This window comes from Vibrio qingdaonensis (genome assembly GCF_026191675.1).
GTDB classification, from domain to species: Bacteria; Pseudomonadota; Gammaproteobacteria; order Enterobacterales; family Vibrionaceae; genus Vibrio; species Vibrio qingdaonensis.
On record NZ_JAKRRY010000004.1, the window covers coordinates 115,343 to 173,013 of the forward strand.

General features: G+C 40.3%; 49 protein-coding genes and 17 pseudogenes (2 of these 66 running past the window's edge). 37 read left to right on the forward strand and 29 right to left on the reverse strand.

The window, feature by feature from the left end; genetic code table 11:
* The 3 genes in view from MD535_RS05385 to MD535_RS05395 are tightly spaced (at most 2 nt apart) and all read left to right on the forward strand, a layout consistent with a single transcriptional unit that may run on beyond the window.
* Positions 1-899: the 3' portion of a hypothetical protein gene (locus MD535_RS05385; RefSeq protein ID WP_265673901.1), read on the forward strand. The gene continues 433 nt to the left of window position 1, outside the view; only the last 899 of its 1,332 coding nucleotides appear in the window; its start codon lies off the left edge, out of view; the stop codon is at positions 897-899.
* Positions 900-901: 2 nt separating this feature from the next.
* Positions 902-1,951 carry a sensor histidine kinase gene (locus tag MD535_RS05390; RefSeq protein WP_265673902.1) on the forward strand — a complete coding sequence of 350 codons (1,050 nt, stop codon included), beginning with the start codon at positions 902-904 and terminating at the stop codon, positions 1,949-1,951.
* A 1-nt stretch (position 1,952) separates the two neighbouring features.
* Complete coding sequence (locus tag MD535_RS05395; protein ID WP_265673903.1) at positions 1,953-2,738, forward strand: LytR/AlgR family response regulator transcription factor; 786 nt, start codon at positions 1,953-1,955, stop codon at positions 2,736-2,738.
* Between the two features lie 67 nt (positions 2,739-2,805).
* Here MD535_RS05395 and MD535_RS05400 read toward each other — a convergent pair whose 3' ends face one another.
* Positions 2,806-3,576, reverse strand: coding sequence for a helix-turn-helix domain-containing protein (locus MD535_RS05400; RefSeq protein WP_265673904.1), 771 nt, complete (start codon positions 3,574-3,576; stop codon positions 2,806-2,808).
* A gap of 314 nt (positions 3,577-3,890) precedes the next feature.
* On the opposite strand from MD535_RS05400, the gene MD535_RS05405 reads away from it, so the two are divergent.
* Positions 3,891-4,622, forward strand: coding sequence for an SDR family NAD(P)-dependent oxidoreductase (locus MD535_RS05405; RefSeq protein ID WP_265673905.1), 732 nt, complete (start codon positions 3,891-3,893; stop codon positions 4,620-4,622).
* Positions 4,623-4,639: 17 nt separating this feature from the next.
* Here the strand turns inward: MD535_RS05405 and gloA2 are convergent, their stop codons facing one another.
* Entirely contained in the window at positions 4,640-5,032 is a 393-nt protein-coding gene (gloA2, locus tag MD535_RS05410; protein ID WP_265673906.1) for an SMU1112c/YaeR family gloxylase I-like metalloprotein, read from the reverse strand.
* A 66-nt stretch (positions 5,033-5,098) separates the two neighbouring features.
* Positions 5,099-6,022, reverse strand: a complete 924-nt coding sequence (locus MD535_RS05415; RefSeq protein ID WP_265673907.1) for a LysR family transcriptional regulator — start codon at positions 6,020-6,022, stop codon at positions 5,099-5,101.
* Positions 6,023-6,191: 169 nt separating this feature from the next.
* On the opposite strand from MD535_RS05415, the gene MD535_RS05420 reads away from it, so the two are divergent.
* The 3 genes and pseudogenes from MD535_RS05420 to MD535_RS05430 all read left to right on the forward strand — a co-directional run.
* Entirely contained in the window at positions 6,192-7,385 is a 1,194-nt protein-coding gene (locus MD535_RS05420) for a glycine C-acetyltransferase (RefSeq protein WP_265673908.1), read from the forward strand.
* A gap of 128 nt (positions 7,386-7,513) precedes the next feature.
* The gene (gene tdh, locus MD535_RS05425) at positions 7,514-8,545 is read left to right on the forward strand and encodes an L-threonine 3-dehydrogenase (protein WP_265673909.1); all 1,032 of its coding nucleotides are present in this window, start codon (positions 7,514-7,516) and stop codon (positions 8,543-8,545) included.
* Positions 8,546-8,673: 128 nt separating this feature from the next.
* A pseudogene (locus MD535_RS05430) lies at positions 8,674-8,814 on the forward strand (L-threonine 3-dehydrogenase); the annotation flags it as partial.
* A 111-nt stretch (positions 8,815-8,925) separates the two neighbouring features.
* On the opposite strand, the gene MD535_RS05435 reads toward MD535_RS05430, so the two are convergent.
* Complete coding sequence (locus tag MD535_RS05435; RefSeq protein WP_265673910.1) at positions 8,926-9,963, reverse strand: phage integrase; 1,038 nt, start codon at positions 9,961-9,963, stop codon at positions 8,926-8,928.
* 133 nt (positions 9,964-10,096) lie between these two features.
* Here MD535_RS05435 and MD535_RS05440 point away from each other — a divergent pair, with 133 nt between their 5' ends.
* The 3 genes from MD535_RS05440 to MD535_RS05450 all read left to right on the forward strand — a co-directional run bounded on the left by MD535_RS05440 (position 10,097) and on the right by MD535_RS05450 (position 15,471).
* Entirely contained in the window at positions 10,097-10,477 is a 381-nt protein-coding gene (locus tag MD535_RS05440; RefSeq protein ID WP_102332045.1) for a hypothetical protein, read from the forward strand.
* 315 nt (positions 10,478-10,792) lie between these two features.
* Entirely contained in the window at positions 10,793-12,919 is a 2,127-nt protein-coding gene (locus MD535_RS05445) for a KAP family P-loop NTPase fold protein (RefSeq protein ID WP_102332046.1), read from the forward strand.
* Positions 12,920-13,659: 740 nt separating this feature from the next.
* Complete coding sequence (locus tag MD535_RS05450; RefSeq protein ID WP_265673911.1) at positions 13,660-15,471, forward strand: AAA family ATPase; 1,812 nt, start codon at positions 13,660-13,662, stop codon at positions 15,469-15,471.
* 281 nt (positions 15,472-15,752) lie between these two features.
* Here MD535_RS05450 and MD535_RS05455 read toward each other — a convergent pair whose 3' ends face one another.
* Entirely contained in the window at positions 15,753-16,379 is a 627-nt protein-coding gene (locus tag MD535_RS05455) for a phage repressor protein CI (protein WP_102332048.1), read from the reverse strand.
* A 91-nt stretch (positions 16,380-16,470) separates the two neighbouring features.
* Between MD535_RS05455 and MD535_RS05460 the strand changes: the two genes are divergently transcribed.
* The 5 genes from MD535_RS05460 (at position 16,471) to MD535_RS05480 (ending at position 19,573) form a co-directional block, all read left to right on the forward strand.
* Positions 16,471-16,683, forward strand: a complete 213-nt coding sequence (locus tag MD535_RS05460) for a hypothetical protein (protein ID WP_029203682.1) — start codon at positions 16,471-16,473, stop codon at positions 16,681-16,683.
* 114 nt (positions 16,684-16,797) lie between these two features.
* A complete protein-coding gene (locus tag MD535_RS05465; protein ID WP_102332049.1) occupies positions 16,798-17,346 on the forward strand; it encodes a phage regulatory CII family protein in 549 nt (182 codons plus the stop codon).
* 335 nt (positions 17,347-17,681) lie between these two features.
* A complete protein-coding gene (locus tag MD535_RS05470) occupies positions 17,682-17,999 on the forward strand; it encodes a hypothetical protein (protein WP_102332050.1) in 318 nt (105 codons plus the stop codon).
* Positions 17,996-19,162: a replication initiation protein gene (locus tag MD535_RS05475; RefSeq protein ID WP_102332051.1), complete on the forward strand. Its 1,167-nt coding sequence runs from the start codon at positions 17,996-17,998 to the stop codon at positions 19,160-19,162. The genes MD535_RS05470 and MD535_RS05475 overlap by 4 nt, the downstream gene beginning before the upstream one ends.
* Before the next feature lie 174 nt (positions 19,163-19,336).
* Positions 19,337-19,573 (forward strand): hypothetical protein, encoded by a 237-nt coding sequence (locus MD535_RS05480; protein ID WP_102332052.1) that lies wholly within the window; start codon positions 19,337-19,339, stop codon positions 19,571-19,573.
* A gap of 11 nt (positions 19,574-19,584) precedes the next feature.
* Here MD535_RS05480 and MD535_RS05485 read toward each other — a convergent pair whose 3' ends face one another.
* Positions 19,585-20,157, reverse strand: a complete 573-nt coding sequence (locus MD535_RS05485; RefSeq protein ID WP_102332053.1) for a DUF2913 family protein — start codon at positions 20,155-20,157, stop codon at positions 19,585-19,587.
* Between the two features lie 140 nt (positions 20,158-20,297).
* On the opposite strand from MD535_RS05485, the gene MD535_RS05490 reads away from it, so the two are divergent.
* The 3 genes and pseudogenes from MD535_RS05490 to MD535_RS05500 all read left to right on the forward strand — a co-directional run bounded on the left by MD535_RS05490 (position 20,298) and on the right by MD535_RS05500 (position 21,148).
* Positions 20,298-20,555 carry a type II toxin-antitoxin system Phd/YefM family antitoxin gene (locus MD535_RS05490; RefSeq protein ID WP_102332054.1) on the forward strand — a complete coding sequence of 86 codons (258 nt, stop codon included), beginning with the start codon at positions 20,298-20,300 and terminating at the stop codon, positions 20,553-20,555.
* Positions 20,543-20,836, forward strand: a pseudogene (locus MD535_RS05495) (type II toxin-antitoxin system RelE/ParE family toxin). Before MD535_RS05490 ends, MD535_RS05495 begins: the two are co-directional and overlap by 13 nt.
* Positions 20,837-20,884: 48 nt before the next feature.
* Entirely contained in the window at positions 20,885-21,148 is a 264-nt protein-coding gene (locus tag MD535_RS05500) for a hypothetical protein (RefSeq protein WP_235612479.1), read from the forward strand.
* A 576-nt stretch (positions 21,149-21,724) separates the two neighbouring features.
* Here MD535_RS05500 and MD535_RS26255 read toward each other — a convergent pair.
* Complete coding sequence (locus tag MD535_RS26255; RefSeq protein ID WP_102332057.1) at positions 21,725-21,940, reverse strand: Fic/DOC family N-terminal domain-containing protein; 216 nt, start codon at positions 21,938-21,940, stop codon at positions 21,725-21,727.
* A 190-nt stretch (positions 21,941-22,130) separates the two neighbouring features.
* On the opposite strand from MD535_RS26255, the gene MD535_RS05505 reads away from it, so the two are divergent.
* The 4 genes from MD535_RS05505 (at position 22,131) to MD535_RS05520 (ending at position 24,419) form a co-directional block, all read left to right on the forward strand.
* A complete protein-coding gene (locus tag MD535_RS05505; RefSeq protein WP_102332058.1) occupies positions 22,131-22,904 on the forward strand; it encodes a ParA family protein in 774 nt (257 codons plus the stop codon).
* A 16-nt stretch (positions 22,905-22,920) separates the two neighbouring features.
* Positions 22,921-23,220, forward strand: a complete 300-nt coding sequence (locus MD535_RS05510) for a hypothetical protein (protein ID WP_102332059.1) — start codon at positions 22,921-22,923, stop codon at positions 23,218-23,220.
* A 495-nt stretch (positions 23,221-23,715) separates the two neighbouring features.
* Entirely contained in the window at positions 23,716-24,225 is a 510-nt protein-coding gene (locus MD535_RS05515) for a hypothetical protein (RefSeq protein WP_102332060.1), read from the forward strand.
* A gap of 8 nt (positions 24,226-24,233) precedes the next feature.
* Positions 24,234-24,419 carry a hypothetical protein gene (locus MD535_RS05520; RefSeq protein WP_235612480.1) on the forward strand — a complete coding sequence of 62 codons (186 nt, stop codon included), beginning with the start codon at positions 24,234-24,236 and terminating at the stop codon, positions 24,417-24,419.
* Between the two features lie 15 nt (positions 24,420-24,434).
* Here the strand turns inward: MD535_RS05520 and MD535_RS05525 are convergent.
* Positions 24,435-24,635 (reverse strand): annotated as a pseudogene (locus MD535_RS05525) (IS3 family transposase); the annotation flags it as partial.
* Positions 24,586-24,876 (reverse strand): transposase, encoded by a 291-nt coding sequence (locus MD535_RS05530; RefSeq protein WP_102332062.1) that lies wholly within the window; start codon positions 24,874-24,876, stop codon positions 24,586-24,588. The gene MD535_RS05530 and the pseudogene MD535_RS05525, both read right to left, overlap by 50 nt.
* Before the next feature lie 96 nt (positions 24,877-24,972).
* Here MD535_RS05530 and MD535_RS05535 point away from each other — a divergent pair.
* Positions 24,973-26,128: pseudogene (locus MD535_RS05535) on the forward strand (IS110 family RNA-guided transposase).
* Positions 26,129-26,353: 225 nt separating this feature from the next.
* Here MD535_RS05535 and MD535_RS26260 read toward each other — a convergent pair.
* From MD535_RS26260 to tnpA, 9 genes and pseudogenes are all read right to left on the reverse strand, one after another.
* On the reverse strand, positions 26,354-26,542 hold the full coding sequence (locus MD535_RS26260; RefSeq protein ID WP_372042840.1) for a transposase: 189 nt from the start codon (positions 26,540-26,542) through the stop codon (positions 26,354-26,356).
* Positions 26,543-26,565: 23 nt separating this feature from the next.
* Entirely contained in the window at positions 26,566-26,955 is a 390-nt protein-coding gene (locus MD535_RS05540) for a hypothetical protein (protein WP_265673912.1), read from the reverse strand.
* A gap of 5 nt (positions 26,956-26,960) precedes the next feature.
* Positions 26,961-27,221, reverse strand: a complete 261-nt coding sequence (locus tag MD535_RS05545; RefSeq protein ID WP_237300445.1) for a hypothetical protein — start codon at positions 27,219-27,221, stop codon at positions 26,961-26,963.
* 190 nt (positions 27,222-27,411) lie between these two features.
* A pseudogene (locus MD535_RS05550) lies at positions 27,412-28,120 on the reverse strand (IS3 family transposase); the annotation flags it as partial.
* Positions 28,092-28,572 (reverse strand): annotated as a pseudogene (locus tag MD535_RS05555) (ATP-binding protein); the annotation flags it as partial. The pseudogenes MD535_RS05550 and MD535_RS05555, both read right to left, overlap by 29 nt.
* A 10-nt stretch (positions 28,573-28,582) precedes the next feature.
* Positions 28,583-29,683: pseudogene (istA, locus tag MD535_RS05560) on the reverse strand (IS21 family transposase); the annotation flags it as partial.
* Positions 29,684-29,716: 33 nt separating this feature from the next.
* Positions 29,717-31,240, reverse strand: a pseudogene (gene tnpC, locus MD535_RS05565) (IS66 family transposase).
* Between the two features lie 59 nt (positions 31,241-31,299).
* Positions 31,300-31,653: an IS66 family insertion sequence element accessory protein TnpB gene (gene tnpB / locus MD535_RS05570; protein WP_265673913.1), complete on the reverse strand. Its 354-nt coding sequence runs from the start codon at positions 31,651-31,653 to the stop codon at positions 31,300-31,302.
* A pseudogene (gene tnpA, locus MD535_RS05575) lies at positions 31,650-31,961 on the reverse strand (IS66 family insertion sequence element accessory protein TnpA). The gene tnpB and the pseudogene tnpA overlap by 4 nt, the downstream one beginning before the upstream one ends.
* A 321-nt stretch (positions 31,962-32,282) precedes the next feature.
* Here tnpA and MD535_RS05580 point away from each other — a divergent pair.
* A pseudogene (locus tag MD535_RS05580) lies at positions 32,283-32,396 on the forward strand (IS110 family transposase); the annotation flags it as partial.
* A 369-nt stretch (positions 32,397-32,765) separates the two neighbouring features.
* On the opposite strand, the gene MD535_RS05585 reads toward MD535_RS05580, so the two are convergent.
* On the reverse strand, positions 32,766-33,101 hold the full coding sequence (locus MD535_RS05585) for a hypothetical protein (protein WP_265673914.1): 336 nt from the start codon (positions 33,099-33,101) through the stop codon (positions 32,766-32,768).
* A 371-nt stretch (positions 33,102-33,472) separates the two neighbouring features.
* Here MD535_RS05585 and MD535_RS26265 point away from each other — a divergent pair.
* Positions 33,473-33,553, forward strand: a pseudogene (locus MD535_RS26265) (L-threonine 3-dehydrogenase); the annotation flags it as partial.
* Positions 33,554-34,348: 795 nt separating this feature from the next.
* On the opposite strand, the pseudogene MD535_RS26275 reads toward MD535_RS26265, so the two are convergent.
* A pseudogene (locus MD535_RS26275) lies at positions 34,349-34,648 on the reverse strand (IS3 family transposase); the annotation flags it as partial.
* A 643-nt stretch (positions 34,649-35,291) separates the two neighbouring features.
* Here MD535_RS26275 and MD535_RS05590 point away from each other — a divergent pair.
* From MD535_RS05590 to MD535_RS05620, 7 genes are all read left to right on the forward strand, one after another.
* Positions 35,292-35,561, forward strand: coding sequence for a transposase (locus MD535_RS05590; RefSeq protein ID WP_265673915.1), 270 nt, complete (start codon positions 35,292-35,294; stop codon positions 35,559-35,561).
* Between the two features lie 633 nt (positions 35,562-36,194).
* Positions 36,195-36,404, forward strand: a complete 210-nt coding sequence (locus MD535_RS05595; protein WP_265673916.1) for a hypothetical protein — start codon at positions 36,195-36,197, stop codon at positions 36,402-36,404.
* Between the two features lie 58 nt (positions 36,405-36,462).
* Entirely contained in the window at positions 36,463-37,422 is a 960-nt protein-coding gene (locus tag MD535_RS05600; protein ID WP_237300451.1) for a hypothetical protein, read from the forward strand.
* A gap of 3 nt (positions 37,423-37,425) precedes the next feature.
* Complete coding sequence (locus MD535_RS05605; protein ID WP_237300452.1) at positions 37,426-39,453, forward strand: cysteine peptidase family C39 domain-containing protein; 2,028 nt, start codon at positions 37,426-37,428, stop codon at positions 39,451-39,453.
* Entirely contained in the window at positions 39,440-40,561 is a 1,122-nt protein-coding gene (locus MD535_RS05610; protein WP_237300453.1) for an efflux RND transporter periplasmic adaptor subunit, read from the forward strand. Before MD535_RS05605 ends, MD535_RS05610 begins: the two co-directional genes overlap by 14 nt.
* Positions 40,561-42,459, forward strand: a complete 1,899-nt coding sequence (locus tag MD535_RS05615; RefSeq protein ID WP_237300454.1) for an ATP-binding cassette domain-containing protein — start codon at positions 40,561-40,563, stop codon at positions 42,457-42,459. Before MD535_RS05610 ends, MD535_RS05615 begins: the two co-directional genes overlap by 1 nt.
* Positions 42,460-42,551: 92 nt before the next feature.
* The gene (locus tag MD535_RS05620; protein ID WP_265673917.1) at positions 42,552-43,808 is read left to right on the forward strand and encodes a TolC family protein; all 1,257 of its coding nucleotides are present in this window, start codon (positions 42,552-42,554) and stop codon (positions 43,806-43,808) included.
* Between the two features lie 106 nt (positions 43,809-43,914).
* Here MD535_RS05620 and MD535_RS05625 read toward each other — a convergent pair.
* Positions 43,915-44,525 (reverse strand): annotated as a pseudogene (locus tag MD535_RS05625) (hypothetical protein).
* Between the two features lie 167 nt (positions 44,526-44,692).
* Positions 44,693-45,553, reverse strand: coding sequence for a LysR family transcriptional regulator (locus MD535_RS05630; RefSeq protein WP_265673918.1), 861 nt, complete (start codon positions 45,551-45,553; stop codon positions 44,693-44,695).
* Between the two features lie 135 nt (positions 45,554-45,688).
* Here MD535_RS05630 and MD535_RS05635 point away from each other — a divergent pair, with 135 nt between their 5' ends.
* Together MD535_RS05635 and MD535_RS05640 are read left to right on the forward strand one after the other, a co-directional pair.
* Positions 45,689-47,206 carry an arylsulfatase gene (locus MD535_RS05635; protein WP_237300457.1) on the forward strand — a complete coding sequence of 506 codons (1,518 nt, stop codon included), beginning with the start codon at positions 45,689-45,691 and terminating at the stop codon, positions 47,204-47,206.
* Between the two features lie 54 nt (positions 47,207-47,260).
* Positions 47,261-48,562, forward strand: a complete 1,302-nt coding sequence (locus MD535_RS05640) for an anaerobic sulfatase maturase (protein WP_237300458.1) — start codon at positions 47,261-47,263, stop codon at positions 48,560-48,562.
* A gap of 259 nt (positions 48,563-48,821) precedes the next feature.
* Here MD535_RS05640 and MD535_RS05645 read toward each other — a convergent pair.
* Positions 48,822-49,968, reverse strand: a pseudogene (locus MD535_RS05645) (IS3 family transposase).
* Between the two features lie 61 nt (positions 49,969-50,029).
* Positions 50,030-50,227 (reverse strand): annotated as a pseudogene (locus MD535_RS26400) (IS5/IS1182 family transposase); the annotation flags it as partial.
* Positions 50,228-50,771: 544 nt separating this feature from the next.
* On the opposite strand from MD535_RS26400, the gene MD535_RS05650 reads away from it, so the two are divergent.
* Positions 50,772-51,473: an EAL domain-containing protein gene (locus MD535_RS05650; protein WP_102333155.1), complete on the forward strand. Its 702-nt coding sequence runs from the start codon at positions 50,772-50,774 to the stop codon at positions 51,471-51,473.
* 12 nt (positions 51,474-51,485) lie between these two features.
* Here MD535_RS05650 and MD535_RS05655 read toward each other — a convergent pair whose 3' ends face one another.
* The 5 genes and pseudogenes from MD535_RS05655 to MD535_RS05675 form a co-directional block, all read right to left on the reverse strand.
* Positions 51,486-52,430 (reverse strand): helix-turn-helix domain-containing protein, encoded by a 945-nt coding sequence (locus MD535_RS05655; RefSeq protein ID WP_265673919.1) that lies wholly within the window; start codon positions 52,428-52,430, stop codon positions 51,486-51,488.
* Between the two features lie 114 nt (positions 52,431-52,544).
* A pseudogene (locus MD535_RS26285) lies at positions 52,545-53,192 on the reverse strand (transposase).
* Between the two features lie 262 nt (positions 53,193-53,454).
* Complete coding sequence (locus MD535_RS05665) at positions 53,455-53,724, reverse strand: Lpp/OprI family alanine-zipper lipoprotein (protein WP_102333153.1); 270 nt, start codon at positions 53,722-53,724, stop codon at positions 53,455-53,457.
* 979 nt (positions 53,725-54,703) lie between these two features.
* Entirely contained in the window at positions 54,704-55,321 is a 618-nt protein-coding gene (locus tag MD535_RS05670) for a response regulator transcription factor (RefSeq protein ID WP_237300461.1), read from the reverse strand.
* A 409-nt stretch (positions 55,322-55,730) separates the two neighbouring features.
* Positions 55,731-55,916 (reverse strand): hypothetical protein, encoded by a 186-nt coding sequence (locus MD535_RS05675; protein WP_102333150.1) that lies wholly within the window; start codon positions 55,914-55,916, stop codon positions 55,731-55,733.
* A 301-nt stretch (positions 55,917-56,217) separates the two neighbouring features.
* Between MD535_RS05675 and MD535_RS05680 the strand changes: the two are divergent.
* A pseudogene (locus tag MD535_RS05680) lies at positions 56,218-56,779 on the forward strand (transposase); the annotation flags it as partial.
* 522 nt (positions 56,780-57,301) lie between these two features.
* Positions 57,302-57,671: the beginning of an Ig-like domain-containing protein gene (locus tag MD535_RS05685; protein ID WP_265673920.1), read on the forward strand. Its footprint extends 3,005 nt past the window's final position; only the first 370 of its 3,375 coding nucleotides appear in the window; it begins with the start codon at positions 57,302-57,304; its stop codon lies off the right edge, out of view.

Sequence of the window (57,671 nt, forward strand, 5' to 3'; positions counted from 1 at the left end):
TAGACTGGGGTGTAGGTTATGGATATCGAGTGCTGGATCTGTTTAATCCATACCGCCGTAATCCGGTTGGCATTCAAATTGAAGAGGGCGCAGGGACGTTGGCGTTGTCTCATTATGGTGCGAGCTCTGAGTGGACGTTGATCGCAACAGACTCTAGTTGGACGCAATTAACCAGCTCTGATTTTGATGAAGCGAACCAGCAGCAAGGGGTAGGTGCACGTTATTACACCTTGCGTGGAGATTCAGAAATACAGGCTGTTGGTTATTATGACAATGTCCGGCAGGGTCTTATTGGTGGCAGCTTTGTCACCGTATTTGGCGAGTCATGGGAGTTTCACTCCTCGGCCATGATGCAGCGCCGCTATTTGAATTATCAGTTTGAGGACGCCGCTCCTACAGAACTAAAAGAGAGCCACAATGCTGTGCAGTATCTTATGGGGGTAACATGGGCTAATGAGGCCGGGCATAGTGTGATTGCGGAATATTGGTTTGATGAAAGGGCGTGGAGCGAGCAAACATGGAAGACGGCTTATGACAATACGTCCCAAGTACACCCTTTAGTTGCTCAGTCCTACGGGCTAGGTTATACACAACAAAATCTTGTACAACATAGCGTAATGTTACACTGGTCGCTTGACCCTGCGGCATGGAGCCATTGGGATTGGAGCCGTGGATTGGGCTTAACGGATCGACTGACTCCAAAGATAGATCTGATGCTGTCTCCTGAAGATGGTGGAGTGATTGCAACGCAATGGTTGGATTTCGTAATTATGGATACGGGGGATTCGAATTTGCACTTGGAGCTGGCTGCACGTTATGTGACGGGTAAGAGTAAATCCGTATATGCAAACTTACCCGATCGCTATAACATGTTGATAAACATAAAAGGAAGGTTCTAGTTATGCAATGCGGACGCAAAGGTTCTAACCTGTTGCAATCGATGATCTTTACAACGTTGTTTTGTCTTGCGATTGCTGTGCTTACTTCATCAATTTGGGCGGCATCTTATTTAGAAAATGCGATCATTAGTTTAGGTTATGGCTATAGTGCGGTGGCATGCTCATGGTTCATTCAACGTTTTCTACCGAAAATCGCCGAGCTCAACTTGGTGGCGGTTGGCTTGTCCCTTGTTGGGGCAGTGTGCTTAGGTACGCTGAATGCTTATCTGTGGCTAAAGCAATATCCGGGGTTTGATGAGTGGCAGGGGCTAAAACCTATTTTACTGCTCGGTGTAATATTTACCGCGATTTCATTTTACTTTTTCTATGCTCAAGAAAAACAGTTTTTGCTCCAGCAACAAATCGAGCAGGCAAAACTAGACAGAGCAACACAAGATAGAGCGTTGATTGAATCAGAACTTAAACAGTTACAAAGCCAAATCGAGCCGCATTTTTTATTCAATACTTTGGCAAACATTAATGTCTTGATTGATTACGATACTAGTCAAGCGAAAGAAGTGTTGGACAAGCTGACAGTGTTACTGCGAGGCTCAATGTCCCGGCACAGAGAAAGCTATGTTGACATGGCGTCTGAAATCGCATTAATTGAAGCTTACCTTGGTATTCAGCAGGTTCGGTTGGGGCCTCGGTTAACCTATAACATCGAGATAACAGATGAACTCGCAAGCTTCCATCTTCCACCGTATCTATTGCAGCCCTTGGTAGAAAATGCGGTGATCCATGGAATTGAGCCAAATGTGGCTGGTGGGCATATTCAAATAAAAGGCAGCATAGTTCAGGGCGTCTGTACTTTGCAGGTGATTGATTCTGGTTGTGGCTTCGGCGGGGCAGAAAATGATATTGGGACGGGCAACGGCATTGGTTTAGCGAATGTGAAAGAGCGCTTATCAACACTATACGGCAAAGCATCTTCTCTTTCTGTTAGTGCCGGACAGAAGAAGGGCGTAGTATCAACCATCACCTTGCCGTTACCGATAAATAAGGAAGTATAAAATGAATTCAGTGACCGCGATTATTGCCGATGATGAACCATTGCTCAGATTTCATTTAGATAAGATGTTAGCAGAAACATGGCCTGAATTGACGATTGTCGAAGCTTGTGAAAATGGAGAATCAGCATTAGAGGCCATTAAAGTACTCCAACCTAATGTGGTGTTTCTTGATATTCAAATGCCGGGAATGTCGGGGGTTGACGTCGCCAACCAGCTGGTCGCGCTGGAAAAGAAAAACCAACTGACCGCACCACTCATTGTGTTTGTTACGGCGTTTGATCAATATGCAATCTCTGCCTTCGAGGCGAACGCTATTGATTACGTTCTTAAGCCAGTACAAGAAGAGCGACTTCTTGAAACCTGTCAGCGGGTTAAACAGCGCTTAGCATCCTCAGATACTGACGGCACAATGCAAACATTAATGGCGAAGATTGAGCACCTTTCCGTTGGCGGCACTACCAACTACACCAAGTGGATAAAAGCGACGAAGCATGATGAGATTCATATACTTGCCGTAGATGATATTGTCTATGCGAAAGCGGAAGATAAGTACATCACCTTGATTGCGTCAGTCGAAGGAGGCTATCAAGAGTATATTCTACGTAGCTCGATAAAAGAGCTAATTCGTCAATTGGATCCAGACCGATTTTGGCAGATACATCGCTCAACATTAATCAATGTAGAGCGACTCGATAAAGTAAAAAAAGACATAACAGGTAAGATGTACGTTTATATCGCTGATAATAAGCTCCCCGTTAGTCGAGCGATGCAGTCACTTTTTCGTTGAAAAAACGCTGACCAGTATTCGTCACGCTTCACAATCAGATCGGTCTTATATACGGATAGTGCGCTACTTATGTTAGATCGCTAGCAATATTTTTGGGCAATGCCAATTTGGGATGGTGAACACCTTTCGCAGCCATATCAATAATGGTGTATTCCTGGGTGTTTGGCGTCGCCGAATTTCTCGTTTGACTGAGCCGTAGTGCCTCGAACATTAACTGTTCCAGTTTCAGGTTGTAGTCGCTAAATTCTTGCTGAGTGAGACGAAGCTTACAAGTGATAAAGTAAGCGTTTTTGTCATTGGGTGAAATTACTTGCACGTGTTTTTGCACACTCTCAATGACACAGTTTTTGAATAGTAGAGGGAACTTAGCTTGTTCGGAAAAAGCGGTACTTTTAGGTACCTGAAGTACAAAGTCTGAGCCTTTTAACATTTTAATTAGATTGAGTTTTTCTAGCGATCGTAGGTAAAGGTAGGTTGAAGGTTCGTTTAAATTAAATACAGTCATCAGCTGTGATGAGTTCGCATTTTCATTCACAATTTCATGGAAAATAGTATACAGCTCAGGCTTGTCATAAAATGCAGAATCTTGTTCCGAAGTGAAGAGCGAAACGGTTTTAATGGCGTCCTCTGCCGTTGTTATCACTTTGGATAGAGGTACTTTTATTAACTCGCAGATCTCATTAAGCTTTGAAACGGAAAGATGGCTTTGCCCATTAAGTAACCTTTTAATACTCACCTCTGAGGTTCCAAGCTGCTCCGCAATATTCTTATAAGACCAACCTGACTGTTTTAATCGCTGTTTTATCTCTTTGCAAATTGCGAGGTTCAGTTCGCTCATTCTTGTCTCCTTCCGTATATGCCCTTAAAGGTATCATATTTCGTACCTTTGTGATGATTTCTTGTCAGTGTGGTGATGTATATTGATACTAGATTCTAAGGTCAACGATCAAAGAATGCTGAGGAGTCACATGAACATTTTAACATCTTATAGCTATCGTTATTTGGCAACGGATTACCTTAAATCTAACGACATCCCGGTTACAGCGATTAGCTTTCGCTCGATCCTTTTTTCGTTTTGGCGATAAGGGAGGAAATTTTAAGTGAATAGGTTGGAGATAGAGCTCATTAAAATAGCTGCTTGGGAGTAGTTGTATGGATTTAGGATTAGAAAATAGAAATGTTGTTGTGACAGGAGGCTCAAGTGGCATTGGGGCTGAAATTGTGAAAGCGTTTGCCAAAGAGGGCGCTAACGTTTGGTTTTGTGGCCGTTGCCAGCAACGAATAGATACCGCGCTAGAGTGTTTCGATGATGTGAACATCAAACCAACGGGTCAAGCTCTTGATGTTTATGACTTAGACGCGTTTACATCTTGGGTTCATTCCATCGCCAATATCGATATTTTTGTGCCAAACGTAAGCGCGTTGTCTGATGAATGGGATGATGTTGTCTATAAAGATCTTCTGGCGACTCAACAAGCGATTGATGTTGTTGTACCTATATTACTAAAATCCCCCATTGCAGCTTTAACCTATATAGGTTCGAAGGCGAGCGGAACCACGGTATCTAATGCCAATGCTTATGGTGCAGGCAAGGCTGCGCTTGCACATTATATGAAATCACTTTCTCTCACTCACGCCCCAGAGTTAAGAGTAAACACAGTGTCGCCGGGTGATACGTTTACTGAAGATGGATTGTGGGGACGCTGTAAAAACACCGCGCCGCAACAATATCAACGTGTACTGGATCGCAACCCGATGGGTCGGCTTGCTATGCCTGAAGAAATTGCTAATGTTGTCGCTTTTATCTCAAGCCCTACAGCTAGTTTTGTTTCAGGTGCAAATTGGTATGTCGATGGGGCATCGACACATCATGTCCAATATTAGATAACACGTGATATTGTTCAAAATGACAACTCTTCGCACAGTTCTAGTGGTAAGCCGTCAGGGTCTTTAAAAAACGTGTAGCGTTTCCCTGTGTATTCATCCACTCGAATGGGTTCTAGCTGGATCTTTTGTTGACTTAACCACTCGACAGCTTGCTCGATATTTTCGACGGTAAACGCTAAATGTCTAAGCCCTTGTGCTTCGGGCATGTTTGGTCTGGTTGGGGCATCAGGGAATGAAAATAGCTCGATTTGTGTGCCGTCTGGCAAAGCGAGGTCAAGTTTGTAAGAGTCTCTGGCTGTACGATAGTTTTCATCCAAAACCGTAAGACCTAAGATATGGGTATAGAAGTGCTTAGAGATGGCGTAGTTGGAGCAAATGATGGCAACGTGATGTGTGGCTTTTAACATAAATCGTTTTTACCTAACCGGGATGTGTTGTGTTTAATCATGCTTGGCGATGTTTGTATCGACCCGTTATAACGAAAGCCGCTGTGGAAGTACGGACATGACATAATCAATAAATACTCGCATTCTGGCGGGTAAGTACTTAGTTTGGGCGTACTGTAGTGCAATAGCACCATGATAATTACTTTTTATTGTCCAGTCTGCGAGAACTTGAACAGCGCTGCCATCGGCCAACGATTCTTTGATCACAAAATCGTGAAATATTCCAATGCCCAAGCCTTCTTTTACCCCACTTAAACGAAGTTGAGATTGGTTGACAGCGTAGCGACCTGTCACTTTAACCGTCAGAAATTCATCGTCTTTCAAGAAATCCCAAATATTATCTCGTGCCGTTTCGGCAAGGTACAAACAGTCGTGTTGGGTTAAGTCTTGAGGTGTGGCTGGCATGCCATATTGCGCGATGTAATCGGGACTGGCGCATAATACGAGATTCGTTGGGCCGACATTTTTCATGACTAGGTTTTCGTCTGGCTTATCGGTAAGCTTGAACGCGACATCAATCCCCATTTTCATTAAATCAATATTGCCATCTAGGGCGCGAACTTTAAGCTGGATTTCAGGGTATTGCTTGAGAAACGGAGTAATAAAGGGCTGCAGTACTGAATTGAGAAAAGCTTCTGGCGCTGCAACAGTTAATGTTCCGCTTGGGACGGTATGATCGGATTGGGATACTTCAATAGCTTGCTGAGCGGCATTTACCATTAAGACACTTTGGTCGTAGACTTTTTGTCCTGCTTGAGTAATGACGAGTTTGCGCGTGGTTCGTTCAAATAACTTCACGGATAGCGCGCTTTCTAAGCGAGTAATGGTTTTCGACAAAGCTGAAGGTGTGACGCCGAGATTTTTGGAGGCCGCAGTAAAGCTGCCTTCATTTACCACCATAATGTAGGAGGCGAGATCCGGTAATAAGCTGATGAGGCGATGATCAAACATTATTGTTGCCTTGAATTCACTAATGGTTTTCCATCTTAAGGGATAATTGTTTTCTTCACAATGAACTAGAATGGTTTCATTAAAGACTGACCGATACGGTACCCGTCTTTCCCTACAAACCTATGCCCTACAAATCGGTGGTATTAGGATAATAAAAAAGGAATCTAAGATGTCTTCTGCATTCTACCAACAAATCCAAGATCAAATTGAAGAAGTAAAAGTGGAAGGACTGTATAAGTCTGAACGAATCATCACTTCTCAACAAAAAGCAGCAGTAAAAATCGCTTCAGGCGAAGAAGTACTTAACTTCTGTGCTAACAACTATTTAGGTCTTGCTAATCACCCTGAGCTTATTAAAGCTGGTCAAGTTGGTATGGATGAGCACGGCTTTGGTATGGCGTCTGTACGTTTTATTTGTGGTACTCAAGATATCCATAAAGAACTCGAGCAGAAACTGTCTACTTTCCTAGGCAAAGAAGACACGATTCTTTACACGTCATGTTTTGATGCAAACACGGGTTTGTTCGAAACTATTTTAGGTAAAGAAGATGCGATTATTTCAGATGCATTGAACCATGCTTCAATCATCGATGGCGTACGTTTGTGTAAAGCCATGCGCTTCCGTTATGCAAATAACAACATGGATGAGCTTGAGCAGCAATTGATTGCCGCTAAAGAAGCCGGTGCTCGTCATACGCTTATCGTCACTGACGGCGTATTCTCAATGGACGGCGTAGTAGCGAATCTTCCTGCTATTTGTGATTTAGCGGATAAGTATGGCGCACTAGTGATGGTTGATGACTCTCACGCGGTTGGCTTCATGGGCCAATCTGGTGCGGGTACGCATGAGTATCATGATGTGGTTGACCGTATCGACATCATTACCGGTACGCTAGGTAAAGCGATGGGTGGCGCATCAGGCGGTTACACATCTGGTAAGAAAGAAGTCATTGACTGGTTACGCCAGCGTTCTCGCCCGTACTTGTTCTCTAACTCTGTGGCACCAGCAATTGTTAATGCATCGATCCGCGTTCTAGACTTACTAGAAGAAAGTGGTGATTTGCGTGACCATTTATGGGCGAACGCGGCGCACTTCCGCACACGTATGGAAGGCGCAGGCTTCACTATGGGCGGAGCAGATCACGCGATTATCCCAATCATGTTAGGCGACGCTAAAGTGGCGGCAGAATTTGCAGAGCGCGCACTTGAAAAGGGCATTTATGTCGTTGGGTTCTCTTTCCCTGTCGTACCGAAAGGGCAAGCTCGCATCCGTACTCAAATGTCTGCAGCGCACTCGCGTGAGCAACTTGATCGCGCAATTGATGCGTTTATTGAAGTTGGTAAAGACATGGCAATCATTTAATTCTTGCCAACAACTAAGCAAGTATTTAATTGAATGAGTCAACGAACGAGCGTTAATTATAGCGCTCGTTCAACATTAGAATTGTATTTTTACTTGCTGTATCGCAAGTGGGAATTATAGGTAACAACATGAAAATTAAAGCACTCTCAAAACTAAAGCCAGAAGAAGGCATCTGGATGACCGAGGTTGAAAAGCCTGAAATGGGTCATAATGATCTTCTTATCCGCATCAAGAAAACTGCTATTTGTGGTACTGATGTTCACATCTACAATTGGGATGAATGGTCTCAAAACACGATTCCTGTTCCTATGGTAGTCGGGCACGAGTACGTGGGCGAAGTTGTGGGTATTGGTCAGGAAGTTCGTGGCTTTGAGATTGGTGATCGTGTTTCTGGTGAGGGTCATATTACCTGTGGTCACTGTCGTAACTGTCGTGGTGGTCGTACTCACCTATGTCGCAATACAACAGGCGTTGGTGTAAACCGAACGGGTGCATTTTCAGAGTACCTTGTGATCCCAGCGTTTAACGCGTTTAAAATTCCAGCAGGCATCTCTGACGATCTTGCGTCTATTTTTGACCCGTTTGGTAATGCTGTTCACACCGCATTATCTTTTGACCTTGTGGGTGAAGACGTCCTGATTACTGGTGCTGGCCCAATTGGTATCATGGCAGCCGCTGTTGCGAAGCACGTTGGTGCACGCCACGTTGTTATTACTGATGTTAACGAGTACCGCCTAGAGCTTGCTAAAAAAATGGGCGTGACCCGCGCGGTTAACGTAATGGAAGAGAAGCTTGAAGATGTCATGAGCGAACTTGGCATGACGGAAGGCTTTGATGTGGGCCTTGAAATGTCGGGTAACCCATCAGCATTTAACAGCATGTTGGTTAACATGAACCACGGTGGCAAAATTTCTCTGCTAGGTATTCCACCATCGGATATGGCGGTAGACTGGAACCAAGTTATTTTCAAAGGCTTGGTAATTAAGGGCATCTACGGTCGTGAAATGTTTGAAACGTGGTACAAGATGGCTTCTTTGATTCAATCAGGTCTAGATCTAACACCAATCATTACTCACCACTACAAAGTGGACGACTTCCAGAAAGGCTTCGACATGATGCGATCTGGTATGTCTGGTAAGGTGATTTTAGACTGGGAGTAGGTTACTACCGGTTTTGAATATCAGAAGGCAACAGGTAAAACTGTTGCCTTTTTTATCGCCATTCTGTAGCCATTTTTAATTGGTAATAAATTTAATCTATTGATATTTAATGGTTATTTTTGTTTTTGTATATAGTGGCAAGTTTGATTCAGTCAGGGTTAGACCTGTCACCAATCATTACTCATCACTTTAAAATTGATGATTTCCAAGCAGGCTTCGATGCTATGCGTAGTGGGCTTTCTGGCAAGGTTATTCTTGATTGGGAATAGATAAACTCAGGCTCTAAATAGTAAAAGGCGACAGTGAAAACTGTCGCCTTTTTGACTAATAAAACCGCTAAATAACGGTCGATTACAGTGTGTGTCGCCATTTTGTCGCCATTAATTTTCTAATGGGTTGAGGTGTACCGCTTGTATCAAATGTTCTGGTGCAAAATGGGAATACGCCATTGTTTGCTCAATTTTAGTGTGTCCAAGAATACGCTGTAACACCAAAATATCCCCTTTGTTCATCATAAAATGCGAAGCAAAAGTATGCCGTAAAACATGCGTCGCTTGTCCACTCGGAACGTGGCCAGGTAGAGCCCTTTTAATGTAGCGCCAGGCATCCTTGTAAGTAGTGTTGAAAATTTCATGGTTGCTCACCGCGATCTCTAAGATCTCTTGATATAAAGCAGGTGAGATGGGCACACTTCGATTTCTCTTACCTTTTGTCTCGGTGTAAGTCAGTTTAAATTCAGCTACCTGTGAACGGGTAAGAGTTAGAGCTTCACTTATACGGGCACCGGTGGCTAAGCAAATCTTAGAGATTACAATGAGCTGTGGAATTGAGACTGTAATGACTCGATTGCAATTTTTCAGGTTAACTAAGAACTCTTCAATTTGTGGCTTGGTTAGATATGCTAGGTTCTTCTCACTTGTTTTGATTGTTTCGATAGCTTCAAGTGGATTGGGGTATTTCCATTGATTGTACTTAATTAGTTTCTTGAACATTCCCTTTAGATAAATCAATTCCGTGTTATGTGTTGTTGGTGAAATCTTAATAGATTTATTTTTGCCACGGTAGGGTATTCGCGCTGCACGATAGTCTAAGTAGTCTCGTTCTTTAAAGTGGGAGGCAATTGGATTTCCTAATTCTTCAATTGTCTTGGCTATTAGATCCCGAGCTTGTTTACCCGATTTCAACGTATGACCGTGTATGGTCCACCAAGTGTCTAACAGTTCGCTCATTCTACGGTGATCGGGTTTACTTCCCATCCATGGCTTATCGTCAATCTCCTTCATAGTGTGAAGCTCAAAAGCCTTTGCTTCGCCCTTAGTCGTAAACTTTTTACGAACACGCTTCCCCGTTCGCCCATTCGGGTAACATTCGCAGAGCCAAGATTTAGTAGAACCATCTTTTAAATTGCGGATAGACATAATAAAGCCTAAAATTACTGTATATAAAAACAGTATAATTGGGGCTAGAACGTAGAACAATGTTTTATATCGGACAAAAAGCACAGGTTAGGCTCCTATCTCAAAGTGCTAAGAAAGCTAATAGGTTATTGCTATGTATCAATCAATTCATGTGACTGCTGGATACAGTCACTTCAAAATTAACAGTGATGGTCCAATTGGGGTAAGTAAGAAGAACCAAGGGATGATTGATGCAGTTTTGAAGCTAGGTAACCGTTTTACTGCGCCATTTGGTGGGTTTATAGAAGCAGAGAACGTGATCGGTTTGAAATGGGTGAAGCTAGTTGATATTAAATATCTGTGCACCGATGAGGAAGCCGAAACTATCGAGTACGTGATACAAAAAGACCACTATGTAGTGGGGACGTATCAAGACCGGAAGTTGTATATTTTATTGTTTGGTGGAGAGCCAAAACACCATCAGATTAAAGGTCTTGAACAAGATGGGAAAAACAATGTGTTTGGGTTGTTTTAATGTAGAGGTGATAATTTATAAATCAGTTAGACCAGAAACTTACAGTCCGTACTGTCGGCTTGATCTTCTAAATTAGCAAGTTGGCTAGCTCATTTTTGCCCCAAACTTGTTTAGAGTAATTGCTCGTAACATTTATTTTGTAATCTGTTTGCTCTAATTTTTCTCACGCATACTTATGTACTTGGTTGTGCATGTTACTATGTTGAGCTGCTTAGTTCTGGATATGCATATCCAGTCACTGAACTTTTTATCGAAAACTTGATAATTGCTTTAATGAGATATTAAAGCTCTTATACTCCTTATTTTGTGTGATATATGACTAGTTATAACAATGACCAACCTATTGCGTCTGAATGCGAAGATAAACTAAATAGACAACATTTTGCAAAAGAAATAGCTAGCCTTTTAGTTCTTGAAGCCGATGCTCCATGTTTGACGGTTTCTCTGGAAGGGAAGTGGGGACAAGGAAAGACCTCAATATTGAACATGGTGCAGGAAGTCTTTAGTCAAATGGATTTTCCCCCTGTTTTAGTTCAATACAACGCTTGGGCGAACGGTCAATCCGAGTCGTTACTTCAGGATTTTTTAATTCAGTTTACTTCTCAATTGGGCCTTGCAGATCATGCAGAAGAAGGAAAGCGAGTAGCTGAAGAACTTCTTTCTTATTCTAAGTTGTTTAGCGTAGCTAAATTGGTTCCTGGTGTGGAGCCGTGGGGCAGTTTAGTCGAAAACGTATTCAAGGGTGTCGGAGATGCAACACAATCGCTTAGTGACTTAAAGGAATTAGATATTGCAGGTAAAAAGGCACGAGTAGAAGAAAGCTTAAGAAAAATTGATAGGCCAATCGTGGTCATTATCGATGACATAGATCGTTTAACTCCTAAGGAGTGCTTTCAAGTTCTTCGTCTGGTAAAAGCTGTGGCTGACTTTCCTAGAACAGCGTTCATTTTAGCATTTGAACCTAATTACCTAGAGTCGGTATTGGCTTCTAATAATATCGACAATGCAAATGAGTATATAGACAAGATTGTGCAGTTGAGGATTCCACTACCAACAATCACAAGTAAAGATCTAGATGCGCTTGTAGATAGACATTTTGATATGATGGGAGATAACTTCTCTCTTGCCCACTACCAAGACGAACAGAATCGATTAGCATATATTTATCAACGATATCTACGATACATAATCACCAGCCCGCGTGACGTTAAGAGAGTGTTTAACCACTTTAAATTCGTCTACAACCTTGTTCAAAATCAAGTGTGTGTCACTGATCTCTTTGTTTTATCAGTTGTCGCAACAAAAGCCCACAAGATATATAGCCATATAAAGTCAAATCCAGCTCTGTATGCAGGTAAACGCAACTCTGGCTATTTTGATTATGGGTCACTTGACAAGGAAAAAGCGGCAGACCTTTGTAAGCAGCAACGCCTTAGTATCTATAATGCACTTTTGATTAATGAAAACAACGTATATGAAGACTTACTGAAGGAAATTTTCCCTTCGCTAGATTCAAAAAGCTACCAAACTTACGAAGTTTATGACGCTGATGCTTCAGGAAGAGTGGATCATATCAGTAGACTCTCTACAGCGCTCCATATTAGTACACCAAGAGGCTCGGTTTCAGACCAAGATGTGGCAACTTTTATTGAAAGCTCTGGTCAACGTATTGATATTCTTGAAAGCGCAATCTCCAATGGAGCTATCAAAAGGTTTCTTGAGTTATTCGAAATGTTTTTGGACAGAAGAAAGTTTAATGATGATGAACTTCTCCTATTAATTCGAGTTATTGTGGACACATTGTTGTCAGAAGATCTACTTGATGGGTTTGGTATTTTACACTCAGGGCTATTTGCTGAGAGCAATCTTTACGGCAATATCTGTAGGTTACTCAACCGAACTTTACGCGAATCAGAGAACAGAGAAGCTTTTGTTTGCTCAGTCATGCAAGAGTGTGTTCTGTTACCGTTTGTAGCTAGTTCAATCGTTCTGCTTAAAGCTCAATATAATGAAAGAAATTATGAACCTCCTTGGCTAGATGAAGAAACAATTAACAAAATGATTAAAGAATATATTCCTAAAGCTCGCGCAGTTTTACTTGATGATGTATTTCAATCAAAAGCTTTGGAATATCAAGTAATTAAACCATTGTGGCGTTATGATGAGGATGCAGCACTAAGTATTATTAAGGAAATAGGCCAAGACAATGTCTTCAGAGTTGGCTGGTTCCTTTTAGGGCAGATTGGTTCAGATAGTGTGAAAGGCCATTATCTCTCGGTAAATCTAGATAAAGCATGTAGTGTACTCAACTTAGATAGGCTCAAAAAAGAATCTCAGACTGTGAAAGAAAGTGAATTGTCTCGAGAAGATATCGTCATTGCACGTTCAATTGTTGATGGAAAAGCACACTACTTAGCTGACGGTGAGGTAGTTATAGATTAGCTACACAAGAGTTCAAGATCTCACTTCCCTCATCTTAACCAACCGAGCTAGAGCTTCTAATCTAGCTCATTTTTGTCCAAAATGTCTGAATCTGAATCTGAATCTTAATATTTGTCATTCTCTAACTCGAAAATGCCCCAAAGTTACTTAGGGTATGTACTCTTCACTAAACGAGAATGATCATATTGACCAACATTTTCTAATGTAAGATGCTGAAGTTGGTTTTGGGTGCTTGTAATATTGACGTCGGGTAGTGGCATAATGGAAAGTTGGATTAGTGCTGGATTACTGGCAGGGGCAGAATTTGGAATCTTCTTAGCGGTAATATATACCGTGATGAATTGGAGTGATCGCGATAAGTGGAGAACATTTTTTCTTCTTTGGGGCGCGACTACTATTGGAGTCGGAATCGGTGCTACGATAATTTCAGGAATATACATTGCTTTCAAAGCCATGTAGTAGTGCACCAACGCACATTTGCCCCAAAGCTTCTTAAGCTCATAAAACTGAACATCTAGCTACCATTGCGATAGACCAAATTAATCTAATCCATACTTGGGGTCTGTGGACTTGGAGTTTTCTGTACTTTCACACCGAAACTCTCTAACTGTTCACAGTACAGACTAGTATGAATTGAGTTTTACATTGAATACTAGCAACATAAGCAGAGTATAAGTATGAAACATCCGTCTAATACACGTTAAGTACTTGCCATTATGCATTTACATCAAGGGTGAAATATGAAGCTTGAAGTTGTCAAATTAAAGAATTTTCGAGGATATGGGGCAGAAGTAACTATTCCTATAAATGACCTAACAGCGTTCATTGGACGAAATGATGCAGGTAAATCAACAGTTTTCGAAGCATTGGAGATATTCTTTAATAACTCGATTGTCAAGTGCGAAAAAGATGACTTAAATATAAATGCAGAAAATAATTTAATAGAAATAACCTGTATTTTTGGTGAACTGCCTGAACAGTTGGTTATAGATTCTGCTTTTCCTACATCACTTGCTGAAGAACATCTTCTAAACTCTGATCAAAAGCTTGAAATTAAGAAGGTATATTCAGCTACGGCGGCAAACCCAAAAGAAAAAACTTACATTATTTGTATGCATCCCACAGTCACTTCTGCAAGCGATCTTTTAACTTTGAAGCGCACAGATCTTAGATCGAGGGCAAACCAGATAGGCGTTGAGCAGGATGCATACAATGCATCTATTAATGCATCTATAAGGCAGGCGATTAGGGCAAATATTGAAGATTTAGACCTGTCGCATACGGAGTTACTTGTAGATAAAGAAGATAGTAAAAAAGTTTACGACTCTATTAAAAGCTACTTGCCCTTATATGCTTTATTTCAATCTGATCGACCAAGTAAAGATGATGATAAAGAAGTCACCGACCCAATGAAGATTGCTGTCCAGCAAGCATTAGCAGAACTGAGTGATGAAATAGAACACATAAAAAATGAAGTTAGGGAAAAAGCGATTGAAACAGCGAATAGAACTCTAGCCAAGCTTCATGAAATGTCACCCGACTTAGCAGACGAATTAATACCAGAGTTTAAAACGGAGCCTAAGTTTGATTCTCAATTTAAGCTATCCATAAAATCTGAGAATGACATTTCCATTAATAAGAGGGGAAGCGGGGTACGAAGATTAATACTTTTAAATTTCTTCCGTGCAGAAGCTGAACGCAGACGGTCTGTAAACGAAGGCAGTAACATTATATTTGCTTTTGAAGAGCCTGAAACATCACAACACCCTGACCATCAACGAATGCTAATTGAAGCTTTCATGGAACTATCAAACACTCCAAATAGCCAAGTTATGTTGACAACTCACACTCCGTCTTTAGCAGGACTATTGCCTCTAGAAAGTCTTAGATTTATCGAGCGAAATGGTCAAAATAGGACAATCGAAATGGGTTCTGATGAGGTGTTTGCTAAGGTTGCAGACACATTGGGTTTGTTGCCTGATCCTGTTTCTAAATATGCTAAAGCAATGCTTTTGCTCGAAGGGAAAGGTGACGTAACCTTTGTTGAACATGCCGCAGAAAAACTGAAAGAAGCTGGTCATATTCAATATACTTTCGAAGAGAAAAGGTTTGCTCTAGTGCCTATTGGTGGTTGTGGCAACCTGAAGCATTGGAGAACACTACAATTAGCCGAACAATTTGATATACCATATTGTGTGCTGTTGGATTCAGATAAGGGTACAAATGAAGAGCAACAAAATTTAGACAAAGTTAGTGAAATGAGAGCTGACGGTATCAAAGCATATACGACCCGTAAAAGGGAACCTGAAAACTATATTCATTTAGATTGCTTAGCTCTACCTGCGGGAAGTCAGTTTAGCTTTACTGATATGTGTGACGCTAAAGTGATGATTGGTAAGAAAAAAGGTACGCGAAAAACCAACGTGTTAGAAGATTATTGGATTAGAATGTCTGCTGAACAAATTAGGGAAATGGAATCATATCAAGAGGATGGCGAGCAAAAATTCGAGTTCACAGAGATGTTTAATGACTTTTTAGAGTTAGTAGAATAGGCAGATAGCAGCAAAAACTGAAAGTTATAAGATACTTTTTCTAATCAACTAAGGTGTGTTAGTACAATTTCACTAACTCACCTTTGTCCAAAAATGTTTCAGAACTACTTAGAGATTGCACAACGACCAATACTGGGCCAAAGAAGAAGACTGCCATAAGGTAGCCTTTTTCTTTGCAAGTGCCACTCCCCAAGAGGGGAGGCTGATAAGAGGCTCGTTAAGTATCGGTGACGCTATTAATCAAATTAGCTGCAGTGCTCTCAAACAGGTGAGTGCAACAGTTAACGCTTTTCCATTACTAACGCGACTCTACCTACAACCCTTACTTCATCTTCTTCGACGGTTAGAATCGAACCGTTAAAGCTGATTGCTAGTTTTTTGCCTGGTAAGCGCTGGATGTCGTTTAGCGAGAGTAGGCCGTCCATATTAACTAGGTATGTACCGCTTACTGCTTGGTGAGATTCTTTATTTATAAGGAACGTAGTAGTTCCATCTTTGATTGCTATTACATTACTCACATCTAACTCGTCTAGAAGAGTTTTATCGAATGCAAGTATCCCTTTCCCAACCAATTTACCGTCGTCAATAGAGAAACAGTCGATATCGAAAAGAGTTTTCGATTCGTTCTTCTTATTAATATGCTTTTGGGTTGGTGTTTTAGGGTACGGTTCGCCTTTATCGAGAAGTAACCATTCAAGTGAGACTCCAGTGCTCAAATGAGTCCTCACTGCAATTTCAAAGGGAGTAAGGTTTCTCTGTCGCCAAGTCGCGATTGTTGATTTTGGGATGCCAAATACGTCTGCTACATCCTGTTGGCGGTCTGAATTCGTGATATCTATCAACTTCTTGATAATATCCCTACCTCCCAAATACGATATTTGGTCTATTTTAAGTTGCTTGTTATTCATATGTGATCAATAATCGCAATTGAGTTCGGAATGGTGGGGTGCAACTCGTCATTCCGAAATTAAACATTCAATGACTAAACAGGATATCATTATGCTCTCATATCAAGTAGTCCTAAATACGCCTTTCATGACGTACGATCAATACTCTCAGTTCTCTGGAATGCCGAAGCGCACCATTATGGATTGGGTCGCTGATGGTCGCTTACCTATTAAAACTAAAGCAAAAGGTAAAGAAACCCCTCTCATCAATATGGTCATGTTGCTAGAAATGGCAACGCGTGAAACGTTGGAGAGAATGGGGTAAGTAGCCATGTGTTTATCTTTCATAATTTCGTCCAAAGATTTTTGTCCGTTGGGGCTAAACATTCTTGGTTGGAGTTTCGTTGTCGTCTCGTTTGTCTTCAAGTGAGTATTGGTTATGAACGGAACTGACTCAATAGGCGAGTTCTCTCGCACAAAACAAGGGGCCTTTAATGAGGCGTGTTGCGTGTTTGCTAGGTCAGAGAATATGGCTAGGCTGGCAGAGGTTATAGGGATGAGTCCGACCATGCTGCGGAATAAACTTAACCCTGAGCAGCCTCATGTCCTGAGTTGTGTTGAAGCCATCACTCTCGCCAAAGTGAGTGGCAATCATACCATCGTAAACAGCTTGCTTCTTGGGTTGGGGGTGGTCACCGCTCATATAACATCTGATAGCACGGAAGACACCTTTGTTCAAAGCGCATTAGAGAACTCGATCTATTCGGGTGAATTGTCTCGAATGGCGTTGGAGTATGCAGGAAATCATCGCCTAACTCGCACTCAAAAACATAAGATTATTCATACCGCGCACACCAGCATCAGCATTCAGGTAAAACTCATCAGGAGCCTGGAAAAACTGAATCAAGGTGGTTGTCTGCTTAAAGCCATAGAGGAGGCGGCAGACGCTAATGGTTTATTTGTTTCAAACATCAATTCGGAGCAATGATGTCTATTACTCCGTGCGATAAGTCATGTCCTGAAACGTCTGGTCATGGATTGACGGAGGAAGATAAGCGTAGAGGCCTTAGGTATATCAGGCGTATTCGACGCGAGTTATGTGATCGTCAACTTTCTTCATTATGGGTTGAGCAGGCGAGGTTAATGACCCAATTAAGGCGTTCGAACCATGTGTTTGAACAAGTACGACTGCGAATTCGTTTATTCGGCCTTGAGAAGCGAATACAAAGAATCAGACAACGTTGGCTTTGACGCATTTTAATTTTCCAGAGTTGCGTTATTGGTTTCTCAGAAGGTGAGCGTTATTTAGCCGAGGTCAACTTTATGAATCATCATGTGTTTGCGGTCGTACAGGGTAAAGTTATTCAAACCAGTATTGAAGCAGTCTTCAATTTAGTCTTAAAAGGTAAAGAAGAGTGGCGTGATGCAGTCTGTTGTCCTTCGAAAAGGCGTTCGATAAAAATTGACACCCGTGGCGGCTACGAAAGCTCGAAAGGAATGGCTTTGACTGGCTCTCAAATCTTGTCAGAGAGAGTCAAGAGGACTGATTCAGTAACGGCGCTCAACGCTCAAGACAATCTCTCTTGCTTTGTTTTTTCTAAAGGTGAGTATGGGCAAGGTGCACCGAGGGTGATGAGATGACGGCTCACTCTGAATACGCTGCGTCTTCATCCATTTCGTGTTTGAGTCGGCTACTTGAGGAAGCGCCTTATTTTTCGAGGTGCAGTGACAATAAAACCGCGATGCTCATCAGACCTCGAAACTATGCGGTCAGATGGCCGTATATGCAGGTTAATCGTAAAGATATGCAGGCGTGGATGGTGTTTGACATCGATCATGACCATCGAGCTGTCCCCAACCTCTATATTTGGCAAGATGAAGGCTTGCCACCCCCTAATCTAATCGTTCGAAACCGCACCAGTAATAAAGCCCACCTTTTTTACGCTATTGTGCCGGTTTGCACCAGCGATCAAGCACGATCCAAACCCATTCAGTACCTCAAAGCCATTTATCGCGCCTTAGCATTACGACTTGAGGCGGACTTGAGTTATTCAGGCCCTGTTGCCAAAACGCCCTTTCATCCTTGGTGGCAGACGACCGAACTCCATCGGAGTGTCTATGAACTCAATGAGTTAGCGGATTCTCTTGAGCTGGAGACAACGCGGCCATGGCTTCGTCAAGATACTGATGTCTCTTATTCTCGAAACTGTACTTTGTTTGAACACACTCGCCGATACGCGTATGACATTGTCGACGAAGAAAGAGAAAAGGGCAGTTATACGAGCTTTAAACGCCGTGTCGAGAGTTTCGCTCATTATAAAAATACCGGCACCCCGGATAAGCCGCCTCTGAAGTGCTGTGAGGTGTTGGCGGTGGTGAAAAGTGTTTCCCGTTGGACCTGGGATAAATATTGTGCTCGGTCAGACTGCCAACGAGGTGTGATGAGGTTGGATAGTGGATTAAGTCTGCAGGAAAAGCAACGTAGAGCGGCCAGAAGAACCCATAACCTTCGTAGGACGAAGACCACTCGCCGAATTATCCGCACATGTCAGGTTTTGTTACGCAAAAATCAGGAGCTCACCATTGGTTTGGTGGCGCGTAATGCGGACCTGTGTCGCCAGACCGTCAGTCGTTACATCTATTTGTTTGAATGGGTCAAGTCTGCTTTATCCGAAAATAGGCAAAATGGGCCAGAGCATCGTGGTGATTATGCTGTTCATCAGATATCTGCCCCTATAACGTTATACTGGGCGGAGTATGAAGTAGGGAAGAAGAAGGCGGTGCTTGAGTCAGCTTTTCCTTGAGTTGAAGAATAATGAGTAACTATCGAGTCAAAATAAGATCTCTTGGTAAATTTAATAATGAGTTTGAGTCGACATAACCCCATTTTATGCGATTAATGTCTCAATTCGTGCAAATATGGATTTACACACCCCAGCTTGCTGTATATCTATACAGTACATAAAGAGGGGGGATTTATGTCTTTTAAAGATACAGAGACACTGTCAACAGGAATTGAATTCATTGTTGAAGCCGTGGCGGTGAAGACAAATGGCCAAGATCATTCAGCGTTAGGCTTATACCTGATCAGCTTACTGCTCGAAGATCAAAAGATTTCCCTTGATTGTGATGATAAAAGGAAAAGGCCGGTAGTACCACTTGGTAAGTCGCGTCAAACACATCTTGATATGGGTTGGAAGTGCCCTGCTTTTTAGATTTGGTTGTGTTAGCTAATTGGGTGAACTTGATAGTGATAGTTCTTCAACTCTTCACTTGTTTGGCACAACTCAAATGTGAAATAAGGCTGGGTGACTAAGCACTGAGTGAACCTGTCTAATTCATTCGTATGTATAAACAGCGAAATTGGTGCAATCTGACGGTTTTCATTATCGAAGCAGTTATCGATATGTGCTCTGTCGATATAAACAACGTCCATTTCCTGTTTAGGGGTCTCTTCAATAAGTTTTGTTTCTAATCCGCTCTTCTCGAAGTGTTCTAACAAGGCGTAAAGCTTATCAACGTCGTTTTGACTTTCTATCGCTGAATATTGAGATAAAACGCTCTCTAAGTGTTTTTCGATTGAACCAAACTTATTCTTCATCAAACAAACCGTTTTAAGCTTTTTCTTGATAATGCTATATCGAGCTTGTTTGATTTTTGGCTTCAAGAATTCAATGATGATTTTGTTTCGTTGCTCTTCTTTAACAAAGTGACTGGCAACGTTTACTTTGAAGTAAAGGTGGAGAAGAGTGTTTTCGAAGGTCGACTTAAGAAGTTGATGATATGAATGTTCTGACATTGTTCACATTGACTATTTATTGGTGAGGGTATCTTATCATAAGAATAGCAAGGCTCTAAGGTCGAAACCAAAGTGACGCAACTTGCTACAGTGAAAACGATACAATATATCACTTTATTGGTCTGCTTTTTGAGTAACTTATGAAAGTCGAGCTCGTTACTTCCCTTAAGCGTCAAGCCACCAAAACCCTCGCGGAACTACACGATACCAAAGAGCCTGTGTTAATCACCGAATATGGCAAACCTTCCGCGTATTTGGTTGATGTGGACGACTATCAGTTTATGCAAAACCGTTGGGCTATCCTTGAAGGGATCGCTCGCGGTGAGCGCGTCATCTCAGAAGGCACGTCACTGAGACATGATGAAGCTAAGGACAAAATGTCTAAATGGCTGAAGTGATTTGGAGTGAGCCCGCGTTATCTGACCTTAAGATATCGCGGAATACATTGCCCTTGAAAATCGGGTTGCGGCCAGGCAATTGGTTTAAAATATTTTCGACGAAGTTGAAGGCCTCAATGACTTTCCGGAGTCTGGGCGCCAGCCTCCTGAGCACCTTAATTATAGTAAAGTCGTATCAACCCTTGTCGCGTTTTTTACAAGCAGAGGGTGACAAGGTGTACATCTTGTTTGTAAGGCGCGCGGAGCGAGGTTTACGTCGATTTTTGCTGAGCAAACAGTAAAGCGTTTGTGCCACTTCTGATAAGCTGATGGCCTACATCTATTAAGGCATGAGCGTGGCGAAAAAGAAAAAAGCACTCCAATCTAGACGCATCACCCAACCAGGACCTTCGTGGACGGAGGCCAAGCTAGTCACCATTCGACGACATCGTATCGAGGGCACATTAAGCTTCGGGGTGTCGACCATCTCTAGACAGCAAGTCTTACCCGATTACGAACGTGTATGGGAACAAACCATCGTCGAAGAAGCTTACCAACAAGCGATTGTCGAGTTGTTAGATCAGGGCGAGGTCGTGTTAAGAGTAGAAGACTAAATGGGCTGCTCATTGGGATGTTTTCTTTCGGGGATTGCCTTTCAAAAAATTTTTTCCGAAACTTGTAGACTACAGCGTAGTCAACCTTAGTACCAGAGAATCGGGTGTGGGTGGTCTAAATACTCAATGCGTTTATTTACTATATCCGCCGTCTTCCCATTCTTTGCAATACCGTCTTATTAATAACCGAAATGAGAAATCGATGGTGCTCAATGGCGAGCCAGCCAGGTGCTCCTGAGTTTGGTTGTTAAATCTATGGGGTAGAAGGTTCACTCCTTTTTCTTGGCACTCTGTAATAGTCGCAATGAACAATGGGATTTCACTTCCAGGGTTTTGTCAAATTCTGCCCAAGGCGCGATTTGTTGGGGCGTGACTCAATTTTGCTGTGGCGCTCAACCTGTTGGCGATGCTTCTCACGCCAGTAGGTAAAACTGAGCAATTCTTTGGGATTAAGTTCGCGCGCGGTCGACATTGATTTTAAAATCATCCCAATGATGCTCCAGCGGTAAATAACCATGCGCGAGAAGGCTGTTTATTCCCTGGGTTATCCTTATTACTGGTGGCGTGTAAATGCTTTCACTCGTACGTTGATTCTTTAAGCTCGTTCTTATGATCTACGGACGTCGACTTGTTTGTCGATATGCTCGCTCCAAATACGGCACTTGAGGAATCAGATTTATGCTTAAACAGTGTACCAGTCGTAGTTACAATATTTTCAATTTCAGAACTCGACTTTGATTCTAGTCTTGAGGTTAGGTTAAACAACAGGTATTGGTTGGTGAGAAGCCTAATAACTTAATTCAACGTGGATAGAGCTCTCGCGGCTGGTGCCATCTTCTTTAGGGTTTTTATAGCCTTGATATTATTGATTAGTAACGGCTGGATAACTTTTAATGAAAAGTGTATTACATATGTAATACATTGACAGGGCGATGTATGTTTATTATTGTGTATTACACATGTAATACATTAGGTGTCTACTATGAAAACAAAGATCATCAGCGCAGCGAACCAAAAAGGTGGTGTTGGAAAAACCACGACTCTTGTCAATTTAGGAGCTGAGCTTGCACGAAAACGAAAAGTGTTAGTCATTGACCTTGATCCTCAAGGGAACTGCTCCAAAACGTTAACGGGACAACGTGATTTTAAGTTTGAAGATACGGTTGCTGCTTTGTTTGATAAACCTAAAGTTGTGTCCATTGTCGATCTAATTCAACCTGCAAAGCTTAATGGGAACTCCATTGAAAACCTCTATGTTGCTCCCGCTGATGTTCAGTTGTCACGTGTCATCGAAACATCACTGACAAAGATTAATCGTGAACGAATTTTAGAGAAGCAATTGGCGAAGTTAGGTGATACCTATGATTTCATTCTTCTTGATACTCCACCAAACTTATCCCTAACGACTCTTAACGCAATCCAGGCCTCAGACCTTATTTTGATCCCTGTTGATTCTGGTGCATTTTCACTGGACGGCATTAGTCCTTTACTCGAAGCTGTCTCTGAAATTAAGGATGACGAGGGCAACTATCTGATTCTGAGGAACGAGGTCGATTCAAGAAACGCTATTATTAATGAGTTCATTGATGAGGAATTGGAGGTAGTACAAGATAAATTGCTACCAGTATCTGTCCGTCGTTCTGAGCATGTCGGACAAGCTAATGCCGTTTCTTCTCCTGTGCGCTTTTATAAATCGGGCTCTCTTGTTAATAACGATTACCGAAAACTCGCTGCGTTTCTTTTAAATTTAATGTAATACATAGGTAATACACATGAGCAAGTTAAAGAAACGAGGAGCTATAACAGCTATCTCTAGTGACAAGAACGAGGGTTCAAGTAAGTCGACTGGAATTACGACTGTCAAAAAGAAGGTGACGACATCTTATAAGGTGCCTCCTCTGACTCTTAGAATGTCACTGACTGATAAAGAACGGATAACTGATTGGGTAGCAAATCTGCAAGAGCAGACAGAGAGAAATGTGTCTGCAGCGAAACTGTACCGAGCCTTGGCTTTATATCGAGATAAGATCGATGATGAAGATCTCATTGAGTTGATCAACAAAATGAATTAAATATGTATTACATATGTACTACATATCTTATATAAAGGCTCGTTATAGACTTTAAGCGTTGTCATAGGGCCTACCTCGGACTTAACTTCAAACACTGATGAACATGACACTTGAAGAGTCTTGTCACCTGTTCTGAGCCTCATTTCCTTGTAAAGACAAACACTTTAAATGTGTCTTTATCACGACTTTTATCGTTGCCTTAGGCGTCACCCTATGGGCTAGGCCTGACTGCCCTAAGAGTCTTAGCGCCTTGTCGCTCCCTCCTCGTTGATCTCTCTGTCTTTGAATAAGTTCGAATAAGGGCTTGTTTTCTTATGCGCCGATTTCTTTCACTCGCCTCATTTTCGGGCTCGCAGGCTGTTAACCGTCTCTCCCCACAACCTGTTTTTCAAGGGAGGCTTCGCCGCTGCGCGCCCTTGCAAAGCAGAACGATGTTGAGATAGCGGACAGCCAAGCGGCTCCGAAAAGTGATACTCAAACAGAAAGGAAACTCTCATGGCGCAACAAAACTCAACCCCAACTCTCTCTAATTCAAATTCATCGACCAGCGTTTCGCCGCTGGGGCACGAAAGCTCACCAAAAAATGATATCTCTAGTCCTTTGGCGGTATTGAAGTTGCGCTATCAAGTCAAAAAGTGTCGTGATGAGGTAAAAAGAAAGTCTGATTTTGTTTCCAAAATCCAGCGTTTGAAAATGTTCAGTCGTCGTCAGTCGCTAGAGCAACTGGCTGATATCGCAGCGTTAAAAGACCAAGGGTTCGTTGACGCTATCAAGCAGCAGTTTCCGCAATTGGTGTCGCGTCGTTTTGCTTTCCATGAAATACGTGACTTTTTCATCGAATTAAATGGCGCTGGCTTTGGTGAATGGTTTCTGCACGAGCGAGTGGATCGCATCATTATGTACACCACTTACGGGTCTGTGTTTCCAGCGTTGCGCTTTGTGACAACAGGGGAGGGAACGTTTAAGTGCTCAGGATTTTGTTTCGATGTGCGTTTTGGCGCTTAGGGGGTCACATGGCCGTTCGTTCTACAGTATCCGCTGACATATCCATGCACGTGATTTGGGTGAATTCAACCGACTTTTACTCCACCGTAAAGGCCGTCAAGGTTCATGAGATTTTGGTGAATGAGTTTGGGTATACCGACTCTTTAATACTAGAGGAAGGCAACCGAGGGAAGGGGGAGAGTATCAGTGTGTGATAACACTTGAAGTGGTCAAGTAAAACTGGCCACGGTTTTATGGGTAAACCAGAATTGTCGCTCTGATTCATTTGGTGTTAATCCACCATTGTATTGATGTGGCCGATGTTGGTTGTAATAATCAACCAGATAATCTGTTATTGCTTGGCACGCCTCTGTAAAACTTCTATCGCCATTCGTTGGCACCCATTCCGTTTTTAAGCTTCTGAATACTCGCTAGATCTTTCAGTATTAACGGGAATAGCTCTCTCGCTATATAACGTTTTAAGATGCGAGTTATTTCCTTAGTTGATAACTCTTCTGCTGTTCTTCGTGCAACATAGTCTTTTGTTCTGGGATCACTACGCATTCTAACTATTGCCACGGTCCAAAGAGAGTTATTCGCACTACGGCTACCTCCTCGATTCAACCTATGCCGGGTAGTTTTCCCCGATGACACTGGAATTGGATTAGACATAATGACCCACACGAGGTGCTAGCCTCCAATTTCGTGGGTTAGCGTAAAGCCAGAGCCATAATTAGTGTGTTCGAACAACTAAATTTGGAGGCTAGCATGAATAACGATAGCATAATTTTCATAGGCTTAGATACGCATAAGTCATTTATCCAAGTCGCCGTCTTGCAAGAACAACGCGGGACTAAACTTGAACATTTGGGACTGATAAAGTCTAACAAGTACGCACTCATTAAACTCACACAGCAACTGCAATCTAAATACCCAAAAGCCACCCTCCATTTTGTCTACGAGGCCGGGCCTTGTGGATACTGGACATACCGATTGCTCACCAGCCTTGGGCATTGCTGCTGTGTCATCGCCCCTTCCCTTATTCCTAAGAAGTCAGGGAATAGAGTCAAAACAGATAAGAGAAATGCTGTAAAACTTGCCCAGCTTTTTAAGGCTGAAGAGCTAACACCTATTTATGTTCCTGAATCTGAAGACGAGGCGATAAGAGATTTATCAAGGGCTCGAGAAACCGCGATGAAAGACCTTAAAGATGCAAAGTTCCAATTCAAAGGCTTTCTTCTAAGCAATAATGTACAAGCAACTGTGAATGATAACTGGTCTAAAAGCATCTACGGTGGCTAACCGACCTCATTATTCCCCATCACAGCCAACAAATTGTATTGCAAGAGATGATCATCACCATCAGTGAGAGGATGCAAAGATTACAACGGTTGGATAACGAGTTATTACACCAAGTCAAAAACTGGCGTTACTACCCTGTTGTCAAAGCCATCCAGGCCATGCGGGGGGGAGGCGACTACTTGTTGCTCTCGGCATCATTGCCGAGCTAGGCGATCTACGTCGCTTCGACCATCCAAGAAAACTTATGGCTTATGTAGGCCTCGTACCGACGGAAAGCTCAAGTGGCGGAAAAATGAAACGAGGGAGCCTAACCAAATGCGGAAACAGCCGAGCACGACGATTGATTATTGAGGGAGCACATACTTATAAGCACAAAGCTAATATCTCCGTCGAACTGCAACTGCGACAAGAAGGGCTGCCCAAAGAAATTGTCGATATTGCTTGGCATGCTCAGCAACGATTATGTCGCCGCTATCAACGATTACTACAAAAAGGCAAACATCGAAATGTCGTCTCCGCCGCTATCGCAAGAGAAATGATCGCGTATATCTGGGCTATCGCGAGAGAGGTGGTCGTGAGCGCAGTCGATCCAAAAACACGGATTGCAAGGCTGCCTGCATGAGAAAAGAATTAGTGTTAACGCATTTGATGGAGCATCGGGTGTGGCACAAACACCGACGGCGTTAGGATGGCAATAAAGCTCGCGCTTTATTGAACCATGAGCATAGACTGAAGACAGGTGCCACGACGAAATAAGTAAGGTAGGCGCTACTCATCACGCGATGAGTAATCCACGTATATCAGCATGAGAACCGACGAAATTACTTGCTTCATCTATGCGTTAACACTATCTCAAAATAAACAAAAGGCTCTGAAATGTGGGAGCAGAAACTTCTACGCTCTTATTGACAGTAGGGGTCATATCAACGCCACACAAGGCTGCAAACGATGATTCTTTCCTTAATCGGTTGGCGTTGTCTACAGTCGCAACTAAGAGCGTTGCAGCCACATTTGTGCCGACCCCAAACCTTGACACAAGGCTTTGAGCTGTGTTCAAAGTCAGTTTTTCAAAGCATTATCAAGAGATTTTACTTGGTCATTAAGGAAGTTCCAACGTTGTGCCAACAGCACAAGCGAAATCATTAATGGCTCGCTACTATTAGAGCACCGAGCTAAGCGTGCGGTTGCACACGCACTAGGCTTTGGCTGGTAAAGGGACTGTTTTAGCTCATCAGGACCTGATACAAGAAGAGCTCGTATATGATTCATCGCCTGAGTTCTTGCTTTGACAGCGCTATTGCGGGTCATTAGCAGGCTCCGTAATGACTCGACTGGTCCTGCATGGTTTTTAGGAATGACTGCTGCTTCTCCAGATAATACGCTTCTAGCCGCATTCTCTGAATCTATAACGTCTGTTTTGCCTTTCAGACGTATCTCCATTCGATTCATTCGTATCACTTCATATACATCAATACCATTCTTATCAAGAATTTAGTCAGTTCAGCACCAGAGCTTCCCGTACCTTCGATGCCAGCTTTTTGAAGGAACCCGTAAGACTTACACCATGCTAAGTGCTCACGATAACCTGCAAGATCGACACTAAATGACTTACTTTTAACAACCTGACTAAGCTCATTGATAAGTGTTGCAACATGAAGATCCAAATGAGTATCTACACCTAAATACAATTTGTAGCGGGGATCGTTACTGTTCATTTAATCACTCTCCTGTGTGAATCGCCCAGCAGGACGGGACACTGGAGATGCAATACAAAGCTCTTATTAAGTTACAACTGAGTCGATAGAATTGAATAGACTCTTTGAAAGACAGGTCAATACAAAGACATTTCAGCCAATCCCAGCACGGGTCAGTACAAACAGTCTGTACTTATATTCTAATCTCAGTATCCCAATAGTTACCTCGACGGCCCATGCTTTGAGTGATTCTATATCTCCATAGTAGTTGACGATATTTCTTACTCGTATAGTGTGGCAACCTTAGTCCGAGTGGAACATCACGCCAGGTGGTCTCCCTCAGCTCTCATAAGCCATGGTTAACGCCTTCCCAGTCAATGCGCTATCTGGTGAGTGATATATTGCACAACCAAGGATTTTTTGAGCGAATAAGCCAATGACAACAGCTAGATAAGGCCATCGTTGCCCCGTCCAGATGTAGGTCACATCGCCACACCAGACTTGGTTTGGCTCAGTTACCGCGAACTGACGATTAAGATGGTTAGGTATAGGAGCCTGCTCCTGCTGTGTTTTTCTGTACGTATGTTTTGGCAACTGACTAACTCTAGTTCTTTCATGAACTTACTCACACGGTAACGACTAAGCGGAATACCTTTTGTTGTCACTATGTCTGCAATGGTTCTCGCTCCGGGGGAACCATTGCTAATCTCATGAGCTTGTCGAACTTCGGCGCGAATAAGTACACGCTCTGACGCTAGAGCTTTAGTTCTATTTACCCAATAACGATAACTACTGCGATGAACCCCGAACACTTCGCAAAGCTGTTTCACCGCATAACTCTTCTTGAGTTTCTAGATCATCGAGAACCGTTCAGGGAGTCTGACATCAAGAGAGCAGTAGCGCTTTCTTAGCCAACGATTGAAGTTGCTTTTGATAGCTACCATCCAGGCGGCCTGCGGTCAGATCATCAAGCAAGCGAGTTAATCGGTAGTATCTGACCGTTTGTTGTTGGTCGCAGGAGCTGGTTGCAAGTGCGCAGCCAAGATACGTTTTACCTGCTCCTGTTGGGCCTGTGCTCAAGATGTTCTGGTGCTTGTGCGGATAACTCCCCGTCAGAAGTTCGCTCATCTTTTTGCGATTGAGGTTTCGTCCCTCTTTGTAGATGAGTTGGCTCGGTTGCGCATACACTCTCAGTTTAGCTTGTCGTTTTAAGCGTTGGATTTTGCTCTGACTACGGTTCAAGATCTCGCTTTCCAGAAGAAAGCTTAACCTCTCCTTGAAGTCCAGCTCTGCGTAAGTAGTCAGTTGCTCTTGTTGCTGTCGCCGCATGGCTCAAGCGGAGGTTTTTGAGTTGATGATTGAGTGCGTTCATATCCTTTCTCCTAGTGATAACAGTTTGGGCCTCGAACATTACTGTGAACAAGGTTCGGCGTATTCGCTTTGTCTTTACTCAGTTGCCTTTCACGATTGTTCTTGAGTAGATTGTTGACGAAAGTGTAATTGGGTTTTGTCAGTATTAGTGAATCTTTACAGGCTTGCTTTAGGCGCGACTCTCCATGGGCTTTGCTTAGGTTGAGTAAGCGCTCAGGCGACCACTTTTGATTTTGATGATTACTCGGCATGTGCTCTGGTTGAGGGCTGTTTCCGCGCTCCCTTTGGCTACGTGGGTGCTGGGCGACCAAGTTACCTTGATGGTAAATTTGCACCAGACGGTTGGAGGCTTCTAGCTCAACATGGTGACCAACAAGTTGATGAGGAACCGAGTAGTAGTGACGGCGATATTCGATGTGATAGTCAGGCCCGACTTTGGCTTGTTTGGTTTCGGTATATAGGTATCGCTGCTTAGGTAGCGGCTTCAATGCAGGTTTATCGAGTTTGTCGAACAGCGCTTTAAGACTTGCACCATACTGTTTCATCTCACGTTGGTTTAAGTCATTCATAAGCTCACGAATGGCGAGGTTCGGTTCTTTGAAGGTATGGAAGGTTTGGTGTCGTAGCCGCATCATGATCCAGAGTTCAACTAGGGGCACGGCATTCTCTGCTTTGGCTTTGTCTTTCGGTTTGTAGGGGCGAGCAGGCATCACAGCGGTTTGATAGTGATTTGCCAGTTTTTGATAGCTGTCGTTAAGTCTCGGCTCATAGCGATTGGTTTTGGTGACCGCGCTACGCAGATTATCGGGAACCAAGATCTGTGGTATACCGCCGAAGTGTTCGAACGCATTCACATGCGCCTCTAACCAGTAAGCCTTACCTTGACTAGGGAAGGCTTCAACATAGGTGTAATTTGACGCGCCTAAGGTCGCCACGAACACTTCGGCTTCGCGCACTTCACCTGTATCAGGGTTTACCACTTGAAGCCGAGGCCCGCAGTAATCGATAAACAGCTTGTCACCTGCGACATGGAGCGGACGCATGTTGCGCTTTTTGGTTTTGAACCAGCGAGTGAAGTGCTCGCAGAACTGAGTGTAAGCGTAAGCTTGTTCGTATGCGCCCCATGAACCCACGGGGCGATGTTGTTAGTGTTTGAAGTTCCAAGGTAGGAGCGCATCGATATCTGGCTCAGCCTTCGCTAGCTCTTTCATGCACTTGACCATGTAGTCGTAAAGGATAAGGCCATTGGCTTTCGCAGTCTCGACGATACTGTAAAGCATCGCGCTCGCGTCAGCGCCATTTGCAGTGGTCGAGCACAACCAGTTCTTCCTGCCAATGACCAGCGGTTTAATTGCCCGTTCAGCTCGATTATTATCGATAGATAGATGACCGTCATCGATATAGCGGATAAGTTTCGGCCATTGGCCGAGCGTATACTTAATCGCTTTACCCAACGGGCTAGACGCTATCACTTGTTGAGTTGTCATCCATTCGTACAACTCGTCCAGTATTGACTTAGCGTACTGTTGACGTTCTGCTTTTCGTGTCTCGAGAGACGCACCTTTTAAGCGGGATTCTATCCCATAGAGCTTCTGGATTTTAGCCAGCGCTTTATCTGCTTTACCTGACTTACCTTGAAGCTTCTTAGTATCCATGAACTTACGACGTGCATGCGCCAAGCAGCCAACATTGGTCACTTGGTGAAGGCCGTCATAGGCACCATAGCCATCGGTTTGCAGATAACCACGGTAATCCCCCAAGAAGGCAACAGGGCACGCCCTCGCGCGACTGTTTTGAGAGTCGTACAAGGCGATATTTTTCACTTTGGGAAGTGCGGCTTCTGGCGAGTCTGCGCCCGATCAGTAGAGCCACATATAGCACTGCTTATCTTCCTTGAGCACATTGAGCGGTGTTTCATCCGCTTGAACCACTACTTGCTCTAATAGGTGTGTTTTCAAGGCGGCATAAAGCGGTGCGAACTTCTCACTGACTTGGATAACCCACCTCACCATAGTAGTGCGCGATAGTTCGATACCCGATTGGGTAAATAGCGACTCTTGGCGATACAGTGGCATTGCGTATTGGTATTTGCCAAGGATAATATTGGCCAACAAGCTTTCTGTGGCAAAGCTTTTAGGGATAATGCTTTGTGGCGCTGGCTTTTGAACGATACGGCTGTTGTCTTCAGTTTGCTCGCACTGACGACAAGCATATTTAGGACGAACATATTCCAGCACTTTGAGTACCGCTGGCGAGAACTCTAGCTTTTCACTGCGGTCTTCACCTATTTTATGCAGGCTATGTTGGCAGCAAGCGCACTGTTTTTCGTTGTCATCTAAATCGAGTTCGATAACCTCACGAGGCAAGGTCTTTGGAAGTGGCTTACGTTTACCGCGCTTCTTCGTTGTGGTGCTCGTCGTAACCTCAACCTCTTCTTCCTTGGCAGCTTCACATTCCACTTCGTTGAAGAGGTCACCTTGAGATGCATCGTAAGGCTTTAACACCTCCGAGCGTTTAGCGAACTGGCGATCGAAGGCAAGCTTGAGTTGTTCAAGTAGCGACTGACGCTCTTGTTTCAATCGGCTTTCTGACGCCATTAGCGCTTTCACCATCGCTTGTAGCTCGGCAACATTTTGACTTTCTGGGTTGATATTTGGCGTCTTTTTCATGGCATTTATTATACTAAAGTCATGCCGTTAACGCTTGGTGGATAAGGCTTTATTATCGATTAAGTCATTGTGAAATCATTTATTCGAACGGGTTTATGGCCGATAATCGTGAAGCCAGAAAGCAGTCTATCAAGCTCGAATTGAGTTAGGGTAAACACCTCATTTTTCTCTTTTGATGGCCACTTGAACTTGGCTTTTTCGAGGCGTTTATACCAAAGAGCAAAGCCAGTTTTATCCCAGTACAATATCTTGATTTTGTCACGCTGTTTATTGGTGAACAGGAACAGTGCGCCGCTTGCCAAGGGTAAGTCGGTGTCACTTTCGATAATCGCAGCAAGACCATTGATCGACTTTCTAAAATCGACGCTGTCACGATATAGATAAATCTCTGGAGCGCTGAGCATACGTTTCATGATAGCGCACCGATGAGTTCTGCGAGATAGACCGCTGGCGTGCCTTGTGGAATGCTCAGCTCAACATCATTGACTAGCAGCGTCATGTTAGCCGTTGCTACTTGAGCTTGATACTTTGTTGTCTTTTCGACGACTTCAGCTCGGATAAAGCCTAGAGATACGTCCGTTTTATTGAGTTGCTGGCGCTTGGCATAGAACGTTGAGGGATTGAGTTCATTGAGCTTACAAAACGCGAGTGTCGACAGTGAACTCGATTCAGATTACTCGATAAGCGTTTGCCATTCTTGATTGGTGCGTCGTTTTCCCATTTCAAATCTCCTTATGGTTGGAGACTTGATCTTATTCTTCGCGCTAGGCGATTAGAATGCGGGGTTTATGACGCGCTTACGATTTTGTTCATTGGAGTTCTCTTTTTTGCCACGGTCGCTTCCTTACTTTCTTGTTTAAGAAGTAAAGAATAGCGAGCTATTGATTTAAAAGAGAAAAAGGTAGGGTTTCGGACATTTCGATCGCGGTTTTCGCTATTCCGAACACCGATTTCGGAGATAGGTCAAAAGTGACCGGATAATCGCGGAATCAGTGTTCGGTTTAAACCGAAATAGGTGATCGGATAATCCCGAAATATGCAAAATCTAAAACGCGCAAAACCATTTAATGTGGTTGTTGTTGCTTTAGTTAATAAGCTCGCAAAAATAGCGTGGTCTGTTTTGGGCACAAATAAAGAATTCTCACTAAAAATTTAAACCAGATTTGCAATGATGATAAGTGATGACAAAATGGTTAGACCACCAGATTGAAACTTATTGAGTGAACAAGCAAATTAAAATGCTTCGATGGTTATGAAGACAATCTGGCGCGGATCTCATCGCAGAGCGAAGTTGTGTAGTGACTTCATAAAAACTCTGAATACATTGGCGCAAATCAGCACGTTATTATTTACTTGCAAATGCGGGGCGTACCATACCTTCAGTCACTCTTATAGTGGTGAACAACGCTTCATACGACTTCAGGTCGCACGGACATAAACGAGTTAATGATGTTTAATTACTCTTAATTTTCTGCTCATATTTTTAGCTATCCTGCGCTAAATCAGAAAGTGTCAAAGTCCAAGATTACTGCTTTAAAGAGCGTAAAGCCTCACCTAATAGGTCTTCTGGCGAAAGGTTAGAGTGAGTCTTTATTATACTTTCGATTCTCCTTGTAGACAAAATTTCACAAGCCTTTCCTTTACCATCAAAGTCCTCTTGTCTTTTGCCGTATGCAATATACACATTAATGAAAGTGCATTCCCTCTCTCTCTCTGAGCAGTTAATTTTGCGGAGTTTTTTTTGAAGACCTTCAAACATTCTATCGAGGATTTGGTCACTATTTGCCTTAGTAAAGTGGCTATAGACTTCAGAGATAGTGCTATTTATTGATAGCTCAAACCTATGTACTTCTGGTTTCATTTAAAATAACTCAAGTATTATTGGGATTTGTCTTACACATACTATAACCAAAAACACTAAAAGTTATTGGTTAATTAATTTAGTCAACTTTGGCTCTTTTTGTTATTAGCTCTTGTCGACAAAGTTAACTGCTTCTAGTTATAAAATACATCATTCCCAAAGCATTGCATTCTTTTGAGTTGGTATCAATGAGATACCAACTTTCTTTTTTAGATCCTCATGTTGCAACAAAACTGACTTCCACACTCATTGTTTACGGTGTATCAACATGAACAGTTAAGTGTAACTATTGCCATGTCCTCAGTTTCTGTGCATCAGTTTTTTTACTTTATCCCCTTTGATTCAGTCAGTTCTAGACATAACGTGAATTCTTCAAGATTGATGATTTCCAAGAAGGCTTTGATGCTATGCGTAGCTGGCTTTCTGGCAAGGTTATCCTTGATTGGGAATAGATAAAATGATGCTCTGAATAGCAAAAGTCGACAGTGAAAACTGTCGATTACTACGTTTGCCGCCATTAATTATCTAAAGGATTGATGTGTACAGCTAGTATCAAATATTCTGGAGCAAAATAAGAATACGCTGTAACACCAAAATATCCATTTGTTCATCATAAAATGCGAAGCAAATGTATGCCGTTGAACATGTGTCGCTTAATACAGTGTTCAGTCTGACGAAAGGAAATCATTTTAGTTATTAGTGTCCTTTGACTTTGAACGTAGTACGACAATGTCTACACATGTATTTTGCTTTTACACCTAGAAACTTTTCTATCAAAGTCCGGCGTATCTTTACAATCCATTTTTCCTTACAACAACATGTCATAACAATAACTAAAGTTACTCCTGATACAACAAATCAACTTATGAGATTATTGACTGAAATACAAAGAAGATAGTTAGCACCGAGAGATTTTTTGATTAAGAGTTGCTTATAAAGCAAGTATCTTTAAATGGACTCATTGATTTTCAAGCATCAACACAGATACGCCAACTAATACGGTGTCTTTCATTCATCTCGATCTTTGGACGGATTGTTATTAGTCCTTTGCCGCGTTCCAAGTAAGAAGATGACTATAGTCCTCGCTGCTCATTTGTATTCGCTAAATCATCTTTTTACAACTTAGCTTGATATACCATACTGGCCGAACATCGATTCTTGTCGATAAAGAGATCATGCATAGTGGTATTTTAACGCTACGATTTGCGCTAATAGAGAAGGGCGACATCAATAAGACGGTATAACGATTTCGGCGTTAATTCCTGACACTTCATACTGGTGGTAAGGTTTTAGCATTACGGATCTCCCCACTATCAGCCAACTCTTTGTGGATACGCATTGAGCTACCACGACCTTTACTATTGTCAAAAGCTATTTTGAACTTTTTATCAAGCTTTTGGTGTATTGCCTCACGCTGGGTGATCTTGTGGCGATGCTTAATTCAGTAATAAAATCCACTTCATGAAGCTTCTAACACCATAGCTATGCGGAGAACATTGCAGGTATTCGAACATAAACTCATCGTAATCTACTTTAGTTTTTTTGCGATGTATGGGGTCCACTCATTCTCTGCCAAACTTAAGCATCGGCAGGAAAAGTAAAATGAGGTGTCATCATGCTAAGAACTAACGGAATCGGCATAGACTTAGAGAAAAATCCATTTTAGGTTTGCAATATAAGCCGCCAGGGAGAGTTGCTCTGTAACAAAGCTATCAGCAGGCAGAAGCTTAAGGAGCTCTTTGCTAAAGCCAAACCATCCCTTGTTGATCTAGAAGGCTAGGCTACTTGTCACTACAGGGGGAGATACGCTGAGTCCTTCGGCCACGAAGTGCGTATAATTAGTCCTAAAAAAGTGAAGGCCTATGTTGAGGGTCATGAAACTGGGGCCAATGATGCGTTTGCTAGCGCTAATGCAACATTTCAAATAAGAAGAAAATACAGCAAACCCAAATCGATTGAACAACAAACTTTGATGTATCTTGAAGCAAATCGCCAGTTTCTTTCGAAAACTATCGTGTCTGGTGTTGCACATGCGAAATATCATATAACGAATACGGTATTGTTAAAGGCCTAGCTGCATTAGTGACTTCAACACATTATGAAAGGGATGTTCTACCTGCAAGATGAGTTAAACCATATTCAGAAATAATGAATGCGACCACTAGCCAAATAGAACCCTGTAAAAGACTCATGGCTCTTGAAGGTGTTCGTGAGGTAACCACCTCCATGCTTTATGCTAATTTGGGTGATGGGACACAATTTACTAACGGTCGACAAGCATCAGCGTTTATCAGGCTACCACCTAAGCAATACAGTTTAGGTGGTAAAATGACAATGAAGGGACTAATAAACTTGGTAGAGTTAGGGTTTTTCGCGCTGACTGGTATTGGTGTCTTTCCTGACGCCATTTCGCTAACCCTGGCTGTGTCGCTAACGCAGCGACTCGGCTTTGTTATGTAATTCAGTGGAACTAAATTAAGAATCTAGGGCGCATCATTACTAACGAAGCTAATAAAAACGGAACATTATTTTTATGGAGAAATTGGTACAAAAGGGCTATTGAATAGAACTAAGGGTTTCGTTAATCAAAAACTAACGTTGTTCAAAAGTTTAAAATAAAAGCAAGGAAATATAAAAATCGTAGGATTAATGTCCTATTAATCTTTGGTGAGTGTATTTAATTTCTTATATTCAAGATTTGTTGGCAGGTAGAAAAATATTTTCGGCGAGATGCTATTGCGCTGACTTAGGTTTGGGATTTAAAATTAATCTAATTAGCGGCAATCAGCTTGCGTCTGAAAGGTTGGATGGGAAATTCTTTTGCGTTTATTCAGTTACCAATGTTTGCATTTGCAAATGAAAGTTCGGTTACGACAATGGAAGAGGGGTGAGCGTTGGTTTGAAGGTTAATAAAAGTTGGCTGTCAATCGTAAATCGTAATTTTCATCTTCGACTCATACGCTTGGTGGAAATAAAATCCATTACAAAAATATTAGTTAATGAAGGTATGTATAAATTATTTAGCAATGGGTTGTGGTATGTGCCTGTTCTTTCTGTTTGTACATTAAATGTTGTAAAATGTAAGGTGGAAAAATGAAAAATTTAAATTTAGATGAATCAAGAATGATTATTGGTGGGAAGTGGGAAATAAATTGTTACGCTCCTAGTTATATTAGTGGTGGGCAAGTTGTAGAACGTGGTTATAATTTCACTAGATACTCCAATGACAAAAAGATGAGCAACAAAAAAGCTAACGACGTTTGTGGTAGCGGTAATTTTTCTCAAGGTTATAAAAGTATTTAGTATTTAATCATGGTGGCGTTTTAAAGAAAGGCGCCACCATTCTTATGGAAGTGAAATTTTGTTTTGTATTTATTCACTATTAGATCTTGGTGTTATGCTTTTAAAGAGGATGGCGGCTTTTTTTTATTTGATTTTTAGGGTAATCATTGGGTTTTGTAATACTTCATTTCCTAAAGTGTGTTTATATACTTGTCTTTCGTTTAGTGCTTTATATTCACTTATTTTTTGTTTGGGTGTTAATGGGTTTAGTGTTAGAAGTAACACAAAAAAAATCGTAGGTAAACATAGTTTTTTACCTAACAAAGCATTTTTTGATATGTATTGTAAACTGTACGTACAGATGATGTGTTATGGCAATAAAGTTATTTGTAATGAAATTAACTTTTGTTCTGAAAAACTTGAAGAATCTAGAGTTGAATATAAGAACCAAACTGGCTGTGATGTTATTTTATATCCGTTGCATGTTTTTTCTGATGAAATAGCAGTGATTGTTGGCTTGGGTGCGTCAAATAATAGATTATATGTTATTAGTGATGTTGATGAAGGTGATTGGAACAAGCGTTGGGGGGATGTCGTTGAAAAATGGAAAAAAAACAATCGAGATTTGTATTTATTCAATCCCTTTGTGAAATCGAAAACTGACGCCTCACGAGGTATAAGAAAAATAGTAAAGAAAGTAAGAAATAATACCGCTGATTTTGCAGTTTTTCCTGACGCACTACCAGAATACACCAGGAGGAGTGGTCAAAGTCACTCTTATAGAAAATCAATATTGTTTGGTAAAGAATCTAATTTACATGCTGGCCCCTTTAATTTTCCTTCTTTAATGCGAAAAGATGTATTACCATATTATATTTTTTTAAAAAATGGGCGTTTGAAAATCGAAATATTACCTATTATTGAAAAAAACAATGTTAAGCATGAGCTTCCATTATTGATAGAGCATGTAATTGGAGGGATGCATTACAAGCAGTGGTTACTTTGGCATTTCCCCTCATTTTTCTATCGACAAGGTTAAATAATGAATACAGTGTGTTTACAAGGTGAAATGGCTGAGTGTGGGTTGGCTTGTGTAAGTAGTATAGCTGAGCTCCATAATAAAAATGCGCCTTTGAGTTATTTAAGAACATTATGCAGACCATCAGATCTTGGGACTAGCCTTTATGACTTAACTGAACTCTTTGGGAAATTAGATCTTAATGCTCGTGCAGTTTTATTTAACATTCAACTAATTCAAGAGTTGCCTACTCCTTGCATTCTTCATCTCAATGACAGCCATTATGTCGTATTGGAGAAGGTTAATAGTTATTGTGCAGTTGTAATGAATCCCGCTTTAGGTAGGCAGGTATTAAAACTTGGAATATTAAAAATGAGCTTATCCGGATACGCTATCGTATTGGATGAAGAAAAGAAGCTCAACGCTAATAATTCATTTTTTAACATTTTCCAGTTTAAGAATAAAGTCATAAAACTCGACGCTCTTTTATTAATTTATGGTTTATTATCCACATTACTATCTTTGATATTGCCGGCAATAATGTTAAATATAAATAACGGTTTTAAGAACTTTGAAAACCTAGATTTTCATATGTTATTTTATCTGGCAATAGCTCAAATAATTTCTGTAGTTATAATTAGGCAAGGCTATAAGCGAACTATGATAATAGAAGGCGCAACTATGGCCAAAGAAAGTAATAAAATGTATGCTCGATTTTTAAATAATAAGATGTCTTTTTTTGAGCGTCGGACCTCAACAGATGTTGCTAATAGGGCACTTAAGTTTGTAGGCGCGCAAGTTGCAAAATCGACTATTTATAACACTTTAATTATCTGTATTATTCAACTTATAATTTCATTTTTAATTGTTGGTTACATTTCCCCATATTTGGCCTTTTTTTTACTATCTGTATCTTGCATATCATCATTCTTAGCTTGGGTGTCGAGGAAGAATTTAAGTCAAATTAGCATAGTTGAAGAATCTTATCGAGAAAATATATTTAAGCATTTTGTGGAATCTTTTAATTCAATTTCTGACATAAAGTCAAAAAAGGCAAGTAAGAATCTTTGCGTAGTAAATGATTCGAAAGTGAATCAACTCGTAGACTTTAACATTGAATCTGGTTTAAAGCATCTGAAATTCCCAATAATGCAAGAAATTATTGGGATATTTGATATGATATTGACATTATGTTTGTGTTTTTGGTTGATTCAATATAATAACACCCCTTTATCATCTGTATTTTTGTTTTTTTATGTTAAGCAGGTGTTTTCTACTTCTTTTAATCGTTTGATTGAAATAAATGACTCGTTTGGCGCTTTTGATGCAGCACAGGAAAGAGGAAAAGACGTTATTGAATTTGAAAAGGATAACAGCATTCACCAGTTCGATAACGATAGAGTCGGAGGGCTCCATCATGTAGGCATTGTCGAAAAAAAGTCTGATAGAAATTCAATTATTTTCCCCGAATTGATAATAACTAAAGGGCAGTTAGTTGCTGTTACTGGTTGCTCTGGTTCGGGTAAAACTACGTTATTAAAAATATTGTCTGGTTTATATTGTAATATTAAGTTGTTGAATGATGATGGGGGCGAGATGGATAATAACGTGATTATTTCATCAAATTATTATCATGCTACCAATCAAGACTTTATTAGTGGTTCTGTACGTGAGAATATCACAATGTTTGATGCAAATCATTGTGACTCTGATATCCTTACTTTAATAGAAAAGCTTGGTTTGGGACAGGTTATAGCATCATTACCCCAAGGTATAGATACGAAAATTAATGATTATACAAATCCCTTTTCTTCAGGAGAAAAGCAACGTGTATTATTATGTAGAGCATTACTTTCGAATAAGAATACTTTATTGTTAGATGAACCTATGAGTAATTTGGACGAGTTGAGTTGTGATTTAATTATGAGTACATTGAAAGGAACAGGAAAAACGATTGTTTTTACTAGTCATAACCCTTCTTCAATTAGGAAGGCAGATAAAATCATTGATCTTAATATTAAAAATCAGGATCATGAAAGTGAATTTTCGTGAAATTGTAACTAATAAAAAAAACACTTTGCTGTTACTTTTTATTCTAATTTTATTATGTTTTATTTATGTGAACATCATTGGCAGTCCAAATAAGTTTCAGGGATGGAAGACGCATGTTGTTTCGATTGGCAGTATCACTCGTAACGTAGAGTCTATCGGTGTGATTGAGGCCGCTAAAATGATTGATGTTGGCGCCAGTGTTTCTGGGGAAGTTACCGAATTAATGGTTGGTGTAGGCGATAAAGTTTCACAAGGTCAACTGTTGATCGAAATTGACCCTACTGTAAGTGCAAACGAGCTTAAAACAGCACAGAATGAACTGAAGATAGCTGTAGCAAATTTTGATGTTAGTCGCGAACGGTTTCTATATGAACAAGAACAGTTAGAGCTCATTGCACATTTAGTAAAGATTGGAAGCAAAACATCACAAGAGTTGAAAGAGCAAAATCTTGTATACTTGGAAAGCAAAGCGTCCTTGCAAAGTAGCAAACTTTCTAAAGAGACAGCGATGTTGGCGGTGGACTCAAAAAAAGCTCAATTGACTTACACAATGATACGCTCTCCAATAGACGGAACAGTGGTGTCTATACAGGTTGACAAAGGTCAAACTTTGGTTTCAACGCAGCAAGTAAGTAACTTGATAAAAGTTGCAAGTTCTGACCAATATATTGTGAGAATTCCTATATCGGAGTACGATATTTCGAATATATCTATTGGAGATGTTGTGGATTTCTATATCTTGGGTGTTTCAAATGAGACATATAAATCAAAAATATCGAATATTGATTTGACTCCATTAAGTAACAGTTCAACCTCAAAAGGTGTTATTTATAATGTTTCTTTCCATGTTTCCCGAGAACTGTCAGAACACGTTCGTATTGGTATGTCAGTAGGTGCGAAAATAAAAATAATGGAAGAAATAAATGTTGTTATTGTTCCTAGCCATTATGTTCGATATGACACAAATGGAGTTGCGAATGTTACTGTACTAGATAATGGTAATGTTATCACCAAAACAGTCGAATTAGGTTTGTATGATTTTTTAAATTCCGAAGTAGTTTCCGGAATTGAAGTTGGTGATGTTTTGATTTTAGAAGGAATCGATTAATGCCTTTGATTAAAATTAGAAATCTAACTAAATCATTCCATAAAAATAGTAATAATACTGTTGTATTAGACAAGATTGACTTAGATATTCATGAAGGCGAGTTAGTAGCTATAGTAGGGAGTTCTGGTTCGGGAAAGTCTACATTAATGAATATTATTTCTGGCTTGGATTCTAACTGGAGTGGAGATTATCATTTAGATAGTTGTGATATGCAGTCTTATGACAATGAACAATGGGCTAAGATTAGGAGTTGTTATTTTGGTTTTATCTTTCAATCATATAATTTAATACCTTACCTTAGTTGCTTAGAGAACATTAAATTACCATTGTTATACTTTAAGTGCAAAAAACCTCACTATTCGAATACCCTTGTAGAGACTATAAACCGGTTAGATATTAAAGAAGTGAGTTCTAATAAGCCAAGTGAGCTCTCGGGCGGGCAGCAGCAACGGGTTTCTATTGCGCGAGCTTTGGTTAGTGAACCTCGGATTCTTTTGGCTGACGAGCCAACTGGTGCATTGGACATACGAAATAGTGAAGAAGTAATAAATATTTTAAAGGAAATAAATAAAGATGGAACTACTGTAATAATAGTTACTCATGATATGAGTATTGCTGAGTTGTGCGATAGGCAAGTTTCAATTTCGGACGGTAAGGTTATAAATGGTATTAATGAGGGGTCTGTTGTTAATGATAAAATTAATCATAATGAAATACAAGGTTATAATTTTCCGTATCGTATGAAAACCGTGTTGTTAAACTTATTTTTTTTGTATAAAAATAATAAGATAAAGCTTTTTTTAAGTCTCATAGGAGTAATAGTAGGTATTGCAACTATTGTACTTAGTTTGTCTGTATCTGAAAGTGTAGAAAAACAAGTGATATCAGAGTTGTCACGAATGGGAAATAATACGGTTCAAGCTGCATCTTATGGCGAGCAAGATGGACTGCTAATAGAAGATACGTTCAATAAATTAAAAACATTTAACGAAATTAAATATATTTCGCCATATTTACGCGCGCAAAAGAAAATAAAGCGAGCCTTCAAAAAATATGATAATAGTATTTCAAATGATGCCAGTACAATACTTGGCGTATCTCATGAATTTAAGAATCTAATTAAGTTACGGCTTTTAATTGGTCGGTTAATGAATCAAGAAGAGGTGGAACTTGGTCAAACTGTTGTTGTGATTAATGAAATTCTAAACAAACAACTATTTGGAACGCATGATTCAATTGGCAATAAATTGATTATCGATAACATGGTTTTTACTATTATAGGTATAGTAAAACAGAGTGACGCACGCACACCACAACCTATTGCCTGGATTCCGTATACTACATTTATCCATCGAATTAGTAATTCAAATGTTATTAACGAGTTTCACTTTACAGCAATTGAGTCTGATTTAGAAAAAATCATTATTGATTACTTATATAAGATTACAAAAGGTAGTTATACATTTTGGTCAGATAAAGAGTATGTGGAATCTCTTAATAGAGTGAAAAATTTATTTTCAATTTTTATCTTGTCAATTTCTTTTATTTCTTTGTTTGTTGGAGGATCAGGAATTATGAATATAATGTTGGCTTCGGTTAGTGAACGGTATTCAGAGATTGGATTGCGTCGTGCAATTGGAGCATCAAAAAAAAATATACTTGAACAGTTTCTGATTGAGTCCCTTTTTGTTACATTGTTAGGTGGTTTTTTAGGTGTTCTATTGTCCGTTGGTACATTAATTGTGATGAAAAATATATTAATTGATTTTGAGATTATATTGTCTTCTTATTCCATTTTTGTTGGCGTGACATTTTCCTTATTTACTGGGTTATTATTCGGCTTGTTACCTGCCATTAAGGCTTCGAAATTAAACCCTATAGAAGCGCTTTCTCGATGATTTTTAAAAAGTGTTTATATTTGTTTTTATTGCTTATCATTGGTTGTAGTAATATTAATAGTAATCACTTTGATTACGAAAAAAAAACGAAGGTGGAAAATGAACAGGGTGATTGGTTATATGATATAGAAGAATCTAATTTGTTAACTACCCCTTACTTAAATGAATTGTTAGCTAGTGTCATTATCAATAATTTCGAGTTAAACTTAGCTATACTAGACATCAAAAAAGGGGAACTAAATACAAAAAAGAAAGATGATGAACAGGGTGTTCAGATGAATATTAATGTTAGTTCTTCTCATTCAAAATATTTGGACCACGGAGATGAATCTAGTGGTAACTATAGTACCTCTTTTGGTTTGTCTTATGATGTTGATTTTTTTGGTAAAAAAAATATTGAAGATAAGTTGATGTCGATAGACCAAGAGTTATCGTTTTTAGACTTTTTAGGCCTTAAGAATGACATAACCACTTTAGTTATTAACGAGTATGTGTCAATATCTTCTAACAAGTTGAAGCTCGATGTATATAAAAGAATCAAAGATATCCGTATTGATATCTTGAAAATTGAAAGGGAACGATTAGATTCTGGCGTTTCTGTTGGTTCTGAGGTCCTGTCCGCTCAACAATCTTTAGACTCCGCGGTGGCTATAATTGAAAATATCAAGGAAGAAATTTTCAATTCAGTTAACAGAATTGAATTTTTTTCTGGGAATACTGAATTTATCGATATAATTAAAATTAGCGAAGTTGATGTCATAAATTTACCTGATGTGACATTTTCTGATTTGCCAAAATTCGCTGGTACACATCATAGCGTATTAGGTTCTATGCTTCAAATTAAATCTAGTGAACTAAATTTCGAACTTGAAGAAGTTGCCTGGTATCCACAATTTTCGATATCTGGGAGCATTGGTACTCAAGGTGAAAAACTGCGTGAAATTTTTGAAAATCCGTTTGGTTCTATGTCTTCATTATTGATTTTTCCTGTTATTGAGTGGCATAAGCGGACTACTAATATGGGCTTAGTTAATGCTGATTTAACAACGGCACATTTAAATTATGAAAATGTAATTAGTTCGGTCGTAGACGTTATGAACAGTTCTTTAATTAATCTATATGCAGCGCAAAGGCATTATGAAATTAGTCAAATTGAGTTATCGACAGCTAGGTTGACTAGATATTACAGTTTGAATAATTATAATGCAGGCTTTACATCAAAGTATGCAGATCTTCTTACAGAATTTGATTTTCTGAATTCCAAATTGACTGAAATCGATGCTCAGTATAATTTAGTGACTGCAAAAGTTGAGTTATGTTCAGCACTCGATTATCGTGGTTGTCTTTGATTGTCTTTGATTGTCTTTGATTGTCTTTGATTGTCTTTGATTGTCTTTGATTGTCTTTGAGGCGTAATTAAATTTAGAGCTAATGCCACCCTGTTTCGGGCATTTCTTAGTTAATACGACAAGTTTCAGGCATACCTAACCCAGTAAGCTTGTTCAACGCTTTTATCATCGCGTAAGTTTCACCTACTTGTGCATTGTAATTTCTTAAACTTAAACGACCACCAAGCAACTGTTTAACTCGATATATCGCTGTTTCTGAGAGGGAGCGTTTGTGGTAACCATAACGCTCTTTCCAATACTCATTAGAGCCATATAACTTCTGGTTACCTACTGTGAGATTTCGGGGATGACCCCGCTCCCAGAAAGTAGCCCCTTCTCTTGGAGGAATAAGCGCAACGGCTCGCTTAATCTTAATCGCATCGTGGCAGGCTCTCGTTTTTGTCTTAAATGTGACCTCAACTTGCTTTTGTGTTCGGCTAACAAAAGTGTTGTATTTAATACTAAACGGAATATGAACCTAAACATCGAGTCGGTGAATCATTGCGGCGTTCTCGGTGGTATAGAAAATGCTCGTTTTCCCATACCCCTGAGGGCAGTCGTGAAGGCTAAGTCACTGAATCGACTCGCCACTTACCCCCAAAATAGCAGAGAACCGCGGTTAATGAGAAATTGGTTGTATTGCTTCCAGTTGGTTTTTTTGTAAAGAGATTTAGGAATAAGATTATGAATGGAATTAGCTAATCAGCTCTTATGTTATGGATCTAGTTTGGATTACGCAACAAAGCAAATTGAATCAGGCTCTAAATACTTGTTTGTTCGTTGTAATATAGTTTGTCAGTTTCTGTGAGGAAGTTCATTTAACTATGTCGTCATGTGCCGAAATATTACAATGCCAAAGGGACGGAGTTAAAGTTGTTGATTTGCATCTTAATGTGTTCGCGTAACTTCATATGAGCGGGGTTATGCGTATCACGTTTATGATAGATGAGTTTATAAGGAATTTCGTAAATATCGATGGGGCATTCGATTATTTGTAGATCGAGACTCTTGCTCCACTTTGTTGCAAATGATTTGGACATGAGCCCTAAGTAATCATGTAGCGCGACGTTCATTGCCATCCCTGCCAGCGAGCAAGTAACTGCACCGGTTTTACGCTCTTGCATCGCTTCTTTAGCTAGTTGCTCAAAACCGGTAGCGTTTTGCCACCTTCCAGAAAACAAACAATGAGTTTCATTGTAAAACTCTTGTTTGGTTAGCGAACCCTGAATTCGAGGGTGTTTACCACGACAAATAACTACAGCAGGCTCTTGGTAAGCTTCTTCGATAACAAACGCAGGGTCTTTGGTGGTCACTGTATCTACGATTAGGTCCATTTCCTGACGTCTAAGTTGCTCAAATAAAAAGCATTTTTCCGGGGGGGATTCGTGTAATACTGCGCCATTAAGTGATTTGATTTTGTGCAAAATAGATTCTGAGCAATACACTTCAAATACTTTTTCTTCTAATACTGCGCTTTCGATAATGTTAATGGCTTGTTGAAATTGAGGAGCCAGTTGATACGCTGTTGAAGTCAGCGTGATACCTCTTCCTTTCTTTACAAACAGTTGTTTATTCCCTACTTGTTGCTCTAGGCGCTTCATCGATGCGCTGACTGCAGGCTGCGTAAGTTGCAGATGCTCTGCTGCTTTAGTGTAAGATTGGAGGTCTGCTACGACAAGAAAGGTTTGAATTAGGTTTAAGTCCATTATCGTTCTCATAAATTGAATTTATACATTAACAAAATTTCACTATATTTATTTCGTTTACTTGTTAGTTTAACCTAACCTGTATGGGAGTTTAAGATGAACTTCCTATAATTTCAGAGAATTAATGGAGATGTTATGAAAAAGGCAACCAAAGAAAAAGGGAGAAGACTGGTGCTTAACGCCTGTACGCTCGCGTTAGGTGCTGCTTCTGCTACCGCAAACGCGGCTGAGAAACCCAACATCTTGGTGATATTTGGCGACGATGTAGGTTACTGGAATTTAAGTTCGTATAACCAAAATATGTTAGCTTACAATACGCCAAACATCGACACTCTTGCTCAAGAGGGCGCTAAGTTTACAAACTTTTACGCACAGCAAAGCTCTACCGCTGGCCGCTCTGCTTTTATTACAGGCCAAATGCCTAAGCGTACTGGCTTATCAAAAGTCGGTTTACCTGGTGCGGTTGAAGGTATCTCTAAAGAAGATCCAACCATCGCTACCATTTTAAAACAGATGGGTTACGCGACAGGTCAATTTGGTAAAAACCATCTAGGTGACCGAGATGAACATCTTCCAACAGCCCACGGTTTCGATGAATTTTTCGGTAACCTGTACCATCTGAATGCGGAAGAAGAGCCAGAAAACGTGGATTACCCAACGGGCCTTGAGTTCAAGAAGAAGTTTGGTCCACGCGGCGTTATCCACTCGTACGCTGACGGAAAAATTGAAGATACAGGCCCTCTAACACGTAAGCGCATGGAAAACATTGATGGCGAATTCCTCGACGCAGCTGAAAGCTTCATTGAAAAACAAGTCAAAGCAGATAAACCGTTCTTTACTTGGTTTAACGCCACTCGTATGCACAACTTCACTCATCTACCAGAAGAGTACAAGGGTAAAACAGGTGCGGGTTTCTACGCTGATGGTGTGAAGCAACACGATGACCAAATTGGTCATCTACTAAACAAAATAAAGAAATTGGGTGTTGATGACAACACCATCATCGTTTACACCACAGATAACGGTCCTATGATCAACTTGTGGCCAGATGCGGGGATGACGCCATTCCGCTCTGAGAAAAACACGGGGTGGGAAGGTGCGTTCCGTGTGCCTATGTTGATCAAGTGGCCTGGTAAGATAGAAGCGGGTAAAACGTTCAATGGTATGATGTCTCTAGAAGATTTTTTTCCAACGTTAGTCGCGGCCGCTGGTAACGATAAAGTGACTGATGAGTTGCTTAAGGGAAAAAAAGTTGGTGATATGAACTACAAAGTTCACTTGGATGGATACAACCAGCTACCTTACCTAATAGGTAAAACAGATAAGTCTGCGCGTAATGAGTTCGTCTATTGGAGTGATGACGGCGATCTACTCGCTTTACGTCAAGGTAAGTATAAGTTCCATTTCTTGATTCAAGAGAACGAAACTGGTTTAGATATTTGGAAGAAACCATTTACTAAACTGCGCGTTCCGCAGTTCTATGACTTAAGCATCGACCCATTCGAACGTGGTGACACAGGTATGGGTTACGACCGTTGGATGTACGAACGTACGTTCTTAGTTATGCCTGCAATTGCGAAGGTTAAAGAAGTTATGGACACCTTTAAGGAGTACCCTCCTCGAATGGAAGCTGCTTCATTTGTTCCTAAGTAACGTATAATTACAAGTGGCGCTCATAGGGGGGCCACAATCCGAAGAGAGATATGCATGAGCAAAATTTCCCCACGTCACTCTACCACTATGCCAATTGTGCCAATGAAAACGGCGTTTAAATCCCTACAAGGAAATGAACGTCGGTTCCACGTGATGGCAAAACCCGGCGGTGCAAAATGTAACATTGACTGCCAATATTGCTTTTATTTACATAAAGAAAACCTGCTTCATCAACCAAAGCAACCTAAAATGGATGATGAAACCTTAGAATTATTTATTAAGAGTTATATTGAGAGTCAAGACGGAGAGCAAATCGTATTTTCTTGGCAGGGCGGTGAACCAACACTGCTTGGATTAGACTACTTCCGCAAAGTGGTTAAGCTACAAAAGAAATACCAGCCAGAAGGCATACGTATTGAAAACGATCTACAGACCAATGGCATTCTACTTAATGATGAGTGGTGTGAGTTCTTACATGTGAATAACTTTTTAGTTGGATTGTCGATTGATGGTCCACAAGAGCTGCATGACAAATATCGCAAAACTCGTAGCGGTAAGCCTACTTTCCATTTGGTAATGAAAGCAGTTGAAAAACTGCAGCAACGTCAGGTGCGATTCAACGCTTTGGTGACGGTAAATCGCCACAACGTGAAGTATCCATTGGAGATCTACCGTTTCCTTACCCGCGATCTTGGCGTGACTTATATCCAGCTAGCACCTGTGGTCGAGCCAAATGATTTTCATACGACCGCACCACAGTTCTGGAATGAACAGATGATCCCAGAGCTGGGGAGTGAGTTAGCTAAACCTGGGCATCCAATGTCAGTTGTCACTGATTGGTCAGTTGATCCTGATGATTGGGGGGAATTTCTTAGCACCATGTTTGTCGAATGGGTCAACAATGACTTAGGTCAAGTGCTGGTCAACCTATTTGAAACTGCTGTCGCTCAAGTGATGGAAAAGCCTTCTCAGCTTTGTATTACCGCAGAATTCTGTGGCAAAGGCTTAGCGATTGAACATAACGGTGATGTATATAGCTGTGACCATTATGTGTATCCCGAATACAAGTTGTCGAACATTCACGACCAAACGTTGAATGAAATGGTATTTTCTACTCGACAGTTTACTTTTGGTATGGCAAAGCGTGACTCACTACCAGAATATTGTAAGCAGTGTCCCTACCTAAAATATTGTTGGGGCGAATGCCCGAAAAACCGTTTAATCATGACCCCTGACGGTGAACAAGGGCTTAATTACCTTTGTTCTGGTATCCGCCGATTCTTCGATGATACATTGCCTATGTTGGTTGGTTTATCGCAGATCTTGCAAAAGCAAAACAGTAAATATCAAGTATAGTTGGTCATTAAGTATATTTTGCAGTTGAGCATAGTGTGAATTTAGCAAATCTTTACGTTGTTATTTATCTGGATTATTTAATTATCGCTTAGCCAATTTTTAACTCAATGTATTATATTTTTTTATAGTAAAGGTTTTTGGACAGTCGGTAGTTTTTTAATCTTATTGGAGTATTCTAACTTTTGACAGAAAATTAGGAGATTTCTTGTATTACTACGATCTCGAAGGTTGATCTGCTCCAGTTAGACTGGACACCGCATTAAGCGACATATTGTTTTTCAAAGTTAACTGGGCTTAGATACCCAAGAGCACTGTGCCTTCTTGTTCGATTATAATCAACTTCGATATATTCAAAAAGCGCTTGGCGCATCTCTTCTCGCGTCATTATCGGCTCGTATTGGATGGCTTCTACTTTCATTGAGTGGAAAAAGCTTTCAACACAGGCGTTATCCCAGCAATTTCCCTTCCTACTCATACTTTGTTTTAGGCTATGGGCTGAGATTAAGTCTCTGTAGTCTTTTGAACAATATTGACTGCCTCTATCACTATGGATAATCACCCCCTCGGGCATGCCTCTACGGAATAATGCCATTGATAGCGCATCACAGACCAGAGTCGCGGTCATTCTGGTGCTCATTGACCAGCCAACTACTTGCCGTGAGTACAAGTCGATAACAACCGCTAAATACATCCAACCTTCGCTTGTCGCTAGATAATATCTCCAGCCCATTTTTGGTTCGGTGCTGTCGCATTAAAGTCTTGCTCAAGCAAATTCGGGGCAACAGGAAGCCTATGCTTACTGTCTGTCGTACATTTGAACTTACGGGCGGCTTTCGCGACTAAGCTCTGGCGCTTCATGCTCGCGGCAATGGTTTTAACATCATGTTTATTTCCATTTTCTTCAAGTTCTTTTTGAATACGCCTTGCACCATCGCGTTCCTTATTATCATCAAAAGCTTCTCGAACTTTGCTGTCAAGCTGCTTGCGGTGCTCGTTACGTTGAGTGACTTTATGGCGATTATCAATCCAATAATAAAACCCACTTCGAGAAACCCTAAACACCTTAGCCATGCGGACAATCCTATATTGCATAAGGTGTTCGAGCATAAACTCATAGCAATCTACTTTAGATTCTTCGCGAAGTAGGTGGCGGCCTTTTTTACGATATCTAGCTCTTCAGCTTGCTCAGCCAATAATCGTTTGAGTTTGGCATTCTCAGTGGCGAGTTCTCTTTCTCTATCGCTGATTTTCGCGTCTTTTTTGACGGCTTTACGCCATCCAAAGATTTGAGATTCATATAACGATAGCTGTCGTGCGGCAGCAGCGACACCGACTTTGTCTGCTAACTTAAGCGCTTCAGCTTTGAATTCAGGAGTATGTTTGATTCGTGTTTTCTTAGTTGTCATTGTTCACCTCGTTAGTGATTGTACTCACTTAACTCAGTGTCCAAAACTTCTGGTGCGGATCACCTCCAAGCAACTGTTTAACTTTGTACATTACTGTTTCTGAAAGTGAGCGTTTGTAGCAACCATACCGATGTTTCCAATACTTAGCTGAGCTGTATATTTTTTTGCAGCCTACTGTGAGGTTTCCGGGACGAATACATTCCCATAAGTGCCCCTGTGCCCCTTGCCTTGGAATAAAAATCGTAACAAGACGCTTAACTCAAAGATGCTTCAGCGTTTTTGTTTTAAGCAAGAACCAACATGCTTTGTTCTTGGCTGAATACAAGTGTGTGCGGACAATTTAGTGGAACATGGGCTAGCCTAAATATCGAGTAGATGAATACTTCAGCGCTCTCGGTGGCATAGAAAACACTCGTTTCACCATGAACACTATTGTGTGGCTAAATCACAGAATCGACGCGACCTCCTACGCTTCAATTTAGTCATTTACCGCGTGTTTATCAACCCAAAAGGTCAGAGAACTGCGGTAATTGAGTGAACGGTTGTACAGGTTGTTTTGAAAAGAAGCTTAGGCATGAGGCTACAAGAGGTAGCGGACGTAGCTGTTCAGATCGTAGGTTATGGATTTAGTTGCACTGAATCACGTAATAAAGTCCACTCTACCTCTAAGTGAAGTCACGCTACAGAGTCGTATTCGGATGTTTATAGGTTGTTAGCATTTTTGCTTGAGTGGGTTTTGATATGATAACGTAATTTTCACTTCCGCCGGGTAAGATTAATAGTTTAATTTGCAAGGGGTTGGAATGTTTTTATATGATGGTGTGGAGGTTAATATTGTTTATCAACCTAAGTATTGCTTGATAAATAACAAGGTAAGTGGGTTGGAAGCACTGACTAGAACGTTTGAGGGCGGTTTGAAGATTGATCATGAATTGTATTTGTCGAATTTAAATAATAGGTGTTTAATAAATGATTATACAATTTTATTTATTGAAAGTTCATTTTTAGAGTTAAATAGAAATGACTTACTTGATGTTGAGGTATCATTTAATATATATTCAAATCAATTGTTAGATGATGTTTTCGTCTCTAAAATGTTAAGCGTTAGAAAATGTTATAAAGGCATTGTTACATTGGAGATTTCTGAGAAGGAAGCTGTGGATTCTTTAAGGCTACGGGAAGTGGTCATGAAGTTGAAATGTCATAATATTAAAATATCATTAGATGATTTTGCAAAAGATTCGGCAACTATATGTAATCTTTTGAGTGTTGACTATGATGAGGTTAAAGTTGATAAATCCTTAATCGATATGTTAGACGCAGAAAAGACAAAAATGTTTATTAAAATGTTAGTTGGGTTTGCTTCGGATGTTAATTTAAAGTTGGTTGCGGAAGGGGTCGAATCTCAATGCCAAGTGCAAACGTTAAAAGAGTTGGGTGTTGATTTTGTGCAAGGATACTTTTTCGCTAAGCCCACTTCAGCTTGCGAGCTAGCGTTGGTATAGATTATATCTGTATTATTTTAGATATTTTATTTCTATTTTGTTATCAAGCGAACTGTAGATCGCTTCAAAGATGGGTATTTGTTGGACCATTTTATTAAAGGGTATTAGTATGCCGACCCATTTGTAAGTCTTATTGAAGTGCTTTAAGCCACTTTTAGATTCATCCCCAAAGTTGGTGACGGTACCTTCAAGTGATTCTAGATACTCTTTGAAAGCCGTGCGAGATGTTTGTATATATATATACTCTGCAGTGAAGTTTCTTTCTAAGCAGAATGATATGCTCTCTAATATGCTAGAGCAAAATATTGTTGTTGATGAGGAATAAGTGCTTGGTGTGGAAAGTACATTATCATGTACTAAGTTATTCTGCATAATGCGTGGCCTATTTTTGTTGACCTTGATTAGCTCGCGTAACGTAGTTAGATAAATTACATGATGCGCTCGAAGTTCGCCTTCACAATTATGATATTCAAGAAGTAAATAGTTTGAATTGTCAGGGTTGATTAGTTTTTGAAAGTCATTGTACCGTTGTTCTCCCCATTCACGCATTAATATCTTGCTTATTTTAGGGTCGACATGCTGTGGGTTTGTTATAGCATTACAGTTTGTTGAATAGTTTAGTTCATAATGAAATTCACTTATTTCCTCTGTTAGGTCGGAATGACTTACATTAGGAAACCTTTTATCAAATAATCTTTGTTCAATGTCTGCCTTTGATTTCATTAATGTCAGGCCTGCAGCTTCCCTTGCTATTGATAGTGCATCCTTTAGCGATGAATTAATTAACATTATTTGTATTTGTCTTTGGGTTGATGGTACCGTGCGGCCATTCTCCCAGCGTGAATAAGTACCTTTATCTAATCTTTCAAAGCTTGGATGTGTGGATAACAGGTCTACCATGTCTGTTTGACTAAGGTTTTTCCCTTGCCTCGTTTTCTTTAATAATTCTTTAAACATTGATTCTTCTCTTTGGTTAGATGCGTGCTTTATGGTTCTATAATTCTAATGCTTTCTAGTGGCGTTGTTGATCAAATTAGGTAAGGAATGCAGTTCCCCTGCATTATCTAGCTGTTAGTTTATAATAGGTATACCTAATCCTAGGGCGTTGTTCAATACTAGCTATGACCTCTCCAATTTGGGAGTTGTAACATATCAAGCTCAATGTATCGATAGTCAGCCCCTTATATAGAGACAACGGTCGTGATATAAGGGCAGTTTTACACTAAGCTAACTTATCGTTTTTAAGCGTTTCAACGGCTTCATTTCCTTTGCTGGGTTCAGTAATATCGGATGAACTCTACTGAACCAACGTTAACAAGACTTACTCAGCACTAATCACATTATGGGTATCAATATCAATCGCAGGGTAAAGTGCAATTTACTCCAAGTCCTAACTTTTCAGCTTCAGGTATTTTAATTTTCTATTCACCTTCCCCAAAGGCTTTCAGGCCTGTTGAATCTATCGCGATGTGTCGAATTGGACCTTTGGAACTGTTCCTATATTTAACCGCTTACTTACGCTTGTGTAATCAAAAATGGGGCGTCAACCAATGATCAATGCAAATATAGAGTCTATAAAGCCTTGAGGCACGCGTAAGTGTAAGGCGGCGTTAAAACGGTTTCGATGTGAGCATCAGAAAACGGAAAGCCTCTACTTCGTTTGTATAGAGTTTTATTATATTCACTCCGGTCAGTTATTTTCTTTTTTGACTTTCCTATGTCGCTACTATTACATCAACTACATGAGGTTAGGTTACAGGATTTAAGAGCGGTTCAACTGATTTAGTATACCAACGTCCTTTCTTGTTATTAATTAACAGTAACATTACTTCGGGAAATAAAGGTGTAAGCAACTGTATGATGTTTATATTCTTGTATATTTTCATAGAGTGTGTTGCTTAATACATAGCTACTTCAGTGAGCGAATGCTTGTGATGCGAATATACACCTCCCCGAGGGAGGTGTAAGCACACTGACTGAACTATTTGTTGCAAGACTGTGTTATGTTGTCGATTCGTTCGTTTGCGCGATCAGCTTCTTCTTGGGCTTCTACTGCTGTGCTTTTAGTTAATTGAGCTTCAGATGTTAGTGTTACTTTCTGCTCCTTAAGGTCTTGTAAATCTTGGTTTAACAGACTTACCTGGTTATTAAGATTGTTTATTTTCGTCATTGTTTCTTCATCTGGACTTGAAGAACAACCTCCGAGTAGAAGTGCTGAAGAAGTTACTGCTGAGACTAGCATTTTATTCATATATATCCTTGAATATAAGTAAGTATCAAAACCGATGCGACTCTATCGGTGAGGTTGGCTACACTTGAGATTTGGTCTGTTATGTAGAATTAAAAATAATAATGATTTAATGTAACTTGCACTTGCACTTGCACTTGCACAAAAGCCGTAAGACCGATTCTGTTTATATGCGTGATTTATAAAAATAGTTTCAAATTTTGAAGTTCTAGTTTGTGGTTCTTTCCTTAAGTTATTTCTTTCTCGGGTTGATCGCTCTGCTATTTAAGGCTTTTAGATTAACGAATTGCGCGTCTATTTCTAAATGTCCAGGAAAATGCTTTCTCTTAATCGCGTGAATTTATCTAAACTTGCTGGCTTATTCCGTAACCGCCACTCATTTTGATAACTACCCGCCACCTCTTGGTAACACAATTTACAACAATGATGCTTTGCAGAAAAGTGTGCTTTGGGGGTTTGCTCAAACTCTTGTTGATGCTTCTTACAGATAATAACAATTGGTGTCCGACTGTTTACATATTGAACAAGAGAGTAATCGTAGTAATTACCCCATTTTGTTATTGCTTTTTTAATAAATGTTCTGTTCGTATCTTTAGGGAAAGGCATATAACTCTTCAATATTTATATTTTAAGAAAAATACATTTTTCTTAAAGTTGGTTAATTCTCAGTCTCATCTAATACTATGGATAATAGCATGAAAAACTAAGATTCTGCTGATATTCATACATTTTAGCCACCTTTTTTTAAGTCAAAAATAAAAAGTGTAAGATCCAAGATTGCATGTTTTAGATTTATTTGCTTCCAGTGCAAAATTATCAAAAAAAATTCCGTTTCAACTCTTATCTGCAGATTTTCGGTTAGTTTTACAAATTCAAATTTTATTTATAGGTACTATGTTATACAAATCCTGTCAGACGGACAATTAACTTAAACATGATGTATCATAACCAGTTTGTATCATTACTATCACCAAATATAGAATTACAAAAAAATACTAAAAGTTTTTGTGTTCTCTGATTCCGCAAACGTATGTAAAAGCTCAATCAATGAATTTGCATGGTATTTTTTCAAGATTCTCGTTTTATAAGTGCTGACCGTTTTCGCACTTAACGATAACTGTTCAGAAATTCGTTTATTCGAATAACCTTGAGCTAAGTAGTGAAACACTAAAGCCTCTTGTTTTGACAATGCAGGGCTGCTTGAAAACTGTGAATGGTCAAGATCAAATACAGAATAGCCACGAACAATACTAATAATCGCGTCCTTGATTGTGTTCTTACTTCGGTTTTTGTGTAAAAAACCATTGGCACCTAGTTCATAAGCGGCTTTACTCAAGCTAGAGTAATCTTTGGAGGAAACAAAAAGGATCTTCCCTTGATATCCGCTAGCCAAGATGTTTTTAGCTAAACGCATGCCATCTCTATCACCGATAACAACATCTAAAATAATTAAATCAATACTTTGATTGCGAACTAATTCCATTACTTTTGCACAGCTAGTCAATTGTTGTACGTCAACAGTATTTATTACATCAATTACAAGATTAGCAAGTGCTTCACTGTAAAGTGGTTGTGAATCAACAATAAGAACGTTTTTCAAAATCTACCTCATTTGGTCCCAAATTTTATTTGCTCACACCAATAAAACTTCAGTCAATTCCTACAAAAAAAGTGAATTGATTGTATCTATTGGCAGTTGAAATAACGTTGTCATATTGAAATTTACTTAAGTGAATATGCTAACAGGCTGAAAATGTTAATGTATATCAGAGACGACTTTGTTGCGTGATTCACTGGAACTAAATCCATAACCTACGATCTGTTCAACTACGTCCACTACTTGTCATCACTTGATGCTTGAGTTTCTTTAAAAAACAACCAACTAAAAATAACACACCGTCCTTTGGGAACGATAGATAAGCAGTAAATGGTTAGGTTCAAGTGCGAGAGGTCGCGTCCATTCAGTGACTTAGCCATACCAATAGGTTGTATGGTGAAGCGTGTGTTGTTTAACCCGCTACAGGTTTTTTTTCAGAAAACATCATCAGTATAAAGCGCTGCTCTTCTTCACTTAACGTAATGGCGTTTATTTTCATCTGGTCGCCAATTAATCGTTGAAGTTCACTCCGTTGTAATACGGTTAGTTGATTTAACTGTAACGTTCTTTTTAACTTTTCAAATTTTTTCGATTCCACTTCATTCTTCCTGATAAATAATTGCAATCAAATTCAATATAAAATAATGGGCTTTACTGGTAAGTAAGATTATTCGTAAAAGCATGTAAGCTCTTTCTTGTTTATTGCTTAGATCGATGAATATAAAGAAGCTAGGATTTGCGATAACTACTCCCATTAATCTTGGCTTTGTTGCGTAATTCAGTCGAACTAAATCAGGAACTTACGATCTGATAAGCTACGTCTACGACCTGTTGTAGCCTATGCTAAATTTCTTAACGAAATAATCAACTTGAAGTACGGCAACCAATTGCTCATTAGCCGCGGGAATCCACGTTGGTTCAGTGATTTATCTATCACGACAGCGCTCATGGTGAAACGAGTTTTTTCTATGCCACCGAGAGCGCTGAAGTATTCATCTACTCGATATTTAGGCTAGCCCATGTTCCACTAAATTGTCCGCACACACTTGTATTCAGCCAAGAACAAAGCATGTTGGTTCTTGCTTAAAACAAACACGCCGAAGCATCTTTGAGGTATCTGGTGATGGCGCTTATGGTGCAAGTGCCTATCACGATGTCATTAGGATTAAGTGTGTTGTTACGATTATTCTTCCAAGGCAAAGGGCACTTATGGGAACGTGCTCGTCCCAGAAATCTCGCAGTAGGTTGAAAAAATTATACAGCTCAGCTAAGTATTGGAAATAACGGTATGGTTACCACAAAAGCTCACTCTCAGAAACTGCGATGTATTGACTTAAACAGTTGCCAGGAGAACGATTGAGCTTAAGAACTTCAATGCACCGGTGGGTAACTTACGCGATGACAAAAGCGTTGAACAAGCTCACTGGCTTAAGTATGTCTGCAACTAGTCGTATCGACTAAGAAATACACGAAACAGATAGGCTCTACTTCTAAATTTAATCACGCAACAAAGCCCTTAACACGGTGTTTACTTGGAATAGTCATCATTAGTGCTAAATGTGTAACACCTTTCAGGGCGGGGATTTTTACTAATTCAATGAGGCAAAGAGCCACTTTAATTAATGTTAACATATTAATACTCTTAGCGAATTTACTGTTTTGATCTGTGTGCGATGCTAATTCTATTAAGGACGAAATATTGTAAACGATAAAATTTCAAAGCTTAATTTAGCTCTATCAAATTAAGCGAAGGTTCATCTTTCTGTGTAGGAAAAGTCTTAAATTTCCAATGTTTTTATATTTCTGCTGTGTTTTTTGTTTTTGTCCTTTATATTTGAACAATGGTTTGATGTTATCAGTAAAAGCAATATTAGGATTGCAACTAATTTTCTACATGTTACATCTCGGCCTTTGTAAACAAGTTATCTATGATTAATCGTTCATAGATGTAAATAAATCAAACATTAAATTGGTCATGTTAGAATGAGAAAAGGCAGACATAGATTGTTATATAATTCAAAAGTTATTTCTCTTGGTCTTGTTACACTTGCATTAAATGGGTGTGGTACAGGCGAGGAGGAACCATCTTCTCCACAAGATTCCATAGTGGAAGTCTTTGCTCAAGATGCGTTGCTTAAAACTGAAATTAATGATAGTGGATATATTGTAGATTTATCCACTATTGTATTAGCTAATCAATCTGACAATGTCTTTAGGCTGTCTGACGTGTCCGTTATAAATAGTAATTCATCATGCAGCCCTATGTCCATCGAACAGCAGTCTTTTACGATTAACCGTAAGCAAGCTAAAGTTTGTGATTACGCGTATGCTGTTATTGCTAACAATCAAGCAG

What these genes read in the sequence shown, in the direction of transcription:
- MD535_RS05395 (WP_265673903.1), top strand. Translation starts at nt 1,953, where the DNA reads ATGAATTCAGTGACCGCGATTATTGCCGATGATGAACCATTGCTCAGA.
- MD535_RS05470 (WP_102332050.1), top strand. Translation starts at nt 17,682, where the DNA reads ATGAATCATCATGTGTTTGCGGTCGTACAGGGTAAAGTTATTCAAACC.
- MD535_RS05650 (WP_102333155.1), top strand. Translation starts at nt 50,772, where the DNA reads ATGTTTTTATATGATGGTGTGGAGGTTAATATTGTTTATCAACCTAAG.
- MD535_RS05655 (WP_265673919.1), bottom strand. Translation starts at nt 52,430, where the DNA reads ATGTTTAAAGAATTATTAAAGAAAACGAGGCAAGGGAAAAACCTTAGT.
- MD535_RS05595 (WP_265673916.1), top strand. Translation starts at nt 36,195, where the DNA reads ATGAAAAATTTAAATTTAGATGAATCAAGAATGATTATTGGTGGGAAG.
- MD535_RS05615 (WP_237300454.1), top strand. Translation starts at nt 40,561, where the DNA reads ATGCCTTTGATTAAAATTAGAAATCTAACTAAATCATTCCATAAAAAT.
- MD535_RS05585 (WP_265673914.1), bottom strand. Translation starts at nt 33,101, where the DNA reads ATGAAACCAGAAGTACATAGGTTTGAGCTATCAATAAATAGCACTATC.
- MD535_RS05605 (WP_237300452.1), top strand. Translation starts at nt 37,426, where the DNA reads ATGAATACAGTGTGTTTACAAGGTGAAATGGCTGAGTGTGGGTTGGCT.
- MD535_RS05665 (WP_102333153.1), bottom strand. Translation starts at nt 53,724, where the DNA reads ATGAATAAAATGCTAGTCTCAGCAGTAACTTCTTCAGCACTTCTACTC.
- MD535_RS05545 (WP_237300445.1), bottom strand. Translation starts at nt 27,221, where the DNA reads ATGAACAGTAACGATCCCCGCTACAAATTGTATTTAGGTGTAGATACT.
- tnpB (WP_265673913.1), bottom strand. Translation starts at nt 31,653, where the DNA reads ATGAAACGTATGCTCAGCGCTCCAGAGATTTATCTATATCGTGACAGC.
- MD535_RS05400 (WP_265673904.1), bottom strand. Translation starts at nt 3,576, where the DNA reads ATGAGCGAACTGAACCTCGCAATTTGCAAAGAGATAAAACAGCGATTA.
- MD535_RS05530 (WP_102332062.1), bottom strand. Translation starts at nt 24,876, where the DNA reads ATGTCTAATCCAATTCCAGTGTCATCGGGGAAAACTACCCGGCATAGG.
- MD535_RS05515 (WP_102332060.1), top strand. Translation starts at nt 23,716, where the DNA reads ATGGCGCAACAAAACTCAACCCCAACTCTCTCTAATTCAAATTCATCG.
- MD535_RS05640 (WP_237300458.1), top strand. Translation starts at nt 47,261, where the DNA reads ATGAGCAAAATTTCCCCACGTCACTCTACCACTATGCCAATTGTGCCA.
- MD535_RS05475 (WP_102332051.1), top strand. Translation starts at nt 17,996, where the DNA reads ATGACGGCTCACTCTGAATACGCTGCGTCTTCATCCATTTCGTGTTTG.
- MD535_RS05500 (WP_235612479.1), top strand. Translation starts at nt 20,885, where the DNA reads ATGAGCGTGGCGAAAAAGAAAAAAGCACTCCAATCTAGACGCATCACC.
- MD535_RS05405 (WP_265673905.1), top strand. Translation starts at nt 3,891, where the DNA reads ATGGATTTAGGATTAGAAAATAGAAATGTTGTTGTGACAGGAGGCTCA.
- MD535_RS05445 (WP_102332046.1), top strand. Translation starts at nt 10,793, where the DNA reads ATGACTAGTTATAACAATGACCAACCTATTGCGTCTGAATGCGAAGAT.
- MD535_RS05635 (WP_237300457.1), top strand. Translation starts at nt 45,689, where the DNA reads ATGAAAAAGGCAACCAAAGAAAAAGGGAGAAGACTGGTGCTTAACGCC.
- MD535_RS05485 (WP_102332053.1), bottom strand. Translation starts at nt 20,157, where the DNA reads ATGTCAGAACATTCATATCATCAACTTCTTAAGTCGACCTTCGAAAAC.
- MD535_RS05510 (WP_102332059.1), top strand. Translation starts at nt 22,921, where the DNA reads ATGAGCAAGTTAAAGAAACGAGGAGCTATAACAGCTATCTCTAGTGAC.
- tdh (WP_265673909.1), top strand. Translation starts at nt 7,514, where the DNA reads ATGAAAATTAAAGCACTCTCAAAACTAAAGCCAGAAGAAGGCATCTGG.
- MD535_RS05465 (WP_102332049.1), top strand. Translation starts at nt 16,798, where the DNA reads ATGAACGGAACTGACTCAATAGGCGAGTTCTCTCGCACAAAACAAGGG.
- MD535_RS05480 (WP_102332052.1), top strand. Translation starts at nt 19,337, where the DNA reads ATGTCTTTTAAAGATACAGAGACACTGTCAACAGGAATTGAATTCATT.
- gloA2 (WP_265673906.1), bottom strand. Translation starts at nt 5,032, where the DNA reads ATGTTAAAAGCCACACATCACGTTGCCATCATTTGCTCCAACTACGCC.
- MD535_RS05455 (WP_102332048.1), bottom strand. Translation starts at nt 16,379, where the DNA reads ATGAATAACAAGCAACTTAAAATAGACCAAATATCGTATTTGGGAGGT.
- MD535_RS05435 (WP_265673910.1), bottom strand. Translation starts at nt 9,963, where the DNA reads ATGTCTATCCGCAATTTAAAAGATGGTTCTACTAAATCTTGGCTCTGC.
- MD535_RS05450 (WP_265673911.1), top strand. Translation starts at nt 13,660, where the DNA reads ATGAAGCTTGAAGTTGTCAAATTAAAGAATTTTCGAGGATATGGGGCA.
- MD535_RS05390 (WP_265673902.1), top strand. Translation starts at nt 902, where the DNA reads ATGCAATGCGGACGCAAAGGTTCTAACCTGTTGCAATCGATGATCTTT.
- MD535_RS05630 (WP_265673918.1), bottom strand. Translation starts at nt 45,553, where the DNA reads ATGGACTTAAACCTAATTCAAACCTTTCTTGTCGTAGCAGACCTCCAA.
- MD535_RS05440 (WP_102332045.1), top strand. Translation starts at nt 10,097, where the DNA reads ATGTATCAATCAATTCATGTGACTGCTGGATACAGTCACTTCAAAATT.
- MD535_RS05540 (WP_265673912.1), bottom strand. Translation starts at nt 26,955, where the DNA reads ATGAATCGAATGGAGATACGTCTGAAAGGCAAAACAGACGTTATAGAT.
- MD535_RS05490 (WP_102332054.1), top strand. Translation starts at nt 20,298, where the DNA reads ATGAAAGTCGAGCTCGTTACTTCCCTTAAGCGTCAAGCCACCAAAACC.
- MD535_RS05415 (WP_265673907.1), bottom strand. Translation starts at nt 6,022, where the DNA reads ATGTTTGATCATCGCCTCATCAGCTTATTACCGGATCTCGCCTCCTAC.
- MD535_RS05505 (WP_102332058.1), top strand. Translation starts at nt 22,131, where the DNA reads ATGAAAACAAAGATCATCAGCGCAGCGAACCAAAAAGGTGGTGTTGGA.
- MD535_RS05520 (WP_235612480.1), top strand. Translation starts at nt 24,234, where the DNA reads ATGGCCGTTCGTTCTACAGTATCCGCTGACATATCCATGCACGTGATT.
- MD535_RS05460 (WP_029203682.1), top strand. Translation starts at nt 16,471, where the DNA reads ATGCTCTCATATCAAGTAGTCCTAAATACGCCTTTCATGACGTACGAT.
- MD535_RS05590 (WP_265673915.1), top strand. Translation starts at nt 35,292, where the DNA reads ATGGCTCTTGAAGGTGTTCGTGAGGTAACCACCTCCATGCTTTATGCT.
- MD535_RS05420 (WP_265673908.1), top strand. Translation starts at nt 6,192, where the DNA reads ATGTCTTCTGCATTCTACCAACAAATCCAAGATCAAATTGAAGAAGTA.